Source organism: Pseudomonas sp. FSL W5-0299, from assembly GCF_005930655.1.
Taxonomy (GTDB): Bacteria; Pseudomonadota; Gammaproteobacteria; order Pseudomonadales; family Pseudomonadaceae; genus Aquipseudomonas; species Aquipseudomonas mandelii.
The window spans coordinates 230,686-272,371 of sequence record NZ_RXHX01000006.1 but is presented as its reverse complement, the minus strand read 5'-3'; the positions used below and the strand labels follow the sequence as shown (position 1 = coordinate 272,371).

General features: G+C 55.9%; 42 protein-coding genes (1 of these 42 cut by a window edge). 16 read left to right on the top strand and 26 right to left on the bottom strand.

Annotated features, from left to right (window positions below; translation table 11 throughout):
* Positions 1–2: 2 nt before the first annotated feature.
* Positions 3–989 (top strand): tRNA dihydrouridine(20/20a) synthase DusA, encoded by a 987-nt coding sequence (gene dusA / locus FHL16_RS11235; RefSeq protein WP_077748254.1) that lies wholly within the window; start codon positions 3–5, stop codon positions 987–989.
* Between the two features lie 53 nt (positions 990–1,042).
* Here dusA and FHL16_RS11230 read toward each other — a convergent pair whose 3' ends face one another.
* Positions 1,043–1,876: an undecaprenyl-diphosphate phosphatase gene (locus FHL16_RS11230; protein ID WP_077748253.1), complete on the bottom strand. Its 834-nt coding sequence runs from the start codon at positions 1,874–1,876 to the stop codon at positions 1,043–1,045.
* A 499-nt stretch (positions 1,877–2,375) separates the two neighbouring features.
* Here FHL16_RS11230 and FHL16_RS11225 point away from each other — a divergent pair, with 499 nt between their 5' ends.
* The 4 genes from FHL16_RS11225 to FHL16_RS11210 all read left to right on the top strand — a co-directional run bounded on the left by FHL16_RS11225 (position 2,376) and on the right by FHL16_RS11210 (position 6,380).
* Positions 2,376–3,116: a winged helix-turn-helix domain-containing protein gene (locus tag FHL16_RS11225; protein WP_010456243.1), complete on the top strand. Its 741-nt coding sequence runs from the start codon at positions 2,376–2,378 to the stop codon at positions 3,114–3,116.
* Between the two features lie 28 nt (positions 3,117–3,144).
* Positions 3,145–3,906 (top strand): EAL domain-containing protein, encoded by a 762-nt coding sequence (locus FHL16_RS11220; protein ID WP_077748252.1) that lies wholly within the window; start codon positions 3,145–3,147, stop codon positions 3,904–3,906.
* A gap of 29 nt (positions 3,907–3,935) precedes the next feature.
* The gene (locus tag FHL16_RS11215) at positions 3,936–4,625 is read left to right on the top strand and encodes a winged helix-turn-helix domain-containing protein (RefSeq protein ID WP_077748251.1); all 690 of its coding nucleotides are present in this window, start codon (positions 3,936–3,938) and stop codon (positions 4,623–4,625) included.
* A 360-nt stretch (positions 4,626–4,985) separates the two neighbouring features.
* A complete protein-coding gene (locus tag FHL16_RS11210; RefSeq protein ID WP_042932702.1) occupies positions 4,986–6,380 on the top strand; it encodes an undecaprenyl-phosphate glucose phosphotransferase in 1,395 nt (464 codons plus the stop codon).
* A 298-nt stretch (positions 6,381–6,678) separates the two neighbouring features.
* Here the strand turns inward: FHL16_RS11210 and FHL16_RS11205 are convergent, their stop codons facing one another.
* The 6 genes from FHL16_RS11205 to galE form a co-directional block, all read right to left on the bottom strand.
* Positions 6,679–8,757: a YjbH domain-containing protein gene (locus FHL16_RS11205; RefSeq protein ID WP_077748250.1), complete on the bottom strand. Its 2,079-nt coding sequence runs from the start codon at positions 8,755–8,757 to the stop codon at positions 6,679–6,681.
* The gene (locus FHL16_RS11200; protein WP_077748249.1) at positions 8,754–9,515 is read right to left on the bottom strand and encodes a capsule biosynthesis GfcC family protein; all 762 of its coding nucleotides are present in this window, start codon (positions 9,513–9,515) and stop codon (positions 8,754–8,756) included. Before FHL16_RS11200 ends, FHL16_RS11205 begins: the two co-directional genes overlap by 4 nt.
* Positions 9,512–10,177: a YjbF family lipoprotein gene (locus tag FHL16_RS11195; RefSeq protein WP_077748248.1), complete on the bottom strand. Its 666-nt coding sequence runs from the start codon at positions 10,175–10,177 to the stop codon at positions 9,512–9,514. The genes FHL16_RS11200 and FHL16_RS11195 overlap by 4 nt, the downstream gene beginning before the upstream one ends.
* A 14-nt stretch (positions 10,178–10,191) precedes the next feature.
* The gene (locus FHL16_RS11190) at positions 10,192–11,247 is read right to left on the bottom strand and encodes a polysaccharide biosynthesis/export family protein (RefSeq protein ID WP_077748247.1); all 1,056 of its coding nucleotides are present in this window, start codon (positions 11,245–11,247) and stop codon (positions 10,192–10,194) included.
* Positions 11,248–11,387: 140 nt separating this feature from the next.
* Positions 11,388–11,630, bottom strand: coding sequence for a hypothetical protein (locus FHL16_RS11185; protein ID WP_077748246.1), 243 nt, complete (start codon positions 11,628–11,630; stop codon positions 11,388–11,390).
* Positions 11,631–11,771: 141 nt separating this feature from the next.
* Positions 11,772–12,788, bottom strand: a complete 1,017-nt coding sequence (gene galE, locus FHL16_RS11180) for a UDP-glucose 4-epimerase GalE (protein ID WP_010456263.1) — start codon at positions 12,786–12,788, stop codon at positions 11,772–11,774.
* A 310-nt stretch (positions 12,789–13,098) separates the two neighbouring features.
* Between galE and galU the strand changes: the two genes are divergently transcribed.
* Positions 13,099–13,932: a UTP--glucose-1-phosphate uridylyltransferase GalU gene (gene galU / locus FHL16_RS11175; RefSeq protein ID WP_010456264.1), complete on the top strand. Its 834-nt coding sequence runs from the start codon at positions 13,099–13,101 to the stop codon at positions 13,930–13,932.
* A 27-nt stretch (positions 13,933–13,959) separates the two neighbouring features.
* Positions 13,960–14,367 (top strand): mannose-1-phosphate guanylyltransferase, encoded by a 408-nt coding sequence (locus FHL16_RS11170; RefSeq protein WP_077748245.1) that lies wholly within the window; start codon positions 13,960–13,962, stop codon positions 14,365–14,367.
* Between the two features lie 4 nt (positions 14,368–14,371).
* Here the strand turns inward: FHL16_RS11170 and FHL16_RS11165 are convergent, their stop codons facing one another.
* From FHL16_RS11165 to FHL16_RS11130, 8 genes are all read right to left on the bottom strand, one after another.
* Positions 14,372–15,523, bottom strand: a complete 1,152-nt coding sequence (locus tag FHL16_RS11165) for an SGNH/GDSL hydrolase family protein (RefSeq protein WP_077748244.1) — start codon at positions 15,521–15,523, stop codon at positions 14,372–14,374.
* A gap of 39 nt (positions 15,524–15,562) precedes the next feature.
* Entirely contained in the window at positions 15,563–16,600 is a 1,038-nt protein-coding gene (locus FHL16_RS11160) for an acyltransferase family protein (RefSeq protein ID WP_077748243.1), read from the bottom strand.
* A gap of 12 nt (positions 16,601–16,612) precedes the next feature.
* Entirely contained in the window at positions 16,613–17,716 is a 1,104-nt protein-coding gene (locus FHL16_RS11155; RefSeq protein WP_077748242.1) for a hypothetical protein, read from the bottom strand.
* Complete coding sequence (locus FHL16_RS11150) at positions 17,716–18,936, bottom strand: polysaccharide biosynthesis C-terminal domain-containing protein (protein ID WP_077748241.1); 1,221 nt, start codon at positions 18,934–18,936, stop codon at positions 17,716–17,718. The genes FHL16_RS11155 and FHL16_RS11150 overlap by 1 nt, the downstream gene beginning before the upstream one ends.
* Complete coding sequence (locus FHL16_RS11145; protein WP_042932696.1) at positions 18,933–20,045, bottom strand: polysaccharide pyruvyl transferase family protein; 1,113 nt, start codon at positions 20,043–20,045, stop codon at positions 18,933–18,935. The genes FHL16_RS11150 and FHL16_RS11145 overlap by 4 nt, the downstream gene beginning before the upstream one ends.
* Before the next feature lie 14 nt (positions 20,046–20,059).
* Complete coding sequence (locus FHL16_RS11140) at positions 20,060–21,142, bottom strand: glycosyltransferase (RefSeq protein ID WP_010456278.1); 1,083 nt, start codon at positions 21,140–21,142, stop codon at positions 20,060–20,062.
* A gap of 96 nt (positions 21,143–21,238) precedes the next feature.
* Positions 21,239–23,467 carry a polysaccharide biosynthesis tyrosine autokinase gene (locus FHL16_RS11135; RefSeq protein ID WP_077748240.1) on the bottom strand — a complete coding sequence of 743 codons (2,229 nt, stop codon included), beginning with the start codon at positions 23,465–23,467 and terminating at the stop codon, positions 21,239–21,241.
* Positions 23,468–23,511: 44 nt separating this feature from the next.
* Positions 23,512–23,952 (bottom strand): low molecular weight protein-tyrosine-phosphatase, encoded by a 441-nt coding sequence (locus tag FHL16_RS11130; protein ID WP_077748239.1) that lies wholly within the window; start codon positions 23,950–23,952, stop codon positions 23,512–23,514.
* 306 nt (positions 23,953–24,258) lie between these two features.
* On the opposite strand from FHL16_RS11130, the gene FHL16_RS11125 reads away from it, so the two are divergent.
* Positions 24,259–25,224 carry a glycosyl hydrolase family 5 gene (locus FHL16_RS11125; RefSeq protein WP_077748238.1) on the top strand — a complete coding sequence of 322 codons (966 nt, stop codon included), beginning with the start codon at positions 24,259–24,261 and terminating at the stop codon, positions 25,222–25,224.
* A gap of 25 nt (positions 25,225–25,249) precedes the next feature.
* Here FHL16_RS11125 and FHL16_RS11120 read toward each other — a convergent pair whose 3' ends face one another.
* Positions 25,250–25,633 carry a hypothetical protein gene (locus tag FHL16_RS11120; RefSeq protein ID WP_077748237.1) on the bottom strand — a complete coding sequence of 128 codons (384 nt, stop codon included), beginning with the start codon at positions 25,631–25,633 and terminating at the stop codon, positions 25,250–25,252.
* 340 nt (positions 25,634–25,973) lie between these two features.
* On the opposite strand from FHL16_RS11120, the gene tal reads away from it, so the two are divergent.
* A complete protein-coding gene (gene tal / locus FHL16_RS11115; protein WP_077748236.1) occupies positions 25,974–26,900 on the top strand; it encodes a transaldolase in 927 nt (308 codons plus the stop codon).
* Between the two features lie 112 nt (positions 26,901–27,012).
* Here tal and rssC read toward each other — a convergent pair whose 3' ends face one another.
* A complete protein-coding gene (gene rssC, locus FHL16_RS11110) occupies positions 27,013–27,495 on the bottom strand; it encodes an anti-sigma factor antagonist RssC (RefSeq protein ID WP_007935262.1) in 483 nt (160 codons plus the stop codon).
* Complete coding sequence (gene rssB, locus FHL16_RS11105; protein WP_010456296.1) at positions 27,495–28,676, bottom strand: two-component system response regulator RssB; 1,182 nt, start codon at positions 28,674–28,676, stop codon at positions 27,495–27,497. Before rssB ends, rssC begins: the two co-directional genes overlap by 1 nt.
* A 276-nt stretch (positions 28,677–28,952) precedes the next feature.
* Between rssB and FHL16_RS11100 the strand changes: the two genes are divergently transcribed.
* Positions 28,953–29,252, top strand: a complete 300-nt coding sequence (locus FHL16_RS11100; protein ID WP_077748235.1) for a PilZ domain-containing protein — start codon at positions 28,953–28,955, stop codon at positions 29,250–29,252.
* Between the two features lie 61 nt (positions 29,253–29,313).
* On the opposite strand, the gene FHL16_RS11095 is transcribed toward FHL16_RS11100, so the two are convergent.
* A complete protein-coding gene (locus tag FHL16_RS11095; RefSeq protein ID WP_010456300.1) occupies positions 29,314–30,003 on the bottom strand; it encodes an MlaA family lipoprotein in 690 nt (229 codons plus the stop codon).
* A 200-nt stretch (positions 30,004–30,203) separates the two neighbouring features.
* On the opposite strand from FHL16_RS11095, the gene FHL16_RS11090 reads away from it, so the two are divergent.
* Complete coding sequence (locus tag FHL16_RS11090) at positions 30,204–30,824, top strand: phosphatase (RefSeq protein WP_077748234.1); 621 nt, start codon at positions 30,204–30,206, stop codon at positions 30,822–30,824.
* A gap of 109 nt (positions 30,825–30,933) precedes the next feature.
* A complete protein-coding gene (locus tag FHL16_RS11085) occupies positions 30,934–31,197 on the top strand; it encodes a DUF4404 family protein (RefSeq protein WP_008151367.1) in 264 nt (87 codons plus the stop codon).
* 172 nt (positions 31,198–31,369) lie between these two features.
* Here the strand turns inward: FHL16_RS11085 and queF are convergent, their stop codons facing one another.
* Positions 31,370–32,200 (bottom strand): NADPH-dependent 7-cyano-7-deazaguanine reductase QueF, encoded by an 831-nt coding sequence (queF, locus tag FHL16_RS11075; RefSeq protein ID WP_077748233.1) that lies wholly within the window; start codon positions 32,198–32,200, stop codon positions 31,370–31,372.
* Between the two features lie 61 nt (positions 32,201–32,261).
* The gene (copI, locus tag FHL16_RS11070; RefSeq protein WP_077748232.1) at positions 32,262–32,786 is read right to left on the bottom strand and encodes a copper-resistant cuproprotein CopI; all 525 of its coding nucleotides are present in this window, start codon (positions 32,784–32,786) and stop codon (positions 32,262–32,264) included.
* Positions 32,787–32,941: 155 nt separating this feature from the next.
* On the opposite strand from copI, the gene FHL16_RS11065 reads away from it, so the two are divergent.
* Positions 32,942–33,622 carry a heavy metal response regulator transcription factor gene (locus tag FHL16_RS11065; RefSeq protein WP_010456310.1) on the top strand — a complete coding sequence of 227 codons (681 nt, stop codon included), beginning with the start codon at positions 32,942–32,944 and terminating at the stop codon, positions 33,620–33,622.
* Positions 33,622–34,971 carry a heavy metal sensor histidine kinase gene (locus FHL16_RS11060; protein WP_077748231.1) on the top strand — a complete coding sequence of 450 codons (1,350 nt, stop codon included), beginning with the start codon at positions 33,622–33,624 and terminating at the stop codon, positions 34,969–34,971. The genes FHL16_RS11065 and FHL16_RS11060 overlap by 1 nt, the downstream gene beginning before the upstream one ends.
* Before the next feature lie 103 nt (positions 34,972–35,074).
* Here the strand turns inward: FHL16_RS11060 and FHL16_RS11055 are convergent, their stop codons facing one another.
* From FHL16_RS11055 to FHL16_RS11045, 3 genes are all read right to left on the bottom strand, one after another.
* Entirely contained in the window at positions 35,075–36,319 is a 1,245-nt protein-coding gene (locus FHL16_RS11055) for a lipoprotein-releasing ABC transporter permease subunit (protein ID WP_010456313.1), read from the bottom strand.
* 65 nt (positions 36,320–36,384) lie between these two features.
* A complete protein-coding gene (gene lolD / locus FHL16_RS11050; RefSeq protein WP_167360488.1) occupies positions 36,385–37,068 on the bottom strand; it encodes a lipoprotein-releasing ABC transporter ATP-binding protein LolD in 684 nt (227 codons plus the stop codon).
* 7 nt (positions 37,069–37,075) lie between these two features.
* Positions 37,076–38,326, bottom strand: a complete 1,251-nt coding sequence (locus tag FHL16_RS11045) for a lipoprotein-releasing ABC transporter permease subunit (protein WP_010456317.1) — start codon at positions 38,324–38,326, stop codon at positions 37,076–37,078.
* A 94-nt stretch (positions 38,327–38,420) separates the two neighbouring features.
* On the opposite strand from FHL16_RS11045, the gene FHL16_RS11040 reads away from it, so the two are divergent.
* Positions 38,421–38,999 carry a PilZ domain-containing protein gene (locus FHL16_RS11040; RefSeq protein WP_010456319.1) on the top strand — a complete coding sequence of 193 codons (579 nt, stop codon included), beginning with the start codon at positions 38,421–38,423 and terminating at the stop codon, positions 38,997–38,999.
* A gap of 14 nt (positions 39,000–39,013) precedes the next feature.
* The gene (locus FHL16_RS11035) at positions 39,014–39,736 is read left to right on the top strand and encodes a glycerophosphodiester phosphodiesterase (RefSeq protein ID WP_010456321.1); all 723 of its coding nucleotides are present in this window, start codon (positions 39,014–39,016) and stop codon (positions 39,734–39,736) included.
* Between the two features lie 42 nt (positions 39,737–39,778).
* Here FHL16_RS11035 and sthA read toward each other — a convergent pair whose 3' ends face one another.
* Together sthA and FHL16_RS11025 are read right to left on the bottom strand one after the other, a co-directional pair.
* The gene (sthA, locus tag FHL16_RS11030; RefSeq protein ID WP_010456323.1) at positions 39,779–41,173 is read right to left on the bottom strand and encodes a Si-specific NAD(P)(+) transhydrogenase; all 1,395 of its coding nucleotides are present in this window, start codon (positions 41,171–41,173) and stop codon (positions 39,779–39,781) included.
* Positions 41,174–41,380: 207 nt separating this feature from the next.
* On the bottom strand, positions 41,381–41,686 hold the end of the coding sequence (locus tag FHL16_RS11025; protein ID WP_077748230.1) for an FAD:protein FMN transferase. Its footprint extends 681 nt past the window's final position; 306 of the gene's 987 nt are visible here — the last part of the coding sequence; the start codon falls outside the window, past its right edge — the gene reads right to left on this strand; it ends in the stop codon at positions 41,381–41,383.

Below are 41,686 nucleotides of genomic sequence, written 5' to 3'. Positions count from 1 at the left end.
CAATCACCGCCACACCCGCCCCGCTCTCCCGCCGATTCTCCGTGGCGCCGATGATGGATTGGACTGACCGCCACTGCCGTTTTTTCCTACGGTTACTATCGAAAAACGCCCTCCTCTACACCGAAATGGTCACCACCGGCGCGCTCCTCAATGGCGATCACGACCGCTTCCTCCGTCACAACGAAGCCGAACACCCGTTGGCCCTGCAACTCGGCGGCAGCGTCCCTCTCGACTTGGCCGCCTGCGCCCGTATGGCTCAGGACCACGGTTACGACGAGGTGAATCTGAATGTCGGCTGCCCGAGTGATCGGGTGCAGAACAATATGATCGGCGCGTGCCTGATGGGGCATCCGCAGCTGGTGGCGGATTGTGTGAAGGCGATGCGCGATGCGGTGTCGATTCCGGTGACGGTGAAACATCGGATCGGGATTAATGGGCGGGACAGTTACGAGGAATTGGTTGATTTTGTTGGCACGGTTCGGGATGCAGGGTGCACGAGTTTTACGGTACATGCGCGGATTGCGATTCTGGAGGGCTTATCGCCGAAAGAGAACCGTGACATTCCGCCCCTGCGTTATGACGTGGCGGCGCGGTTGAAGGCGGACTTTCCGGAGTTGGAGATTGTTCTTAACGGCGGGATCAAGACGCTGGAAGCCTGTCACGCGCATTTGCAAACGTTTGACGGTGTGATGTTGGGCCGCGAGGCGTATCACAACCCTTATGTAATGGCTGAGGTGGATCAGCAATTGTTCGGCAGTACGGCGCCGGTGATTAGCCGGGCGGAGGCGCTGGCGAAGTTGCGGCCTTATATAGCGGCGCATATTGATGCGGGCGGTTCGATGCACCATATCACCCGGCACGTGCTGGGGCTGGGCACCGGGTTCCCGGGGGCACGCAAGTTTCGGCAGTTGTTGTCGGTGGATATCCACAAGGCTAAAGAGCCTTTGGCGTTGCTGGATCAGGCAGCTGAGTTGCTTGAAGGGCGTTAATCCGTTTTATCTTTTAAATACCAGGCTGGTGGGTCCGCAGCCTGGTTCACGTGTCAGAGCGCTGCTGCTTCAGTCCAGTTAACCCAACCGAATGCCCATGTGGCCAGGATCACCAGACCGAATGCAATTCGGTAACAGGCGAACGCGGCGTAGCTGTGGCTGGCGATAAACTTGAGCAAGCCGCGCACGGCGATCATGGCGAAAAAGAACGCGGTGACGAAGCCTAAGGTGAAGACTGGCAGGTCGCCAGCCTGGAACAGATCCCGATATTTGTAGCCTGAGTAGACGGCGGCACCGACCATGGTTGGCATGGCCAGAAAGAACGAGAACTCGGTGGCTGCCTTGCGCGACAGTCCAAATAGCAACCCACCGATAATGGTCGATCCTGAGCGTGAGGTGCCCGGTATCATCGCCAGGCATTGAGCGAACCCGACCTTTAACGCGTCGGTCCAACGCATGTCGTCAACATGGTCGACATACACCCTATGTTCCCGCCGCTCAGCCCACAACATAACGATACCGCCCACTACCAATGCCACCGCCACGGTGATTGGATTGAACAGATATTCGTGAATCTTATCGGCGAACAATACACCTAATACAACGGCAGGCATAAAGCTGATCAATAAGTTCAAGGTAAACCGTTGCGCATTACGTTGGGTTGGCAAGCCTGTGACGATCTCGAGGATCTTGCGCCGAAACTCCCAGACCACGGCCAGGATGGCCCCAAGTTGAATGATGATATTAAAAGCCATGGCACGCTCACCGCCGAAGCCGAGCAGGTCCGCGACAATGATTTGGTGCCCTGTACTTGATATGGGTAAAAACTCTGTCAGCCCTTCCACCACGCCTAAAATCAATACCGTTACGGTAGTCCAAAAATCCATTAACCCCCCTCATCTACAAAAGCAAAACTGCTGACGAACTGACGATTTTATCGCCAACGAGTCAGTAAAACGCATTCAGACCTGCATTAAAACTCAACGTTAATAATTGTCCATGAATGTCACCATCAACCAGAACGTTACATAACAAGAAATATCAGCCAGTTCCAAACAAAACACATACTAAAACCGGCACTTAAAGCAGCCTAGGTCTGGCAACTCATAAGGCCTCCATAAAAATCCAACTAAGGCAGCTTCAACCGCCCACCCAGGCTTATTGAACTGGAAAAGCGGGACATTGCGCGAAAAGATGGCACAATGATGCCTATTTGCCACTGTGCATGCCAAGCATCAGGGACACAAAGGATCTCGCCAGATTGCTCAACAATGTTAAAAAAATTGTGACACCTGCTTGAAAACCCGGGAAATGTTACCAATTGTCAGTCACAAATGAGAATTGGTGCTTTAACATCCAAATGTCAGCACCCAGCCGAGTCAAAGCATGATGCTTACAGGGAAATTAACGAATACCAGCCACAGCCACACAAAGGAGGTGACGGGTATTCTCACCATTGGGCGGACCCATAGTTTAGCTGAGGGTTTCAGGGCATTAGTTGCAAGCTATGTAGCGCATGATATACCCGTTGACACTATGTGCTTCAACAACTTGTTTAGAAAAAATAAGGGTTCCCATTCATACCGTGCAGTATTCATTGTCATTGACAGCCCTCAGGCGTTTGATGAAAGCATCGCCCTGGTGGAAAATATGCGTGCCGATAACCAGGCCCTTATTATCTTTGTAGCCATCACCGGCAAAGGCACCTACAACAAGATGAGATACTATCTTGCCGGCGCCGACCACTGCATTAAATTCAGTACGCTTCCTGAAGATAACCCGGACGTACTTTCCGAGTTTTTTAATAGCGCAGAATGGCACAAGCAACACAGTTTACTCTTGGACCCCACGCGTATGTGCCTGATTGGAGACTATAAAAAACTGGATGTTTCGTTTCCGGAAATGAAAATCCTGGAAGCCTTTGCCGAAACAAGAAATCAAATACTGAGCCATGATGAAATCGCCAGAATCATGGGTCTGAATATAACGTTTTATGACCCAAGGGCCTTGGAAAAATCTATCAGTCGCCTGCGCGGCAAGATAAAAGGCATGTATGGCACCAACGCCATTCAAAGTATTCGTGGGCATGGATATCGTCTCGTCAGGGGTCTCATCTCGACCGCCTGATGATTAATATGCAGGGAGTTATTGCATTATGAACGCAACGATGAGCGCGTCACACATCTATCGTGCGAGTCATTATCTGTCTCGACAATTGATCCTCACTCGTGATGACTGCCCATTTGGCAGCGAGATCAGAATACAGTTTGACGACAGTCCGGCTCAGCCAGCCCATGCATCTTTTGCGGCATCCATGCAGCAGATGAGCGGCATCTACAGTGAAGTGCTCATGCAGACCCGGTTGATTGCCTTTTCGCTGAAAGACCATAATATATCCAGCAAAAACAAATACTTAAGTCGTAGATTTGTCTGCGTCGGACAATCAGACCTCGCCGATTCAGCACTCGCGGAAGAGTTGATACAGTCCAGCGACGCCCTGCACAACTTTGGTCAGACGCTGGTTATCGCTTTCAATGAACTGCCTCTTTCGGCGGTCAGTTTCAGTGAAAAAAAGAAGATTCTCAACAATGTGTATCTGTTGAAAGACCACGGCATAGAAATCGCGTTCGATGGTTACAACATCGACAATGAAAGTATCGAGATCTTTACAACCCTGAATCTTTTCGACTATATCAAGATCCCTTTTTCAACCCTAGACTTAAGCCTTAAACTCACGGGCAACCCCGAATTATTCAATCGTCTCCACGAACGCATGACCATGCTGACCCACACCACTAAAGTCGCCTTCATAGCTGACAGAGTGGAGCATGCCGCGAGCCATATACTGGCGCGCGCGCTGCCGTTTGAATACTTTCAAGGGAGCCATTACTCCCCTGCCGACAACCTTTTGAATTAAAAACTGAGTATGCCCTTCAGGAGAGAGACATGGAAAGCAGTACACCCCTCCCCAGAAAATATTTTGTCGTCGTTACTCACAGCCCGGCATTACAACTAGAGCTTGAGGCATTATTATCGAGCGAGCGATATAACTCATTTGGTACGTCGCAGGCAAAGATGTTTGTCGAGGGTGTTGCCCTACCCTCATCCGCCCCTAAACTAATGGAATTTATTTCCCCTCACCTGGACAGAATTGTCCCTCCCGTTATCAGACATGATACACAGCGCATTCTCTCTTCATTCGAATCCGAGTGGCGAGCGGCCCAGTCCGATACGCAGTTCAGCAACATATCCTCACGGGCAGATGAAGACCGGGAAAACACTCAGGATTCACTCCTCAACGAGGCGGTAAAACCGCATTATCCCTATACAGAAGCCTGGCGATTGAGTCATGGCAATGGTGCGTTGATCAAAGATGACGTAGAGGTTGTCTTGACCGGGCTAGAAGCCACACTGGTCAAGAAAATGCTGCACCATGATGAGCGAGTCGTAAGTAAAGATGATCTTATTCGGAGCATCGGCAGAGAACCCGAGCATTATCGAGGCCTGGAAATGTGCTTGAGCAGACTACAGGAAAAGTTCAAGAGTGCCAGCAATGGTGAACGTTTGTTCCGGGCCGTGAGGAATCGTGGCTATTGCCTGATTCAAAAAATAGTACGGGGGAAAAGTCTCACCTGAATCAATAAGATTGATCGCAATGGTAGTGCATACAAAAACAAAAAAGCACCCCACCATTTCACCCTCAGCCCCCTCCCCCCTCCGCAGACAATTTCGCTTGCCCCTTCCTGAAATCAACTTTCATTATCGACTATTTCTAACGCTTCGCCGCCTCAATATAACCAGCACACCAACTTACCACTCGTTAAAAGTCGTCAGACAGCTTTCTGCCCAATAAATTAATCTATTCACTGACGAGCACGCCGCACAGTGGCATTTCGACCGTCAATGTTTTGCCCTCTTATAAAAATAATAATGCTTACCACATCAACTTGGCTCTTGTCTGTCGACACGCGAATGGACGTATTTTGGGGATATCGCATGGTTAACAATCTTCGTATCAATCGAAATACCCACCTCAAAGGATTGACCTTCTGGGGACAATGGGCACTGGGTCAGGGCTTTGTTGTAGCCCTGTTGTTTCTATTGGTTTATTACCACACCGGGACGGTGGAGTTCTATTACCGAGTGTGCGCAATTCTAACGGTACTTGCCTCGGTGCCCGCCTATACCTGGTGTGGCGTCTATGCAAAGAAAGATAATTACCTGGAGGGATTGGGACGTTTGTTGGTGGGCTGGACAATGACCCTGGCGGCATTGGCCTGTGTGGCATTCATCTGCAAGGCCGATGGACTGTTTTCCCGTCAACTGATCTTGATATGGGCAGCCTGCGGTTATCTCGGGCAGGCACTGTTGTACGTGCCGCTGCACGGATTCTCGCAATACTATCAACGGTCACTTCAAAGCGAGCATAAAACCCTGATCGTCGGTACGGGCGAGTTGGCGCTGGGTCTTGCCCGGAAGCTGCGTAGCCTTGAACACTTCCCGCTGGTGGGGTTGGTCAGCACCGACACAACGCTCCCGCTGGCGATGGGCTCACCGCCGATCGTAGGCCCGCAAGAGCATCTGCTGGCGCTGATCAAAACCCATGACATCCGCCGTTTGTACATCACGCTACCCCTGAGTGAAGCGGCAAACATTGAAGCCATGTATATCGATTTGCTGGGGGCCAACGTCGATGTGGTCTGGGTGCCGGACTTGAACAGCCTGATGCTGCTCAATCACTCGGTAAGGGTCGTGGACGGCTTGCCGGCGATCTACTTGAATGAAAGCCCGTTGACCAGCCAGCCAACCGCCGCACTGAGTAAAAGCCTGTTGGAAAAGAGCGTGGCGCTGTTGGCCCTGGTTCTTCTAAGTCCGTTGCTGTTACTGATTGCCCTGGCCGTTAAACTCAACTCTCCCGGCCCGGTGTTCTTCAAGCAGGACCGCCACGGCTGGAATGGCAAGGTGATCCAGGTCTGGAAGTTTCGCTCGATGCGCGTGCACGATGACCTTGAGGTCAAGCAGGCCAGCCGTAACGATTCTCGGATCACTCCGGTGGGACGCTTTATCCGCCGTACTTCGCTCGACGAACTGCCGCAGTTGATCAATGTGCTGCAAGGCCATATGGCCCTGGTCGGACCACGTCCCCACGCCGTTGCACACAACGATTACTACTCCGGGAAGATTCTCGCCTACATGGCTCGCCACCGAATCAAACCGGGGATTACCGGGTTGGCTCAAATCAACGGTTGCCGTGGCGAGACCGACACCATCGACAAGATGCAAAAGCGTGTGGAGATCGATCTCAAATACATCAATAACTGGTCGTTGTGGCTGGATTTGAAGATCCTGGTGAAGACGCCTTTTACCTTGCTGTCAAAAGACATCTATTGATCACTTGAATACCAGGCACCGCAAAATGACAAGGGGACGCAAGTCCCCTTTTTCATGGGCGTCTATCAGGCGCTGAGTCGCACTTACGCCCCTGCCACACCAGGCCCCCTGACACACGGCAACACTTGTTCAAGCCGGGAGCTTAGTTAGCCCCCGGCTTATCATTGCAAGTGTGTCGTTTTAACGCAGAGAGCCCTGCGCAAGATGGCGCTGCTTACTACAAGACCTTCCAGGTTGTCCCCTTTCGGTCGACCGCGATGCGATCTACAGCGCTAATCGCCCTGCAGATCGCCCGCGTTCACTCAGTGATCTTGTCGAAGTTACGGTAGAACAAGTCGCTGTCACGGCTATCGGTCATCGAGTGCAGCCAGTAGCTGCGATTGAGCCGTGCACCGCCGTCCCGGGTCAGCGGCGACCAGACGATATTGGCCCGACGCATGGTCGACATGCTCATCAGTTCATCGAACGGAATGGAGATGTAGATGCCCTTGTCGAAACTGCCTTCACCGTATTCCGCCGTTGTCGCGGTGGTCAGCGTGGCCCAGGCACCGAATCGCACGCCATTGCGGAACTCCCGTGACAGATCGACTGTGGCGCCCCAATCCCGCGCCAGGTAGCGGCCGACACTGACGGCGGCCTGGGTATCGAAAGGCAAGTCGGTATAACCGGTGATATGGCCGGTCACGGTCGAGTAATCGCGCAAGCCAAAACCCTGGTTGAACTCGCGCTGACGCACGTAGTTCAGGTCTGCACCCACCGACCAACGCTGGCCTGCCGGACGGAACAGTACCTCACCGCCCACACCGGCAAACATCGACTCCAGATAGCCGCCGTACACCATGCCATACAGGTCTTTATCCAGTTGCTCGGCGTGGCTGAACTGGAACGTGGGCATGGTGACGTCAGAGGTCGTCAGGTACTTGCGCAGGTCGGTCCGCACCCGGGGCAAACCACTTGGTGCGTCGTAGGTAAAGTTGTCGTAGTTGTTCACCAGGTTGGCGCTCAGCAGGCCGCTCCACCAGGTATTGCGCGTGAAACGATACTCGGCGTCCGCATCGGCACTCAGCTGATAGAGCAAACCATCAGGGCCGCCGACGTTCTGTTTGTAGCCCAGCCCGACACCATAGCTGAAGGGATCGCGCGCGGCAGTATAGAGCGTGGTCTCGGTATGCGGCATCGCCCCGTTGACCTCAGTGGTTCGGTGCAAGGTTTGCAGCGGCTCCTCATTGTTGACCACTTCGCGGAAGATCTCGCGCGGCACGCTGGTTTCTTCCAGCGGCATGTCGTAGCGCTTGTTCACCAGGGTGAACCAGTCGATATCGTCGTTGACGCTGTTGTCCAGAATCCGGCTGGCGCGGCCGACGGCTTTGGCCGAATGGAAATAGTTCGTCTGCTCGCCGTACACAAACAACTCGGGGCCGCGCTGAGCAATACGCTCGACTTTATAACCCGCATTGTTCTGCAGGCGTTGCGATACGTTGGCCCAGTTGACCTGATCCGGCGGTGTGGCAGGTGCCTGTGTCGGCAGACGCTCCGCGGGCGGATCGTAAGTCTTGGCCGGCGTCTTGCGGCTGACGAAGTTGGTGTGCAGGGTGATGCCGAACATCGCGGTATTGCCGCGCTCCCAACCCGCGCTGAGATCGACCGAATCGGTCAGCTTGAACACGGCGCCGATGTTGATGGGCGAATCTTGCTTGATGGCATTGTCTTTCGGCTCGTTTTTGTAGTCGTTGCCTTCGTACTCAAGCTTTAGGCTGAGCGGCTCCCAGGGTGTCTGGTAGGTCACGCCGCCAAACAATGAAGGTCGCCCACGAAAATAGGCATTGGTGTTGACGTCACCGGTGCCCTCGCCGTCCGGCCGGGTATTGAAGCGATCAGCCGCCCAACCCAACGGGTTGTCGAAATCGCCTCGATTGCCGATGTATCCCCAGGCAATACCCGCGCTGAAATCAAAGTCGTCATAGCGTTTGTTGGCGACCAGGAATTCGCTGGAGAACAGGCCGGTACCGCCGATGTCGCGAAAGCCCAGGGCCAGCTCAGGCGCCCAGTGGCTTTCTTGCCAAAGGCGTACCTTGAGGTCCACAGCCTTGTCTTTATAACTCTGGTCGCCACTCAACGACTCGGGGCCATACCGGCGGTTGGTGATCGCTGTATAGCGAAACGAGCCTTCCAGCCATTCAAATGGCTGCAATGAAACGCTGTAACGGGTATAGGGCTCTGTTCGACTGGCATTCACACTCAATTCGCCGGCCGGTGCCATTCGAGCCGTCGGCGTTTGCATCAAGCCCACGCCGCCGAAATCGTTTTGAGTCAATCGCGGCTCTGCGAGAGCCAAACCACACGGCAACAACAGCACTGCAGCAAAACGTAAATTCAAGGAACCACCTCAGCCAGTTGCGTGGCAAGAAATTCGGCCAACTGCTGATTCAGTTCAGGTATAGGCGGATTAAGATCATCGGTTTTGACAGGGACCAGGATTTTGCTGCCGGCGGCAGGCACCTGCCCGCTTTCACGATTCCACGGCGCAATGCCGACACGGCGGGTGACCCCGTCGGGCTGAACGATCCAGAGGTAATCGGCTTCGGCATCGGTCAGCGATGAACACCCTTGCAGGTAATCCCGCGCCTCTTGCAGCGGGCGAAAGGCGAGCCGGCACGGTTCGGCGACAGCGCCCAGCACTTCAACCACATCGGAACGCTTCGGGTAGATAAGGCTGTCGCCGTCATCGAGGCGGAAGTTGCGAGCGAAGCCGACCTCCACCGCGATCGGATCAAGGACCGCCACCTGGCGCCCGGTAACCGGCATGCGGCTGACTTGCTCGTACAACTGCAACGCCAATGCCGCCCGGCTGGGCCGATCGAAGAGCAATGCGGTGCGTTGCAGCACCTTCAAGTCAAACAGGACCCCGGTCTTGAGTCGGGTCTGCTCCTCAAGCAATGGTTGTCGCAGCCAGGCGGCCGCCAGCCAGTAGCTTTCAGGATTGGGTTGCGCCAAACGCATCACGTCCAGCACGCGCCCCCCGGATTGCAGCTCGACCGGCCCCGGATTGCGCACATCACCGCTGACGTTGACTGCCGCATTCACGCCACCGCAGATCAACAACAGGCACGTCCATAACACCTTGGGAAACTTCAACGGACAGCCCCGCGCTCAGAGGTCAACTGCACGATCTTCACCCTGAGTTGCCCTGTCAGTTGCTGTTCACTCTGGAGGATGAAACCGTTATCCGGATCGACCCAATAATGATTGGTCGCGCGCAGGCCAATAGCCGGTGCCTCTATCTGCTCATCGACACGCAGCACGGCGTATGCCTTGTCCAGGATCCTGAGGGTTTCCATGGGTTTTCGGGTAAAGCGGCTGCTCACGGCAACACCCACTTCGTAACCTCGATAGAGATCGATCCAGCGCTGGCTGGTGTATCCATCGGGCAATCGGTGAAGGCCTTGCTTGAACGGCGATTGCGCTTCGATACGGGTCCCGTCCAGGTCACCTTCAAAGCCCAGGCCGACAGTGCGAACCGCCAGGCCGTCGCGCAGCAACAACACCTGCTTGCCGGACGCGACCCAGTACTGCAAGTCACCTCGCTCACGCACCATCGCCAACACCCCTTCTCCGGAAGGGGTGGTCAGCTTGAGTTGCGGATACTGAACCTCGGCCACTTGCGCCGGAGTCAACTCCAGGTCGTCAGGCCCGGTGGCCACGGCTTTGAAGTTCGCCAGTGTGGCCTTCATCAGCGGATTACATCCACACAACAGCAATGCCGCCATCAAGCAGACGCTAACGTTCAACGTTCTCACAGTGGGACCAGACCTTATCTGCTGTTGGCTTCACTTAAGTTGTTTTGTGCCGCCGCGCCCATACCGAGAATCGAGGCCGATGGCACCAATTGACTGATGAAGCGGTTCCAGCGGGTAACGTTGGCAGGGCCTACATAAACAATGTCCTGAGGGCGGACATCGAAGTGAGTGGCGAGCGCCATGGCGGACGGCGACTCGGCGTGTAATTGATAGATTTTGGCGGGTTCGACATCGAGGTTTTCTACACCGCGAATGACGTACACGGCGTTGCCGTTCGAGGTGGTCTGGTTCAACCCTCCTACCGAACCAATGACGTCGGAAAGATTCATGGTGCGGGTCTTGAAGGTCAATGCACGCGGCTGATTGACCTCGCCCATCACGTAGATCTTCTTGCTGTCGTTGTAGGGCAAATACAACTGATCGCCGCCTCTGAGGTAGACCTTCTGCAACTCGGCATTCTGCTGATTGAGCGCATCGAGATTCAGCGGATAAACCCGCCCGTTTCGCGTCAACAGCAACCCGGACAAGTCCGCATTCAGCGGATCGACACCGGCCGAACCCAGGGCTTCAACCACATTGAGCGGATTGGTGGAAATCGCTTGAGGGCCTGCTTTCAATACGGCGCCCGACACCACCACTTTCTGACTGGCAAAGCGCAACACGGCGACATCCACTTGCGGGTCCGAGATGAAGGTCGACAACTTCTCGGCAATATCGGATCGCAATTGCTGGATGGTCTTTCCGGCGGCCTGGACTTCTTTGATGTAGGGGTAATACAGCGTGCCATCGGATCGAACAAGACGGCCGTTTGCATCGATCTGCTGTTGCGCGCCAGAAGGTGCGGTCAGCTCGGGGTGATCCCATACCGTGATGTACAAGACATCGTTGTTACCGATGCGGTATTCGTCGGGCGTGGTCAACAATTCCGGGGGTAATGACTCATGTACCTGAGTGGCCCTGTCCATGGCGATAAGCTTGGGGGTAATCGGAATAAGCTCGACCCGACTGTTTTCGCTTGAGCCTTCGCGAGTGATATCGCTGGTGCTCATATGTTGGCCCGGCGAAAACATACAACCTTGCAAAGCAATACTTGCCAGCATTAAAAAAGGAACGCTACGAATCATAATGGCACTACGCTATTCAAGGGCAAACCCAAAACAAGATCACCCAGTGTTAGCCGGGCAATCTTGGATGACACCTGCGGTATTTATCAGTGTGTGCCGGTGGTACCGGTAGTGCCTGTAGTGCCGGTACTTCCGGTTGTTCCGCCGTTGGAACTTCCGCCGCTACTGGAGGCAGCCACTGCGCCTGAAACAATCGCAGTGCTGGCCAATGCAGCTTGTGCCGCCGTTACATCACCCAGCACTTTTGTATCCAGCGAAAGAGGTGCTTCTACTGCGAAAGCCCCGCTGCTCATCATGGACAATACGGCAATCACCATCATCTTTTTCATATCAAACTCCTTCCTGCGTGTTCTTTATATCTACGGACTTGCGGGACGTGTTTCCAGTCAATTTTCCCGACCATAATTAACATTGCGTCCTGATATAACAGTTCAGCAGAAAAACCAGGGGCTGACGGCCTGTTTCAAGCCCTACTCGACGTAACCCCTGGGATGATTCGATTGCCAACGCCAGGTGTCTGTCATCATCTCCTGTAGATTTCGCGTGGCCTTCCAGCCGAGCTCCGTCGCCGCTTTGGAAGGATCGGCCCAACACTCGGCGATGTCGCCCGAGCGACGTGGCATCACGCGATAAGGCACTGGACGCCCCGACGCCTGCTCGAACGCCCGCACTACCTCCAGAACGCTGTAACCATCGCCCGTGCCCAGGTTCCAGATATTGATTCCGGTACGCGTCGAGATCGTCTGTAATGCCTTGAGATGTCCGTCCGCCAGATCCACCACGTGGATGTAGTCGCGCACGCCGGTGCCATCGACGGTGGGGTAATCGTCACCAAATATCGACAACTCCTTGAGACTGCCGACGGCCACCTGGCTGATGTAAGGCACCAGGTTATTGGGAATCCCGCTGGGGTCTTCACCCATGTGGCCACTGGCATGAGCGCCGATCGGGTTGAAGTAACGCAACAGCGCGATGCTCCAGCGCGGCTCTGCCGCACAAAGATCCTGCAGCACGTTTTCGATGAACAGCTTGGATTGCCCGTAAGGATTGGTTGGCGTGCCGGTGGGGAAATCTTCCCGGATCGGCATCTGCTCAGGCGCGCCGTACACCGTGGCCGATGAACTGAACACCAACCGGAACACGCCCGCCGCCGACATCGCCTGGCACAGCGTAATGCTCCCGCAAACATTGGCCTCGTAATAATCAAGCGGCTTGCGCACGCTCTCGCCTACGGCCTTGAGCCCGGCAAAATGCAGGACAGCATCAATGGAATGCTCCTGAAAAATCCGGTCCAGCAATGCCCGGTCGCACACATCCCCGCGAATCATCGATGCGGACTTGCCGCAGATGGCTTCAATGGCGTGCAGGGACGCGTCAGAGCTGTTGCAAAGGTTGTCCAGCACAACCACATCGAAGCCCGCCTCAAGCAGCGCAAGTGTAGTGTGAGAACCGATATAACCGGTTCCACCCGTTACCAGAATCTTCATAGAGCGGTCCATAGTGGGGTATTGAAGTGCTCAATTACAGGTAATGTTAAATGCGCACATCACCCATTGACGCCAAACACTTATTAGCACTTCAGAACAACCAACACTATTAACAGACACCGACTAAAATTAACTAAAAGGCATCAGCCCCGACAACTAATAACATTTGCCCCACTCTACGCCTGCTAATAATTGCCAATAAAGCCTCACTCAGGTATTAAAGTACAACCTCAGTAATACTTCAAAACTCACAGCCACACTCGATATTGTTTCTGCGTGGATGTGAATAATGACTTTCCAGGATATATCTATGATTCGTAAATGCTTGTTCCCCGCCGCCGGTTATGGCACGCGCTTCTTGCCTGCTACTAAAGCCATGCCGAAGGAAATGCTGCCGATCGTCAACAAGCCTTTAATCCAGTACGCCGTTGAAGAGGCACGAGACGCCGGTCTGCAGCACATGGCAATTGTGACCGGCCGGGGCAAGCGTGCGCTGGAAGACCATTTCGATATCAGCTATGAACTGGAACACCAGATTCGCGGCACCGAAAAGGAAAAATTTCTGGCCGGCACTCGGGAGCTGATTGAAACCTGCACGTTCGCCTACACCCGTCAGGTCGAAATGAAAGGCCTGGGGCACGCGATTCTCAGCGGTCGTCCCTTGATCGGTGACGAACCGTTCGCCGTGGTGCTGGCGGATGACCTGTGCCTGAACCTGCAAGGTGACGGCGTACTGGCGCAGATGATCCAGCTCTACAAAAAATTCCGCTGCTCGATCGTGGCCATTCAAGAAGTGCCTCGAGATCAGACTCATAAATATGGCGTGATCGCCGGCGAGTTGATTTCCGAAGGGATCTACCGGGTCAACAGCATGGTCGAGAAGCCGGCACCCGAGGACGCACCGTCCAACCTGGCGATCATTGGCCGCTACATTCTGACCCCCGATATTTTTGATTTGATCGCCGACACCCAACCGGGCAAGGGTGGCGAAATCCAGATCACCGACGCACTGATGAAGCAGGCCCAAAATGGCTGCGTGCTGGCCTACAAGTTCGAAGGCCTGCGCTTTGATTGTGGCGGTGCAGAAGGCTATATCGACGCCACCAACTTTTGCTATGAGCATCTGTATCTCAACGGTCTTTGACCCACTCACTCATCCAGGCAAGCCACTATGACCACTGCAAAACGCTCGGTAGACATCGAACAGAAAGCGGGCAACGTCGGGGTGATGGCCTGGCTGTCGAAAACCCCGTCGTTATCCTCCACTTCGGCGGCCTGGTTTGGCACAGCCTTGTTGGTTGAGCGCATCGGGGTGTTCCCCTCTTCGGGCGATATCCATCGCCCGGCCAGGGACCCTTTTGCACTCTTGAACCATCTGAAAAATCTGTACGCCCACCAGGCCCTGGATATCGATGAAAGCGACGGGCTTAAAGTGATTTTCAATGATTGGCGATTCCGGGTTCGCGTGCGCTGTAGCGATCCGGCAATTGTTATCAATATTGAAACGCGATGTGATCCTGACTTGATGCCTGTGAAAACCGCAGAGCTGCTGAGCCATCTGGAACGCTTTGAACGGTGAATGATTATTTCAAAGCGGAACCACACTGGCCCGGCGACTCACCGCCCCCTCCGACAATCAGGCGATACACGTAATCGGCGATAAGCCGACCGCCCGAACCCGGGATAGGGTGGATTTTGTCCGGACCGATCATGGGCGTCGGCCCGTCATTGGCGTAGCGCTTGAAGTCGGGACCGAACGTGCACTGCAAACTCGAATACACGATGTGCTCCGAACGCGCCCAAGGCTCAAGCACCTGGGCGTACTCCGACATCGGATACGCACTGGAGCGCGTTGTGTCCTGACGCAAGATCACGTTGATGCTCGCCGCCGGATGAACTTCGCGAATCATCCGCACCAACCCTTTCATGTTCTCCAGATAGTCGTTGGGCTTGACGCCAAACCCCTGGTCATTACCGCCTAACATGATCAGGTAAACGTCCGCCGGTATCTTGGAAACGATGGCCTTCCATTGGGTTTGCCATGGACGGTCGCTTTTATAAAAGTCACCTGAGGCGCCACCGGAAGCGGCGAGTTTGGAGACCCTGACACCGCCCTGATTATTGGTCAGCCACAGACCAAACAACGTCGGCGCACCTTTCACTACTTCGAGCTTTAACGACCATTCAGCATTGGCGGGGATACTGAGTTGCACTTCCTGAACCCCGGAACCGGCCAACGTCAAAGGCTGCCAGGTGTCTGAAGATGTCCACCGATAGCGCATCTCACTGGTTTTTCCATTGCCCAGGTAAAGCAACTTGGCGTCGGTAATGGCTGTGTTGATGGATGCCGTTTCTTTGGAATCCACTTCAAGAAAAGCGCCCGTTTGCCCGGTCACGGTGCGGCTGTCCGGACTCGCCTGGCCAAGACTGGAAACGTCCCAATCTCCACCGAAGTACTTCTTGCTGCTGCGGGTGTATTTGAAATTCGTACCGCCGAGCGCGGCACCGTGATTGAACCCGACATAACCAGGCCCGGCGAAACCAAAATCTTTCGCCAAGTGCTGAGTGAGGGCATTGAGATAAAAATCCTGCCCCGCGCTGTAACTGTCGCCAATTACCGAGATGGCCAGCACCTCCCCCGCTTTACCCTTGGTCATTGCAGCAAGCCGATCGCGTGAACTTCTCACTTCGACAACCTGAGCAGGAACGGGGCGCACATCATCGACATCTACCACTGGCTCATTCCTCTATCAGTAAGCCGGCTGAATGGGCACTCAGGATTGAGGCACCTTCAACCCGACCGCTGGAGTCTTTTTGCGGGTAACTCGCTCGCCCAGGAACAGAATGGAAGTCAGGGTGAAGCGGCTGAAAATGTTCGACAACAGCACGGGCCCCAACAATCCGCACAGCACGCCGCCTGCGACCAGAACGCTGTCGTCCGTGACGCCCAAACGACCCAAGGCAAACCGCGAACTGGCAGCAAACAGCACGTGAAAAAGGAAAATGGCGTAAGAATATCCACCCAGCCAGATCAGAGCTTTAGAGCGCATGTCAGTCGACAGTAGCGCGACACAGGACATACAGCCAACGAGCAAACCGACAACGCTTCTACGATCGACAATGAGTTCGCGATCCACGGCGGCGACATACAGCAGCACAGCCGATATCAAGACGAACACGACCGGCCCGATCACTTTCAGCGATTGCTTCAAGGCACTGACCTTTTCGTGGCAAATCATCCCTGTCACGAAAAACGGCAGCAAATAGACCGCGCCATTGATGCCAAACGCGTCAACCGGAAAAGGCGGCAACAAGAACACCAGCGCCGAAAACAAGAACAGCAGATACAGCCGCGTCGCCGTCTGCAACAGACCGCGCCACTGCAGAAAACCGACAAACACAAAGATGATGAAGACGGCCTGCAAAAACCAGAAATGGTTAACCGGTATGTAGAACGACAACAAGGCGTCGATTAACCCGACCTCCTTGTTAACGCCAGGCCCTACAACCTGCAGCACCGAAAATGGAATACCGACAAAAAACAACGGCACGATCAACCGTCTCACCTTGCCAACGCAGTAAGCGGAGAAGTCATTGCCTCTGATCTTGTATATCGAATAGATGTAGCCCGATATGAAGGTGAACAGCGGCATCCTGACGTACACCATCGAATCCGCCAACACCCGAAAAGGTGACCCCAGGTCGATTTTCAGTCCGCCGCCCAGCGGACCTATCACGTGATAGAGCACCAGCAGCAGGCATGCCAGACCTCTGAGCGTTTCTATTTCCAACGATTTTTTCTTGCTTTGCATAGACCACAAACCTCAGCGCTGAACGCTTGATTCAACCGACTCGGGTTTCTTTGAGCGCAGCTGCAATCCCAGCCCCAGAAACAGCACCGGAACCACCATGGAGAAATGTCGGGCAAACGAGCCGAAGTCAGGCTCGAACAACCCCTGCACCAATAAAAAGGACAGAGGGATCGCAATCAGCTCTTTGACTTTCGGCTCGATGGTTGAGCCCTTGTAGTGACTCGACGTCATCATTTTGAACATCAGTAACGAGGTCATCATCATCAGGACGACGAATATGATCTGCCCCAGGCCGGAGAGCAGGATCAACTCCACCGGGAAAGACAGCCTGAAAAAGATGCTCATCGAGTCCACTGCCTGGGACACGAAATCTCCGCCGTTAATCCATGAAACGATCAATGACTTCGAACCTTCTTCACCCAAAGTCCGCAGTTCATTGTTACTGGCGCGAATGGATGAAACCGAATAGCCGACCAGCAACTGAATGGCCGTCGCGATCACCAGGTAGAACATGAACAACATCACGAAAAAGCTGAAACGCGATACATGCTTCTTCATCACGCACACACCGACCCAGACCAGCGAAAACAATATCCAGTAGGGCCGGATCAGCACACCGTAAAACAGCGCAGAGAGGAAAAAGCCCGCGCGGTAGCGTTTCGAAAAGGAGAAAAACAGAATGGCGATCACCGCCACCGAGACAATGATTTCCTTGGTCAGGTTATCGAGAAAAAACGACCTGACTACTCCCCACAGGCACAAGGTCAGGAAGATCGTTATCGGTATTCTTTTGAAGATGAAGATCGGGATAGAGGTCAGAAACAGGTTGCACAACATCCCGTAGGCCCACGCATTGGTCAGGTTGATACCGGTGGGACGCAGCAGGTAAGCGGAGCACTCATAAGAGGACCGGTCTGGTGAAAACGGATTCCAGAAATTGCAGTTGTCTGAACGAACGTATGACGTCCACAAGGTCATCGCATCCGGGCCAGGATCGCGGTGCATCAGCAGCGGCATCGCAATAGACAGAAAAAGACCACACAGCAGAATCAGGAATGAAATGGGTGAGTCGAGTTTTCTTCCGCGAAACTCTATGGACGGTAGCGAGATGGCCATTACAAGGCCCCCTTTGACCGGGCAAACCTGGTCAGCAAAGCAATGACGGCCAACTGCACCGTGATCGAAAAGACATTGCCCCACGCCGCGCCATAAATTGAATAGTGCTTGATGAGCACATAGCTGACGGGCAGTGAAACCGCCAAACAGATCGCTGCACTGGCTAACGAAACCCGACTGTTCTTCGAGGCAATAAGACCGCCCCAGACGATATCGCCGACGGCGCGCAGGGCAAAAGAGAAAATCAGAATCGCTAAAATCCGGTTATCCGGACGCGGGACTGCTGCGTCCACATAATCAAGCAAGATATTGAAGAACGCATAAATCAGCACAGCCACCGCGCAGGAAACCATCAGGGAGCGCAGCACCCATTGATTAACGAACAATTGCCGGACCGTCAGCGCCTGCTGGCTATTTTTATAACGCTTGGCGAGCACGGGAATGCCCACCACCGCAACAACAGCGTAGGACAGTGCTTGCAACGTGTTGGCGGCAGACCAGGAGTAAACGTATTTGCCGAGGCTGGCATACGGTTCAATGTCCAGAATCAGAAAACGTTCAGCGTACTGACTTAATGCGATCAGCCCGCCTCCCAGATAAAAGGGCAACCCTGCTCTCCAGACCGAAACCGTGGTGACGGCACTGACGCCCCGGCCCTTATGTACGTCAACCACAATGAAGTAACCGGCCACGATGACCAACAGGTTGGTGGCCACCCATAACCAAAGCACACTGGCGATGGTGGACACTACGCCGGTCATCAGTCCACCCACGGCAAGGAGCGCCCAGAGGCCGGTCTTGATGAAAAACAACAACGCGCCCCAGTTGGCCTTTTGTGCGGAAAAGACAAACGAGTTTATTTCGAAGGACAGATGCTCGGTGAGCAGCAACAGCGTGACGCACGCGATCAACGCGGCACTCGCCTCAACATCACTGAACAGTGAGTAGAGCGCGACCGTGACCACCGATAACAGCAAACCAACGGCCAGGTACAGAATCAGTACCTTATCAACGACAAGCTTCGAACTGCCCCCCACGCTGATCAGCCGGTTGATTTCAGAACTGAACCCGACGCTGTAAAACTTGGAAGCGATCAATGAAGCGGCCACCACCACCCCGTAGAAACCCAAAGCCTCATAACCCAGGTAATGCGTGATGGCCAACACCAGCAAGAACTTTGCGCCTAAAGCACCTCCGCGTAGCAACAGCCGAAATATCATCGAACAATCCCTTTGATGATCGTGTCCATCAGCTCCGTTTTGGCTTCGATTTCTTTGCAGGTGTCCGTCAGTTTTTTACCGAATCTGGACAACGCATTCGGCGCGTAAACAGTGTCGATGATGGTGTCGACATTGATGTCCCCGCCGTTGATCACCCAATCTTCCACGCCCATATCCTGATAGGCGCCAAAACCTTTGCGTTCATAGCTGATATGAAACGCAGGCACGCCGGCGAGCAGAGACTCGATGGCTCCGTGCAGCCTTACGGAAATGACCAGGTCGGGCTGATACTTGGACAGGGTCGCCTTCAAGGGCAAGAGATCCTCGGTAATGCCAAGTTCCCGATAGAACGCCCCGTCATCGTTGCCACGAACGGCGCTTTGAACAGCGCAGACCACTTTGCTTTTCGCCCTTAGTCTCTTCAAAAGAAGCTTCAAGTTGGCAACGTAGGCGATCTTTTTCTCTTTGCTCCATTCCGGCGGCTTGCGTAAAACCACGCAGACCACGGCCGGCGATGACGCACAGCGGGTGAACTTGGGTTGCACCAGAATCTTTTTCGCCAACGCCTGGACCGCCAGGTCTGGCGCTCGATAGACATTTTCATTGGATTGGAAAATAGCCGACGACCTGTTGTCACGAACAAACACCGCATCGGCACTGGCGTAGTGTTTTACGATCGCGCTGCTCTCGCCGTGGAACGGGCCGATACTTTGCGGCAGGTAAACCGACGGCACCTTACTCAAGATCGCCGTTTCGAGCTGTTTGGCATGGCCCAGTTTCAGCTTGATGTGTTCAAAGGCGCTCTTTGACCGCATGTACCCACCGCCCACCCCGACGATCAGATCGCTGGTGCTCAAGAGGTCGGCGAGTGGCGCGTAAGACTGTTTAAGGAAAACCGCTTCCTTCACGCGTCCCAATCCTTTAGCCGCCATGACCGGCGCGTCATACCGCTTATAGGGAAGGTAACTAAATGATTGAGGGTCTGACGCAACGACATTGATTAACGTGTCAGCACCAAAGTTTCGCAGCACCAAGGCGATTGCCAAATCCACCAGGAGGCCATCACCGGAATTGGATGCACTGTAGCCATGCAAAATAGTTACGTTCATATCTTGATATCTACTTAATAAGTTTGAGCGGAATACACGTCATAGGTTTTCTGGATCATCAGCGTTGCGCTGAACCGTTCGCGCACCCGCTTGCGGCTTTCGGTGCCGAGTTCCAGCAACTTCTGTTTCTTGATGTTCACTAAGATGTTACTGAGCGCCTGGTGATCGCCCGTCGAAAATATGTAGCCCGTGACGTTGTGCGTGACCAGTTCAGGGAGCGAAGTGCAGTCACTGGCAATAACGGGCACGCCCATGGCCATGCCCTCAAGGGGAACCATGGCAAAACCTTCCCAGCGGCTGGGGACAATCAGGGCATCGGCGGTTTTATAGAGGGCATTGACTTCGGCCGGGGTCACCCAAGGCAGGTATTCAACAGCGTCAATGACGGGGCACTCTACCGGTTCCTCATTCACCGCACTGCCAACCACGGTCAGTTTCAAGTCGGTGCGCTCAACTTCCGTGAATGCCTTGAGCAAGACATCAAAGCCCTTCTGATAGTCCAGTCGACCCACAAATAAAAGTTGAATATCCGTGCACTGACTGGACAGGCTCTCATCATTTTTATAATGAATGCCGTTGTAGATCAGTTTCATACGGCGGCGGTCGATACCAAACGAGGCCGCTTTATCCAGTTCATACTGGCTGACACAGATAATGACATCCGTGACTTTTTGCAAAAGCCGCTCAATCAGAGAATACACTTTCTGTTTGGCGGGAGAACTTTCCATCAAGAACGAAAACGCATGCGGGCAGTAGATTATTTTCGGAGACCGCCAAGGCCGCAAGATTAAACACACACATCGGCCAATGACCCCGGAAAACGTGCTGTGCAAGTGCACGACATCCGGTTTTTCCTTGAAGATCACTCGAATGAGTTGCCAGGCAAAGCGCAGCAGGGAGACGACATCTCTCTTGTTTCGGGAGAAGGTCCTGATGTCTTTTTCATCAATGCCATGCAGTTCTTTCTTCTGGTCGAACGGAATCAAATACACCAGTTCATACTGCTGGGCGTCGCCCTTGGGAGGGGTTGATATCGTCCGGATGACCGTCGCAACGCCACCTTTAATCGTTTCCGCCACATGTAGTATTTTTTTCACAGTTCACCCAACTCCATTATCGTAGTCGCAAGGCGACAGGGACCGGAGAATGGTGAGCCCACTCTCAGTCCATGACCTGGCAAATAGAACCCGCATTTACGACTTGTCAGAGGCGTACTCGTAGTTGTAATAGCCATAACTGCCATTACCGTAATAGCTGGACGCTCGCTTCTCGACACCGTTGAAAATCGCGCCTTTCAATTCGATGCCGTTTTGAGCAAACCGACGAATCGTCAATTCGATCTCTTTGGCCGGATTGACGCCGAAGCGCGTCACGATCAGATTAATGGCGGCTTCACGTCCAACGATGGCCGCATCTGTCACGGCCAGAAGAGGTGGCGTGTCGATGATTACCACGTCGTAGAGTTCACTCAGTTCAGCGAGGAGTTCTCTGAAGTTGGCATGCATCAACAGTTCGGACGGGTTGGGCGGTACTTGTCCCCGACTGATGAAATGCAGGTTATCGACTTCGAGTTTATTGATCGCTTGCTCGATGCTGCAGCGCTTGGTCAACAGATCGGACAAGCCATTGCTGATCGGTGTCGCCAAGGTCTTGTGCAGATGACCTTTGCGCATATCGGCATCGATCAGTACGACCGTCTGCCCACTTTGAGCGATGACCGCGGCCAAGTTGGAAGAGACAAATGTTTTGCCTACCTGGGGACTCGGACCGGAGATCATGATCCGGTTGTTGGTGGCATCCAGCCCTGCAAAATGCAGACAGGTCCGCAAGCTGCGGATCGATTCGATGGACAGGTCCGTGGGGTTACGCAGGGCCAATAGGAAAGACTGGCTGTGGGCTCCGTCGCCCTGTCTGACTTTTTTAGTATCTTCTTCTTGTTGCAGGGTGCTGTAAGGAATGGAGGCATAAACCGGCAGCCCCAGTTGCTCGATGGCTTCCGGCCCTTCAAGTCCTCTGCTCAGCGATTTACGCACTAACACCAGCGCTACACCGACAAAGCCACCCAGCAACGTCGCAATCAATACGATCAGGGCTTTGCGCGGTTTGACCGGGGTGGTGATGTCGACGTCCGCCGTATCAATCAGCCGCGCATTGCCGACCGCCCCGGCCCTGACAATGTCCAGCTCCTGGGATTTGTTCAGCAACTGGGTATAAATCTGTGTCGCCACTTCCACATCACGGGTCAGGTTTAACAGCTCCTGCTGTGTCGCCGGAAGTCCTTGGACTTTCTTTTCCAACCCTTGTCGCTGTTTGTTCAAATCCCCCATCTGCGCCATCAATGCGCGGTAGGCCGGATGCTCCCGGGTGAACTTTCGGTCCATGTCGGCTTGCTGGAGTTTGAGATCCGAGATGCGCGTATCCAGCACCACCATCTGTTCCAGCACAGACTTGGTTTCGAGGGAGATGTTGACTGTATTTCCGTGGGTCTGATAGCTGTTCAGCGCGTTGCTGGCCTTGACCAGATCTTCTTTGACTTGCGGGAGTTGCGCCTGCAGGAACTCAAGGCTCTGGGCCGCCTCGGCAGAGGTGCGTTGCACATTCTGCTGCACATAAAGCCTTGAGATCTTGTTGAGAATCTTCACCGCCAAGGCGTAGTCGGTGCTGGCCAGGGCCAGACTTATAATGCCCGACTCTTTACCTTGCTCGGATACATCGAGGGCGTCCTGGTAATTCTGAATGGTGACAATGCGTGGATTGCGCACGACTTCGAATTTAGTGCCCGGATTCGCGGCCATGCTCGCGATAAGGACTTCGACACCCTCCTGTGCGATGGCTTCGCCTGTGGCGCCTTCGGCCAACAAACCGCCGTTGTCATCGTAGAGCTTGAATCGATTGCGCTCTTCGGCGACCAACATCAGTTTCTTGCCCAACAGTTCAGCCGGCAGATCGAGCTGTTCGATATAAAGGCGCTCGCCGCCCCAGGCATAACTGTTCATGCCAAAGCGCGGTGGCGAGACACTTTCCGCAGGGCTGCTTTTATAGCGCCGAGCAAGAAAGCCGCCGATAACGGGAAAGGTGTTGGGCGTAATCACAATATCAAGATGCAGATCATCGACCGTTTTACCGATAACCGCACGAGACTTGATAATGCCGATCTCGGTAGCCGCCGGTGATTGTCCACCGAGCATGCTGCTGATATCCGAGAACCCCAGCATGTCGTTCTTTTTCGGCTCGACCTGGACCAGGGCGTTCGCCAGATACACGGGCGGCGATAAAATCGAATACGCGGCACCGGTCACCATGAACGCCCCGGTGATGGCACCTATTAACCATTTATGGTCAATCAATGTGCCTAATAAACCGAGCAGATCAATCTCGTCTCTGTCTTTATCCCGGGTGCTGACTACTGACGGTAACTGCATAAGGTCTATTCTTTTACCATTATTACTAATCTGAAAATCATCCATCAACGTCCGAGGCGCTGCGCCCATGAGCAAACGGCATCTTCAATCAATGCATGGGCATGGACGAACGCAGCTTTTCCTTGACGATACGGGTCCTTTATTTCGCGTTCACTCTGCCACTTCCCCAGAAGAAACACTTTGCCCCTGGCGTGTGATGCAATCTTTAGTACGCCCTGTACATGCTCTTTTTCCATGACTAGGATTAGGTCTGATTCATTGACAATGGCAGGCGTAATCTGCCGCGCTTTAAACCCTTGGTCTTCGTGACCCTGTTGTTCAAGAACCCGAAGTGCGTCGGGCTCCATAGACTCACCCACCCGCGCGTTCAATCCCGCGGAGGTCACTGAGATACCTGAAGGTTGCAGCGCATGGCGAAGCAACAGTTCAGCGGTCGGGCTTCGGCATATATTGCCGACGCAGACCACAAGAATCTTTCTGAACAAGGCTACTCTTCCCGTGTAGTGTCGATTCGGTCCACGTATAGCGAGGCTATAAGTGAGCCAACAAGACCGTCCCGCATTCAGAGTGGGATCCATCATGAAAGTACTTTCGTATTAAATACCACGACACACAAAAAACGCCCAACCAGAAAACCGGACCATAAATAACACTCACGATAGGAAAGTTATTTATCCGACCAATATTAACAATGGACGTCTGGGCGGGAAGATTAATGGTATCGCTGTATTAACTGACTAATGCTATGTTCCCCTGCCCTCTACTCTGGACGACTACAGGAACTGCCCGTTATGCCCTCCAAGTGTTTTCGACTGATTGCCACTTCAACGCTATTTATACTTGGCGCCTTCAGCCCTGTTTACGCCAGTCAGGCTTTTTCAGCGCTGGCCCAGGACAACAAGACAATAGGCGTTCAGGTGAAGATCCAGAATTTCTCGACCGCCGACGCCCATGAGATCAAGGCGTCAGGGTTTGGATTCGTGCGCTTTGGCGTATGGACGAACAGCCTGGCTAACCCGGCGTATCAACAACAGATCAGTGAAGCCTTCGCAGCGGCCAAATCCGCCGACCTGCCAGTATTGATGACCGTTCGCTCCACCAAAGCGTTAACCCACAAAACGCAAAGCAGTGGGATAGATCTCGCCGCTGCGGGAGATTCATTCGCCAACTCGGTGATCGGTCTGGAAAACGCCTTCAGTGCGCAGCTTGTCGCCATTGAAATCTGGAATGAACCGGACTTGCCAAAATACTGGCCTACCCAGGATTTTGAAGTAACGTTTGTGCCGTTCATGAGCGCAGTGTGCAACGCGTTACAAAAGCGGGATCACTCAACACCCCTGATCGGCTTTGGATTCGCGAAGGCGCCCACCAAAGACTCCAAGGCGACCGTCGCACTGACTGAGATCCTGAGGGAACACCCACGGTGCCTCAGCGCTGTTTCTTATCACCCGTATGGCATGTCGGGCACCGAAATCAGCCGTACTCAAGCGTTTATCCTTGATAACTTCCATGTGCCGGGGGTCATTACCGAATGGGGAGTGCCATCGCTCAGTTCCATCGGAGGCACCGCCGGGCAAGCATCACGCATTACAAGATTTATCTCGGACGTCAAAAAACTGAATATACCGCTGACGTCCCTTTACGAATGGAAAAACAGCGACACTGGCAGCAATGATCGCGAGCGAAGTTTTGGATTAAAGTCGTCCGATGGAACATCAAAACCTGCGGAAGCTGCCGTCAAAATGTTATTGAAGTAACCCTGATGAATGACCGCGCCCACCATCAACCGGCGCTTTTATTAATCCACTCTGCATAACTTGCGGCGTCCATGGCCAGCGACTCTTCCACCAGCACCTCGAACAATACGGCTTGCGCTTCAAACCGCAGGTCATGTTTGGACTTCTGTGAGTCGCTCATTTGTTCCAGCAACACGCGAGTGACTTGGCTGGGCATGCTGTGTTTCACGCGATTGAGCCAAGCGGGAATTTTCTTTGCGGCTTTCACCCTTCCCATTTCAACCAGACCCGTCATATTGTCCGGATGGTTCTTCTTTGATGCGGCCATCAGCGCTTCAAATACTTCGGTCAATTTTTTCAAGACATAACCGAGAATAATGTCATCAAAGGCCTCCACAATTGCAGACACCCGCTCACCTTGTGAAGTCATTTCCCCATCCAATACCTACATTTATCCGCGCCACATTACACGCCATCCGAGTGGCACTAATTGACATCTTATAACGGCTGAACCTGACCCTTTTTAACACCCGTTGGCGTGCGAATGCAGGCATGCCAGCTCAGGCGCCAGAGTTGCCATAGAGCCGTCAACGGTCAGTTGCTTTGAACCTGCGCGCGGTTTTGGCATCGTATTTACCGAGACCCGCGCCCCACCTTTCAAACATCCGTTCTCCGGTTGTTGCCAACGGGGCCACCGATACGTACATGCGCCCTTGAGTGGCTGTCAGCGCTCGGGTAATGTCATTAGACCCATAGGACAGAGCACGCCCATGACTTCCAAGCTGGAACAACTCAAACAAATGACCACCGTAGTTGCCGACACCGGCGACTTCGAAGCTATCGCTCGCGTAAAACCCGTCGACGCTACCACCAACCCTTCCCTGCTGCTGAAAGCGGCGGCCATTCCCGGTTATGCCGAGTTGCTGAACGCCTGCGTCCACGACTGCAAGGGCGATGTGGGCCTGGCCAGCGACCGCTTTGGCGTGGCGGTAGGCCAGGAAATCCTGAAGGCTGTACCGGGCCGCATTTCCACTGAAGTGGATGCACGCCTTTCGTTCGACACTGACGCCGTATTGAAGCGTGCGCACCGTCTGATCGAGCTGTACGACAAGGCCGGCATCGGCCGTGACCGCGTGCTGATCAAAATCGCCTCCACCTGGGAAGGCATTCGCGCCGCCGAGAAGCTTGAAAAGGAAGGCATTCAGACCAACCTGACGCTGCTGTTCTCGTTTGCTCAGGCGGCGGCATGTGCTGACGCCGGGGTGTTCCTGATTTCGCCGTTCGTAGGCCGCATCTACGACTGGTACAAGAAAGCCAACGGCAACGACTACACCGGCGCGGATGATCCGGGTGTGCAGTCGGTGACGCGTATCTACAACTACTACAAGGCCAATGACTACAAGACCGTGGTCATGGGTGCGAGCTTCCGCAATCTGAATCAGATTGAGCAGTTGGCCGGGTGTGATCGCCTGACCATCAGCCCGGACCTGTTGGAAAAGCTGGCGGCGGACACTGGCAAGCTGGAGCGCAAGTTGGCCCCGGGGCATGCGGGTGAAGGGCGCTTGAGCCTGAATGAAGCGCAGTTCCGCTGGTTGTCCAACGAGGACGCGATGGCGACCGAGAAACTGGCTGAGGGGATTCGTCAGTTCGCTCGCGACCAGGAAAAACTCGAAGCACTGCTGCAAGCCAAGCTGTGATCTAGTCCAGCGCAATGCAAAAAGGGCGACCCCTTACAGGTTCGCCCTTTTTCATGCTTTGGATTCGGGGATTCGCGATGGAGCCCGCCTTCCCTACATCCCCCTCAGGGGATCAATGACGCTCTAAAGCATTCACCAGGTCATGGAAGGCTTCACGATTGGAGTCGTTCAGGCCCATGAGGATTTTGTGTGCCTCGAGCACTTTGATCCGCACGACTTCCTCGGACTGATCCTGGTCTGGCAGGTCGGTCAGGCATTCAGGGCACGGGATCGGGCGGTCAACGATGTTGAACACTTGCTCGAAGCCCATGGACTGCAGCAGACGGGTGATGTCTTCGTGGGTGGTGACGACGGTCGGCAGCAGGCCGACCTTTTGCCGCGACAGGATCGACAGTTTGGCCAGCAGGCCCAGGGTGGTGCTGTCGATGCTGCGGGTTTCGGTCAGGTCGATCACGATCGCGTTGAAGTTCAACGCGGTGAAGATCCGCTCAATAGTCGCATCCAACGCCGAACACAGGGTCAGGCGAACTTCACCGACGAACTTCAGGACGAAGGTGCCATCCTGCTCGGCGAACTGGATTCTACCGGTACTCATTAAAGATTCCTGCTCAACACCAACAGGGCGATATCATCCGGCATCTCCCCTAGCGTGGCCAATCCAAAAACCTGCCGCAGACCATCCAGGCTGCCGCCCGCTGCCTTGACCCGTTGGGGCAAAGCCGCTTCTTTTTCTTTGAGTGTAGGTTCTGGCAAAAGGTCCAGAATGCCATCGGACATCAGCGTCAGGCTGAATGTCGGCGGCAGTTCCAGCACGTGGTCTTCATAGGTGGCTTCATTGAAGAGGCCCACCGGCAGACCACGGCCTTCCAGATAACGAACACTGTCTGGCGTGTACAACACAGGCAACGGCAAATGACCACCGATGCTATAGGTCAACAAACCTGTCTCCTCGTCGATGACACCACCGACCATTGTGACGTGTTTACCCAGCTTACAACTGATCAGGCCTCGGTTGATATGACCAAGGACCTCTGAAGGCTTGAATTCTGGCAATGTGCCGCTGCGCTTGGATTCGAACAGCAAGCGCGTGGTCATGAACTTCAGCAGCACGGTGACGAAGGCTGAAGAGGCGCCATGGCCGGAAACGTCGGCCAGGTAGAAGGCTACGCGACGCTCGTCGACCCGAAAGTAGTCAACGAAATCACCCGACAGGTACAACGACGGGATGATCTGGTGGGCGAACTGGAACTCGTCGATGGTCCAGGGGCTGACCGGCAGCATGTTCATCTGCACCTGGCGACCGGCGTTCTGGTCTTCCTGGAGCAGGTTCAAGCTGGCGGCGAGCTCGCGGTTGGCCTTTTCCAGCTTCTCGCGGTAGCGCTGGTTCTCCAGCAGCAGGCGCGCACGATCCAGGGCACGGCGCACAGAGTGCTCGAGCACAGCCAGATCTTCGAGAGGCTTGATCAGGTAATCCGCCGCACCCAGGCGCAAGGCCTCGACCGCGTCGTTCATCACGCCGGCACCCGAAACCACGATCACCGGGGTTTGCGGCGACAGCTCGGTGACCTGGCGAATGAGTTCGAGTCCGCCCATCTGCGGCATGCGCAGATCGCAGATGACCAAGTCAGGCTTGTCTTGCTCGAATACCTGAAGACCCTGCTGGCCATTGCTGGCTTGCAGGACACTGAAACCACTGTCTTCCAAGTAGGCCGCGAGGCTCGCGCGCACTACTTCGTCATCATCGATTATCAGCAGCGTGGCACTGGTTTTTGGCATGTGGGCAAACGGCGCCAGAATTAGGTTGGCGTAGCAGGCACGGGGTTTAGCCCGGCTCACACTACTGGATTCGCTTTCTAGCCTCTCTGTCGCACCGTTATCGGGCATTTGCCCTACACACAGGTACACCAGAGGTGCCCTTCTAAGGCGCAGACGGTACTCCCATCCGCGGGGCGTTTCAAGCTCACGCCGATGGTCGCTTGACGTCTTTACTTGTCAAATCACCGGGAGTTATAAGAACAGGCAAAACCGTAACCCAATGGAAGGATGAAGCCCATGAGTCAAACCGATCGGGACTACAGCGAAAAGCGCGATTTCATCCGCATGCGGGTCGATGCCGATGTGTCGCTGATTCACGAAGGCGATGAGGTGCCAGCCGTCTGCATCGACCTTTCCAGCAGTGGCATGCAGGTCGAGGCACCCCGCCTTTTCAAGGTCGGAGACCGGCTCAGCGTGCGCATTGATTCCGATCACGTAGCGCTCAAAGGCCTTGAAGCCGACACCGAAGTGGTCTGGGTGAAGGAACAGGACGGTGGCAGTCAGAAACTCGGGCTTACAATCTTGAAGATGAAATAAGCCCTGATCCAAACGAAAGAAGGCGGCCAATCGGCCGCCTTCTTCATTTCACGGGTAGAGATCAAAAATCGTCTTCGACCTGGCCGTCTTTGACCTTGAACTCGCGGTTCTGCAAATACGCATTGCGAATGAACGTGTATTTGTCGCCAGTGATCAACTTCTCGCTCGACAGCAAGCTGGCGCGGGTGTCGACGATGTTCAGGCCGAAGATCGAGTTACGCACGGGAACGTCGTTGATATAGCGATACGGGCCGGTGTAGCCGTCGACGTACTTGGATGGCGCATCACGCAACGTGCTTGGGCCCAACAACGGCAACATCACATACGGGCCGCTGCCCAAGCCCCAGTAACCGAGCGTCTGGCCGAAGTCTTCGTCGCTACGATTCAGGCCCATTTTGGTGCCGACGTCGAAGAAGCCCAGCAGGCCGAAGGTAGTGTTGAAGATCAGACGCGCAGTATCGACGCCAGCCGCGGCCGGTTTAGCCTGCAAGACGTTGTTGGCAAGGTTGGTGACATCACCGACGTTGCGGAACATGTTGTGAATGCCGTCTTCCAGAAACTGCGGCGTCACGAACTGGTAGCCTTGAGCGATTGGCTTGAGTGCATAGGTGTCGACGAAGTCGTTGAACTGGAAGATTGGACGGTTGACGCTTTCCCAAGGGTCTTCTTCCGTGGCAGCCTGGGCTGCGAACGGAACCAGCAACACGCTGGCACACACACAAAGCTGAGCTAGACGATTGCTCCAGCGCATAGAAAACTCCTTGGATTGTACTGGCATGGGCACTTGGCCCAGGCGATAAGCTGGCTAGTATAAGACGGAAAAGCCGGTTTAGGGCAGCCTCGCGCGTGAGGACTTACAGATGATTCGTCCTGACTGAGCGCGCTTCACATCAGTGTCATGCAACTGTCACCGGCAACACATAGCCTTGTCGTTATTTCAGGGACGTTGATATGCCGCACGCCGAAGCCTTGCCCGTTGCCGCACCCAGCCTGACCGCCGTACTGTTCGGGCTCAGCGGTTGCCTGGTGGATTTCGGCGCCCGGATGCGCCAGCACGATACTCACACACCAGCGCATGCCGAGGTCACCCCCGGCGCGCTGGACAGTCTGAACAGCTTGCAGCGCCAGCAGATTCCTTGCGCCTGGCTCGACGAGTTGCCCCCCGCCCTCACCCATTCGCTGGCCGGCGCCCTGCCTGCGTGGATCAAACCTTCGCAACACCCCGCAACACTCAATCCATGGCCGGCGCCGAACGCTTGCTGGCAAGCCTTGATGGCATTGAATGTCGAACGACTCGATGGTTGCGTGCTGGTCAGTGGCGAACCGCGACTGCTGCAATCGGGACTGAATGCCGGGTTATGGACGATCGGCCTGGCGTCCTGCGGTTCGCTCTGCGGGTTGGCGCCCAACGAATGGCAGGCCTTGAGCCAAAAGGAGCGCGAACACCTGCGTGGTAAAGCGACCGTGCAGTTGTTCAGCCTGGGTGTGCATTCGGTGATCGATCACCTCGGCGAGCTCGACACCTGCCTGGCGGACATCAGCCTGCGTCGGCTCAAGGGCGAAAAGCCCTGATCGAGATCATGCAGGTTGCGCGGGAGTGGATTAATCTAAAGGCAAGCCATAGACCTTTGGCACGCTGCTGCGGTCTATGCCAGTGCCTATCGATAAAAGGAAGAACGCCATGCCTGCCCGCGAACTGCAACAACAGCTCAATACTCTGCGCGAGCAATTGGAACAGAATCCGCCGCTGACGGAAGCCGAGCGCGAAGACCTGCACGCGCTGATGCAACAGATCGAACTGGAGCTTGAGCTCGAAACCAAAACCCAGGACTCCAGCCTCGCCGACAACGTAAACCTTGCCGTCGAGCGCTTCGAAATCGAACACCCTACCCTTGCCGGCACCTTGCGCAACATCGTGCAAGCCTTGGCCAACATGGGGATCTGAATACGCCAGATGCAAAAAAGCCCCGCCAGTGATGGCGGGGCTTTTTCATACCTGGGAAGTGCACTGCAATCCCTTGTAGGAGCGAGCCTGCTCGCGATGACGGCAGCACATTCAACATCGATGGTGCCAGACACTCCGCCATCGCGAGCAGGCTCGCTCCTACAGGAGTATTTTACTGACGGACCAGACGATGGTTCGGCAGCTGCACGTCTTCAGTGCTGCGATACGGGTTGATGTCCAGCCCACCACGCCGCACATACCGCGCATACACCGTCAACCTCTCCGGTTTCAACAACCGCTGCAAGTCGAGAAAAATCCGCTCCACGCACTGCTCGTGAAAGTCCGAGTGCTGACGGAAGCTCACGATGTACTCCAGCAAACTCGCGTGATCCAGGGCCGCGCCACGGTATTCAACCGCCACGCTGCCCCAATCCGGCTGACTGGTGACCGGGCAGTTGGATTTGAGCAGATGACTGTGCACGCTCTCTTCGACAATGCGCGAATCATCGCAACGCAGCAGCTCCGGGCGCGGATGTTCGTAGTTGCTGACGCTGATCTCCAGATCATCGATGCACACGCCCGGCAGCGCCACGACGCCTTCGGCTTCGACATCCTTGAGGCTGCGAATCCGCACGCCAACCGGCTTGCCGGCAGCGGCCGACAGGTCTTTGACCAGCGTCGCTTCAAGGGTCGCGCTATCGGCAAACGGTGTCTGGTTCAACGAGTTCAGGTACAGCTTGAACGACTTCGACTCGATGATGTTCGGCGAATCCGCCGGGATGCTGAATTCGCCAATCGCCACCACCGGCTTACCGGACGGCAACAGCCACGACAGCTCGAAGCAGTTCCAGAAGTCCACACCCTTGTAAGGCAGGGTTTGCGCCGTCAGGCCCAACTCGGCCCATTTCGCGGTGCGCGGGATCGGGAACAGCAAGGACGGCGTATAAGTGGCGATGTATTCGCTGGATTTGCCCAGCGGCGAGTGTTCGGCTGCGGGATGCATGGCGGAAACCTGACTGAAGAATCAGCGGATTCTACCAGCCTTTGCGCCCGCCTTTGAGTGCTTACTGACTGACAGTCAGTTTGCCGACCATGCCCGCCTGGTAATGGCCTGGAATGTTGCAGGCAAATTCCAGGTTGGTGGCCTTCGTGAAGGTCCAGGTCAGCTCGGCCGTTTTTCCCGGCTCGACGAGGACACTGTTCGGGTCATCGTGCTTCATCATCCCGTGATCCATGCCTGCCATCGAACCGTGGTCCATTTCCTTCATGCCTGTAGGCGTGAGCATGCCGCTCTGCTGCATCTTCATCATTTCCTGCTGATGACGGGCATGCATCGCCGCATTGCCGAGGTTGAATTCGTGCAACAACTGGCCTTTATTCACCAGCACAAAACGAATCGTCTCACCCGTTTTGATATCGATCGCCTTGGCCGTGAATGACATGTCATCCATCACCACCTCGACACTTCGGGTAGCCTTGGTTGCCGGAGCCGGCTGACCGAAATCCCGGGGCTGCGCCGACGAGGCCCACACTGGCGAGCTTAACGCCAACAAACACGCGGCCAGCCCCTGATATTTACGCAAAAACATAGTCGTACTCCAACAAGATAAGGTTCAGCCTGTGGAAAACTCTAAACTGTCGCCACTGCCCGCGACCTGACAGCCAAATTACAACTTTGTCAGGTTGGTCTGTATCAACGCTGCCCACGGTATAAAGCCTTCGTTCCACTTGCCTCGAGTTGCCCATGAAGCTGCTGATCGTCGAAGACCAACCGAAAACCGGCCACTACCTGCGCCAGGGCCTGACTGAGGCCGGTTTCAACACCGAACTGGCGGCCGACGGCATCACCGGCCAACAACTGGCCTTGAGTGGTGATTACGCGTTGTTGATCCTTGATGTGATGCTACCCGGTCGCGATGGCTGGCAAATCCTGCAGGCGGTGCGTGGCGCCGGTCTCGATACACCAGTCCTTTTTCTGACGGCGCGAGATGCGGTTGAGGACAGGGTCCACGGCCTTGAACTCGGCGCAGACGATTACCTGGTCAAGCCGTTCGCCTTTTCCGAATTGCTGGCTCGGGTCCGCAGCCTGTTGCGACGCGGCAGCGCTTCGCCTCAGGAAACCAGCCTGCAACTGGCCGACCTGCGGCTGGATTTGATCCGCCGCCGGGTGGAGCGCGGCGGTCAACGCATCGACCTGACTGCCAAGGAGTTCGCCCTGCTGGAAATGCTCCTGCGGCGCCAGGGTGAGGTGCTGCCCAAATCACTGATTGCCTCCCAGGTCTGGGACATGAATTTCGACAGCGACACCAATGTCATCGAGGTCGCGATCCGCCGTTTGCGCCTGAAGATCGACGATGAATTCCCCAACAAGCTGATTCATACCGTGCGCGGCATGGGTTATGTCCTTGAAGAGCGACCTGCCTGATGCGTCGACTCTCGCTGAGCAGTCGCCTGGCGTTGCTGTTTGCGGCCTGCACCGCCGTGGTTTCATTGTTTGCCGGAGTGTTGTTCAGTCGTGCCAGCGAGGCGCACTTCGTCGAACTCGATCAGCAGTTGCTGGACGGCAAATTGATGGGTTTACGCCGCGCGCTGCATGACGTTCAGCCGAGTGAAAGCGAAGTCAGACTGACGGATGAACTGAGTCGGCAGGCCGACCTGTCGCTGCGAATCACTGGCAGCGATGGCCAGCGCTGGTATGACAGTTCGCCGCACCTGCCCCGGGAATTACCTACTCAGGTGGGTTTGTCCACGGTGAGTAGCGAAGGTACCGACTACCGCGTCCTCAATGCTCCGTTGTATCTCGACAAACCTGACTCACCGCAATTGACCTTGCTGCTGGACATCACCCATCACCAGCACTTTCTGCAACGCATGCAGCGCCTGATCTGGATGACCGTCGGCTTGTCGGCGCTGGCCACCGCGTTGCTCGGTGCGTGGGCGGCACGCAGTGGTTTGCGCCCGTTGCGACGCATGAGCGCGATCGCCAGCGGCGTTTCAGCGCAATCGCTCAATGCCCGGCTGCCCGACGAGAATATGCCGTCGGAGCTCGAGGAATTGGCCCACAGCTTCAACGCCATGCTCGGACGCCTGGACGACTCTTTTCAACGGCTCTCGGCGTTTTCCGCTGACATCGCCCATGAGCTGCGCACGCCGTTGTCGAACCTGCTGACCCACACTCAGGTCACCCTCACCCGCCCTCGGCCTATCGAGGACTACCGCGAAGCGCTGCACAGCAACCTCGAAGAACTGCAATGGATGGCGCAACTGGTCAACGACATGTTGTATCTGGCCAAGGCTGACCATGGGTTGTTGATGCCCAAGCGCGAACCGCTGGAGCTGGCGGGAGAAGTGGATCTGTTGCTGGAGTTTTTTGCGCCGTTGGCGGAGGACGCGCAGGTCAGGTTGAGTCGTGAAGGCAGTGCGCGCATGGAGGGAGATCGCAGCATGTTGCGTCGGGCACTTTCCAATCTGCTGGACAACGCGTTGCGGTTTACACCAGCCGAAGGCGAGGTTCGGGTGCGGATTGTCGATCAGGTCAAAGCCTTGAGTTTGACGGTCGAGAACAGTGGGGACGGGATTGACGGGGCGTTGCTGCCGCGATTGTTTGACCGGTTTTATCGGACCGATCCGGCGCGCCAGGAAGGCAGTAGTGAACATGCGGGATTGGGATTAGCGATCACTCAGTCAATCATCCGCGCCCATGGCGGACAGATTCATTGCGAATCGAATAATGGGTGGACGCGTTTTGTGATTGAGTTGCCAAAGGGAGATTAAGGCCAGCAGAGCCGGCCCCATCGCGAGCAGGATCGCTCCCACAGTGACCGGGTTGAATCAGATCCAATGGGCGCGAGCCTGCTCGTGACGGCGGTGTAACGACTTACGAATACCGCAACGCGTGTGCTGGCTCGATCTTCGCCGCACGCCAGGCCGGGTAGACCGTCGCCAGGAAGCTCAGGACGAACCCCGCCGAGCAGATCAACAACACATCCCCACCCTGCAACTCCGACGGCAAGTTACTGACGAAATACACGTCAGAACTGAAGATGTGCTGGCCACTGACCCGCTCCATCCACCCCACCAGCTCGCTGACGTTCAGCGCCGCTATCACGCCCAGAACGCCACCGATCAAGGTGCCGACAACCCCGATCACCGTGCCCTGCACCATGAAGATCGCCATGATCTGCCGCGGTGTGGCGCCAATGGTGCGCAGGATCGCGATGTCCGCGCCCTTGTCGTTCACCACCATGATCAACGTTGCGATGATGTTGAACGCCGCCACGGCGACGATCATCAGCAACAGCAGGCCGATCATGGTTTTTTCCATCTTCATCGCACTGAACAGACTGCCCTGGGTGTGGGTCCAGTCATCAGCCTTGTAAGCGGTGCCCAGCCCGCCAGCGATATCGCTGGAGACCTTCGGCGCCGCGTACAAATCCTTCACCGCCAATCGCACGCTCTGCACCTGGTTCGGTTCCCAGTGCTGCATCTGCGCGGCATCGGCGACGTGGATCAGCGCCATCGAGCCATCCAGCTCGGCACCGACCTTGAACACGCCCACTACGTTCAGCCGCTGCATGCGCGGGGTAATGCCGCCCGGTGCGTTGCTGACTTCCGGCACGATCAGGGTGATCTTGTCGCCGACATTCAAGCGGAAACGCCGCGCGGTGATTTCGCCGATCACCACGCCGAACTCGCCCGGTTTCAACGCATCGAGACGGCCCTGAACGATGTGCTGGGCAACGATCGACACCTTGCCTTCCAGTGCGGGATCTACACCGCTGACCTGAATTGGCTGCATCGTGCCTTTATAGGAGAGCATGCCTTCCATCTCGGTGAACGGCACGGCGGCAGTGACTTCCGGGTTTTTCATCGCGGCGGCGGCCACGGGCTGCCAATCGTCGATCGGCTTCACGCCGACGATGGTCGCGTGCGGCACCATTCCGAGGATGCGCGAGCTCATTTCGCGCTGGAAGCCGTTCATCACCGACAGCACCACGATCATCGCCAGCACGCCGAGGGCGAGACCGATCATCGAGGTCATCGAGATGAAGGAAACAAAGCGATTGCGGCGCTTGGCGCGGGTATAGCGCGTGCCGATAAAGATCGATAACGGTCTGAACATTCGCTGGGGCACCGTATAAAAATAAAAGACCCGACGTACTGTTCAGCACGCCGGGTTTCGGCCAATCAGATGGGCGTCAGGCAACCTTCCTGCAAATGCAGGACGCGATCCATCTGGCGAGCCAGGTTCATGTCGTGAGTCACCACCAGGAACGCCGTGCGCATCGAGGTGCTGAGTTCCAGCATCAAATCCTGAATGCCCTGGGCGGTGTGGGAGTCGAGGTTGCCGGTCGGCTCGTCGAGCATCACCAGGCCTGGCTTGTTCACCAAGGCGCGGGCGATGGCAACGCGCTGACGTTCGCCGCCGGACAGTTCAGACGGTTTGTGCTCCAGGCGATGGCCAAGCCCTACCCGCTCCAGCAACGCAGTCGCACGCTGGCGCGCTTCCGGAATCGCAGTCTTGCCGATCAGCAGCGGCATGCAGACGTTTTCCAGCGCGGTGAACTCAGGCAGCAAATGGTGGAACTGGTAGACGAAACCCAGCGACCGGTTGCGCAGCAGGCCGCGATTCTTCTCGCTCAGGGCCGACAGCTCTTCGCCATCGAGCCAGACGCTGCCCTTGGTCGGCGTGTCGAGACCGCCCAACAGGTTGAGCAAGGTACTTTTGCCCGAACCCGAGGTGCCGACAATCGCCACGCGCTCACCCGGATGCAACTCCAGTTGCAGACCGGCCAGCACTTCTACCGACTCCGGGCCTTCCTCGTAGGACTTGCCCAGGTTGCGGCAGCTCAAGATTGCTTTATCACTCATACCCAACTCACTCATAACGTAGCGCCTCCGCAGGCTGGGTGCGCGCGGCACGCCAGGCTGGATACAGGGTGGCGAGGAAACTCAGGACCAACGCGGCGGCGCAGACCATCAACACGTCCTGGCTCTGCACTTGCGACGGCAGGTAATCGATGAAATACACGTCGGCGTTCAGGAATTTGTGGCCGATCAACCCTTCGAGGGCCGAGATCGCAGCGCTGACGTTCAACGCGGCGAAGATCCCGACCACGGCGCCGATCAGCGTGCCGATCACGCCAATGACCGTGCCCTGGACCATGAAGATCGCCATGATCTGCCCCGGCGTTGAGCCCAGGGTTCGCAGAATCGCAATGTCACCTTTCTTGTCGTTCACCACCATCACCAGCGTGGAAATGATGTTGAAGGCCGCGACGGCGACGATCAGCAGCAACAGCAGGCCGATCATGGCTTTTTCCATGCGGATCGCCTGATACAGATTGCCGTGGGTACGGGTCCAGTCGCGGGCGTAGAAATGGTCCTCACCGAGTTGCTGGGCGATATTCCACGCCGTGCGCGGGGCCTGGAACAGGTCATCGAACTTCAGGCGGATGCCCTGGACCTGATCCGGCTTCCAGCGATGCATTTTCGCCAGATCCTGCAGGTTGGTGACCCCCAGGTACCCGTCGATCTCACCGGCGCCGACATGGAAAATGCCGACCACGGTAAAGCGTTTCATGCGCGGGAACATCCCGGCCGGCGTCACCGTGACTTCCGGTGCCACGAATGTCAGCTTGTCGCCAACCGCGGCGCCAAGCTTGGCGGCCGCCTTGTCACCGATGACAATGCCGAAGCTGCCCGGCGTGAGGTCGTCGAGTTTGCCCTGCTGCATGAAGTTATCAATGATCGAGACCTGGCGTTCCAGCGCAGGGTCGATGGCATTGAGCAGGACTTTGGAGACCTTGCCGTTGTTGGTCAGCAAACCCTGCATCTGGGTGAACGGCGCAACGGCCGTCACCTGCGGGTTCTGCTTGACCTTGGCGGCCAGGCTTTGCCAGTCGCTGATCGGTTCACCGGACTCGATGGTCGCGTGGGGCACCATGCCCAGCACGCGGGTGCGCATCTCATGATCGAAGCCGTTCATGACCGAAAGCACGACGATCATCACGACCACGCCGAGGGCGAGTCCGATCATCGAGGTCAGGGAAATGAATGACACAAAATGATTGCGGCGCTTTGCACGGGTATAACGCGTGCCAATAAATACGAAGAGAGGTCTGAACATGTCGGGGCTTGTTCGGAGGGAAAAGGAACGTCCTTGTGGCGGGGGTCGATAACCAGCTTTACACTCAGACCACCGCCGCTACCATGGGTTCGCCATGTCGACATTAGATGAAGAAGATCGCCGCGAATACTACCGTATCGAGGACACGATCGCACTGGAAATTCGGCCCCTGTCCGCTCCCGAAGCCGCAGGCCAGGAAGTGTTGCAGGATGCTTCCCCACTGTTCAACTTGCTCAGCGAACTGCACCTGAGCGAATTCGAGTCGCAACACCTGCTGCGCCAGATCAGTGAGCGCGACCGCAACCTCGCTGCGTTCCTGAAATCCCAGAACAAACGCATCGATCTGCTGAGCCAGGTGATCGCCATCACCGTACTCGGGCAGATCGGCGAGCCGCAGCCGGTGATCATTTCCGAAGGCGGTATCGACTTCCAGCACCCGACGCCCATCGCCGTGGGCGCGCACCTGTCGGTCAAACTGGTGCTGATGCCACAAGCCCTCGGCCTGTTGCTGCGGGCCAAGGTCACGCATTGCGATCGCAAGGCTGGCGCCTACGACGTTGGCACCGAGTTCGAATACCCGACCGACGCCCAGCGCCAATTGCTGGCCCGCTACATTTTGCAGAAGCAGGCCCAGGAACGACGTCTGGCCCGCGAAAACGAATCAGGCATTTAATTTAAGGAAGAACCGTGACCCTCATCTACGGCCATCGCGGCGCCAAGGGCGAAGCACCGGAAAACACGCTGACCAGTTTCCAGCAATGCCTCAAGCATGGCGTGCGCCGCTGTGAACTGGACCTGCACCTGTCCATGGACAACGAGTTGATGGTCATCCACGACCCGACACTCAAGCGCACCACCGACCGACGCGGCAAGGTCGTCGAGCACACGGCGGCCGAGCTGGTGACCTACGACGCACGCAAGGGCGGGCCGGGCTGGATCAAGCCTTGCCCGATCCCCACGCTGGAAGAGTTGTTCGAGAAATGCGATTTCGAGCATTGGCAGCTGGAAGTCAAAAGTGCATCTCGCACCCGTGCCGCGACGACCGTACTGGCGATACGCGAAATGGCTCAGCGTTTCGGCCTGCTCGACAAGGTCACGATCACATCGAGTTCACGCGAAGTGCTGAAAGCCGCGCTGGACCTGGTGCCGGACGTGTCTCGTGGATTGGTGGCTGAATATGCATGGCTCGACCCGTTGAAAGTCGCCCAGAGTTACGGCTGTGAGATTCTGGCGCTGAACTGGACCCTGTGTACGCCGGAACGCCTGCAGAAGGCGCAGCGTCAGGGGCTGCATGTGTCGGTATGGACAGTCAACGAGCCCGCGCTGATGCGCAGACTCGCCGACTTCGGCGTTGACAGCCTGATTACAGACTTTCCCGGTTTGGCCAGCGCCACCCTCGAGAATTGCTGAAATCGGTCTCCCCGGCCGGCTCAGGCCACCGGCCGGAGCCACTCAAAAAAGCCGGTTGAGGCCATCGTAAGCCGCTACCCGATAGGCTTCGGCCATGGTCGGGTAGTTGAACGTCGTGTTGACGAAGTACTTCAGGGTGTTCAGTTCGCCCGGCTGGCTCATGATCGCCTGACCGATGTGAACGATCTCCGAGGCCTGATAACCGAAGCAGTGAACGCCCAGCACTTCCAGGGTCTCGCGGTGGAACAGGATTTTCAGCATGCCCTGGGGCTCGCCGGCAATCTGTGCACGCGCCATGCCCTTGAAGAACGCCTTGCCCACTTCGTAGGGCACCTTGGCCTGAGTCAGCTCCTGCTCGTTCTTGCCGATCGAGCTGATCTCCGGAATGGTGTAGATACCGGTCGGCACGTCGTTGACGAAGCGCCAGCTGTTGTTATCGACGATGCTGCCAGCGGCCGAACGACCTTGGTCGTGGGCGGCACTGGCCAGGCTCGGCCAGCCGATCACGTCACCGGCACCGTAAATGTTCGGTACGCAGGTGCGATAGGCTTCGTCGACTTCGATCTGGCCACGGCTGTTGACCTTCACGCCGATGTTTTCCAGACCCAGCTGGTCGGTGTTGCCGGTACGACCGTTGCACCAGAGCAAGGCATCGGCCTTGATCTTCTTGCCGGACTTGAGGTGCAGGATCACGCCGCTGTCCACGCCTTCGACGCGGTCGTAGTCTTCGTTGTGGCGAACCGTGATGTTGTTGTTGCTGAAGTGGTAGCTCAGGGCCTGGGAAATTTCCGAGTCCAGGAAACTCAGCAACTGACCGCGGTTGTCCACCAGTTCAACCAGCACACCCAGGCCACTGAAGATCGACGCGTATTCGCAACCGATCACGCCAGCGCCGTAAACGATGAGTTTGCGCGGGGTGTGGCCGAGGCTGAGGATGGTGTCGCTATCGTAGATGCGCGGGTGATGGAAATCGATGTCCGCCGGGCGATAGGGACGCGAGCCGGTGGCGATGATGATGTGCTTGGCCACCAGTTTTTCGACCACACCGTTGGCGCAGACCACTTCGATGGTTTGCTCGTCGGCGAAGCTGCCGGTGCCGAAGAACACGTCGACGCGATTACGGGCGTAGTAGCCGGTGCGCGAGGCGACTTGTTTGGAAATGACTTTTTCGGCGCTTTTCAGCACGTCCGGAAACGAGAACCAGCGCGGCTCACCAATGGCCCGGAACATCGGGTTGGTGTTGAACTGCATAATCTGCCGGACCGAGTGACGCAGTGCCTTGGACGGGATGGTACCCAGGTGGGTGCAGTTGCCGCCGACCTGGCGACGGCTATCGACCATCGCCACCTTGCGCCCTGCTTTGGCGGCGTTCATTGCCGCGCCTTCTCCCGCCGGGCCGGAACCCAGTACCACCACGTCGTAGTTGTAGACAGCCATGCGTACTCCTCAGAACAGGCCGCAGTGCCCTCGGCACCTGCGGCTAAATCACGCCGATCTGTGGCGTGAAGGAACAATTTGGGGCCAATGCAGAACCCGGACACAGTCTATAGAAGCGTCAACGCCGGGCACATTAACCCTTGGTCGCGTCGTAGGCTAGTTTTGCCTGCACTACAACGCCAGTCTTCGATGCGCGAACCGTCGCAATCATTCAGTTTTGCCGCCACTGAGGCGCTCAAAAGCCTGATTGGTTCGTGTGACGAAACCTGTATCGGCACGGATCACAAAAAATGCGCCGATATCGTGTTTTTCTGCGTAGTCCCACCCGCGCTCCGGTCCGAGAATCAGCAACAGCGTCGATAAGCCATCGGCCATTAACGCTGAAGGATTAATCACTGTGACCGACGCCAGGGTGTGTGAGACCGGCGCACCGGTGCGGGCATCGAAGGTGTGGGAATAGCGCCGACCGTCCTGCTCGAAATAGTTACGGTAGTCGCCGGAAGTGGACACTCC

Excerpts from the sequence above, each read along its gene's own strand:
- FHL16_RS11230 (WP_077748253.1), bottom strand. The coding sequence starts at position 1,876 with ATGGATTTTTGGACTACCGTAACGGTATTGATTTTAGGCGTGGTGGAA.
- FHL16_RS11225 (WP_010456243.1), top strand. The coding sequence starts at position 2,376 with ATGATGCTTACAGGGAAATTAACGAATACCAGCCACAGCCACACAAAG.
- FHL16_RS11220 (WP_077748252.1), top strand. The coding sequence starts at position 3,145 with ATGAACGCAACGATGAGCGCGTCACACATCTATCGTGCGAGTCATTAT.
- FHL16_RS11215 (WP_077748251.1), top strand. The coding sequence starts at position 3,936 with ATGGAAAGCAGTACACCCCTCCCCAGAAAATATTTTGTCGTCGTTACT.
- FHL16_RS11210 (WP_042932702.1), top strand. The coding sequence starts at position 4,986 with ATGGTTAACAATCTTCGTATCAATCGAAATACCCACCTCAAAGGATTG.
- FHL16_RS11190 (WP_077748247.1), bottom strand. The coding sequence starts at position 11,247 with ATGTTTTCGCCGGGCCAACATATGAGCACCAGCGATATCACTCGCGAA.
- FHL16_RS11185 (WP_077748246.1), bottom strand. The coding sequence starts at position 11,630 with ATGAAAAAGATGATGGTGATTGCCGTATTGTCCATGATGAGCAGCGGG.
- galE (WP_010456263.1), bottom strand. The coding sequence starts at position 12,788 with ATGAAGATTCTGGTAACGGGTGGAACCGGTTATATCGGTTCTCACACT.
- galU (WP_010456264.1), top strand. The coding sequence starts at position 13,099 with ATGATTCGTAAATGCTTGTTCCCCGCCGCCGGTTATGGCACGCGCTTC.
- FHL16_RS11170 (WP_077748245.1), top strand. The coding sequence starts at position 13,960 with ATGACCACTGCAAAACGCTCGGTAGACATCGAACAGAAAGCGGGCAAC.
- FHL16_RS11160 (WP_077748243.1), bottom strand. The coding sequence starts at position 16,600 with ATGCAAAGCAAGAAAAAATCGTTGGAAATAGAAACGCTCAGAGGTCTG.
- FHL16_RS11155 (WP_077748242.1), bottom strand. The coding sequence starts at position 17,716 with ATGGCCATCTCGCTACCGTCCATAGAGTTTCGCGGAAGAAAACTCGAC.
- FHL16_RS11150 (WP_077748241.1), bottom strand. The coding sequence starts at position 18,936 with ATGATATTTCGGCTGTTGCTACGCGGAGGTGCTTTAGGCGCAAAGTTC.
- FHL16_RS11145 (WP_042932696.1), bottom strand. The coding sequence starts at position 20,045 with ATGAACGTAACTATTTTGCATGGCTACAGTGCATCCAATTCCGGTGAT.
- FHL16_RS11135 (WP_077748240.1), bottom strand. The coding sequence starts at position 23,467 with ATGCAGTTACCGTCAGTAGTCAGCACCCGGGATAAAGACAGAGACGAG.
- FHL16_RS11125 (WP_077748238.1), top strand. The coding sequence starts at position 24,259 with ATGCCCTCCAAGTGTTTTCGACTGATTGCCACTTCAACGCTATTTATA.
- FHL16_RS11120 (WP_077748237.1), bottom strand. The coding sequence starts at position 25,633 with ATGACTTCACAAGGTGAGCGGGTGTCTGCAATTGTGGAGGCCTTTGAT.
- tal (WP_077748236.1), top strand. The coding sequence starts at position 25,974 with ATGACTTCCAAGCTGGAACAACTCAAACAAATGACCACCGTAGTTGCC.
- rssC (WP_007935262.1), bottom strand. The coding sequence starts at position 27,495 with ATGAGTACCGGTAGAATCCAGTTCGCCGAGCAGGATGGCACCTTCGTC.
- rssB (WP_010456296.1), bottom strand. The coding sequence starts at position 28,676 with ATGCCAAAAACCAGTGCCACGCTGCTGATAATCGATGATGACGAAGTA.
- FHL16_RS11100 (WP_077748235.1), top strand. The coding sequence starts at position 28,953 with ATGAGTCAAACCGATCGGGACTACAGCGAAAAGCGCGATTTCATCCGC.
- FHL16_RS11095 (WP_010456300.1), bottom strand. The coding sequence starts at position 30,003 with ATGCGCTGGAGCAATCGTCTAGCTCAGCTTTGTGTGTGTGCCAGCGTG.
- FHL16_RS11090 (WP_077748234.1), top strand. The coding sequence starts at position 30,204 with ATGCCGCACGCCGAAGCCTTGCCCGTTGCCGCACCCAGCCTGACCGCC.
- FHL16_RS11085 (WP_008151367.1), top strand. The coding sequence starts at position 30,934 with ATGCCTGCCCGCGAACTGCAACAACAGCTCAATACTCTGCGCGAGCAA.
- queF (WP_077748233.1), bottom strand. The coding sequence starts at position 32,200 with ATGCATCCCGCAGCCGAACACTCGCCGCTGGGCAAATCCAGCGAATAC.
- copI (WP_077748232.1), bottom strand. The coding sequence starts at position 32,786 with ATGTTTTTGCGTAAATATCAGGGGCTGGCCGCGTGTTTGTTGGCGTTA.
- FHL16_RS11065 (WP_010456310.1), top strand. The coding sequence starts at position 32,942 with ATGAAGCTGCTGATCGTCGAAGACCAACCGAAAACCGGCCACTACCTG.
- FHL16_RS11060 (WP_077748231.1), top strand. The coding sequence starts at position 33,622 with ATGCGTCGACTCTCGCTGAGCAGTCGCCTGGCGTTGCTGTTTGCGGCC.
- FHL16_RS11055 (WP_010456313.1), bottom strand. The coding sequence starts at position 36,319 with ATGTTCAGACCGTTATCGATCTTTATCGGCACGCGCTATACCCGCGCC.
- lolD (WP_167360488.1), bottom strand. The coding sequence starts at position 37,068 with ATGAGTGATAAAGCAATCTTGAGCTGCCGCAACCTGGGCAAGTCCTAC.
- FHL16_RS11045 (WP_010456317.1), bottom strand. The coding sequence starts at position 38,326 with ATGTTCAGACCTCTCTTCGTATTTATTGGCACGCGTTATACCCGTGCA.
- FHL16_RS11040 (WP_010456319.1), top strand. The coding sequence starts at position 38,421 with ATGTCGACATTAGATGAAGAAGATCGCCGCGAATACTACCGTATCGAG.
- sthA (WP_010456323.1), bottom strand. The coding sequence starts at position 41,173 with ATGGCTGTCTACAACTACGACGTGGTGGTACTGGGTTCCGGCCCGGCG.